Annotated in this window: 53 protein-coding genes and 1 rRNA gene (1 of these 54 running past the window's edge); 37 read left to right on the forward strand and 17 right to left on the reverse strand. The window is 71.8% G+C overall.

From position 1 onward, the window contains the following. Both rrf and AB0B86_RS11560 read left to right on the forward strand, forming a co-directional pair. Positions 1 to 85, forward strand: a 5S ribosomal RNA gene (rrf, locus tag AB0B86_RS11555); the annotation flags it as partial. A gap of 278 nt (positions 86 to 363) precedes the next feature. Further along, positions 364 to 606 carry a hypothetical protein gene (locus AB0B86_RS11560; protein ID WP_357417666.1) on the forward strand — a complete coding sequence of 81 codons (243 nt, stop codon included), beginning with the start codon at positions 364 to 366 and terminating at the stop codon, positions 604 to 606. Positions 607 to 638: 32 nt separating this feature from the next. On the opposite strand, the gene AB0B86_RS11565 is transcribed toward AB0B86_RS11560, so the two are convergent. Next, the gene (locus tag AB0B86_RS11565; protein WP_357412031.1) at positions 639 to 1325 is read right to left on the reverse strand and encodes a hypothetical protein; all 687 of its coding nucleotides are present in this window, start codon (positions 1323 to 1325) and stop codon (positions 639 to 641) included. Between the two features lie 69 nt (positions 1326 to 1394). Between AB0B86_RS11565 and AB0B86_RS11570 the strand changes: the two genes are divergently transcribed. From AB0B86_RS11570 to AB0B86_RS11580, 3 genes are read left to right on the forward strand one after another with little or no spacing between them, the layout of a single operon-like run. After that, the gene (locus tag AB0B86_RS11570) at positions 1395 to 4013 is read left to right on the forward strand and encodes a valine--tRNA ligase (protein WP_357417668.1); all 2619 of its coding nucleotides are present in this window, start codon (positions 1395 to 1397) and stop codon (positions 4011 to 4013) included. Then, on the forward strand, positions 4010 to 5344 hold the full coding sequence (locus AB0B86_RS11575; RefSeq protein ID WP_357417671.1) for a folylpolyglutamate synthase/dihydrofolate synthase family protein: 1335 nt from the start codon (positions 4010 to 4012) through the stop codon (positions 5342 to 5344). The genes AB0B86_RS11570 and AB0B86_RS11575 overlap by 4 nt, the downstream gene beginning before the upstream one ends. Beyond that, entirely contained in the window at positions 5341 to 5763 is a 423-nt protein-coding gene (locus AB0B86_RS11580) for a DUF4233 domain-containing protein (protein ID WP_357417673.1), read from the forward strand. The genes AB0B86_RS11575 and AB0B86_RS11580 overlap by 4 nt, the downstream gene beginning before the upstream one ends. 27 nt (positions 5764 to 5790) lie before the next feature. Here AB0B86_RS11580 and AB0B86_RS11585 read toward each other — a convergent pair whose 3' ends face one another. Further along, entirely contained in the window at positions 5791 to 7218 is a 1428-nt protein-coding gene (locus tag AB0B86_RS11585) for a VOC family protein (protein ID WP_357417675.1), read from the reverse strand. Positions 7219 to 7359: 141 nt separating this feature from the next. On the opposite strand from AB0B86_RS11585, the gene ndk reads away from it, so the two are divergent. Next, entirely contained in the window at positions 7360 to 7785 is a 426-nt protein-coding gene (ndk, locus tag AB0B86_RS11590) for a nucleoside-diphosphate kinase (RefSeq protein WP_357412036.1), read from the forward strand. A gap of 58 nt (positions 7786 to 7843) precedes the next feature. Here ndk and sigJ read toward each other — a convergent pair whose 3' ends face one another. Next, positions 7844 to 8719, reverse strand: a complete 876-nt coding sequence (gene sigJ, locus AB0B86_RS11595; RefSeq protein WP_357412037.1) for an RNA polymerase sigma factor SigJ — start codon at positions 8717 to 8719, stop codon at positions 7844 to 7846. Beyond that, positions 8716 to 9156 (reverse strand): carboxymuconolactone decarboxylase family protein, encoded by a 441-nt coding sequence (locus AB0B86_RS11600; protein WP_357412038.1) that lies wholly within the window; start codon positions 9154 to 9156, stop codon positions 8716 to 8718. The genes sigJ and AB0B86_RS11600 overlap by 4 nt, the downstream gene beginning before the upstream one ends. Positions 9157 to 9343: 187 nt before the next feature. On the opposite strand from AB0B86_RS11600, the gene AB0B86_RS11605 reads away from it, so the two are divergent. Beyond that, positions 9344 to 10894, forward strand: a complete 1551-nt coding sequence (locus AB0B86_RS11605; protein ID WP_357412039.1) for an alkaline phosphatase D family protein — start codon at positions 9344 to 9346, stop codon at positions 10892 to 10894. A 180-nt stretch (positions 10895 to 11074) separates the two neighbouring features. Here the strand turns inward: AB0B86_RS11605 and AB0B86_RS11610 are convergent, their stop codons facing one another. From AB0B86_RS11610 to AB0B86_RS11625, 4 genes are read right to left on the reverse strand one after another with little or no spacing between them, the layout of a single operon-like run. Beyond that, a complete protein-coding gene (locus tag AB0B86_RS11610; RefSeq protein ID WP_357412040.1) occupies positions 11075 to 11863 on the reverse strand; it encodes an ABC transporter permease in 789 nt (262 codons plus the stop codon). A gap of 10 nt (positions 11864 to 11873) precedes the next feature. Then, a complete protein-coding gene (locus AB0B86_RS11615) occupies positions 11874 to 12632 on the reverse strand; it encodes an ABC transporter permease (RefSeq protein ID WP_357412041.1) in 759 nt (252 codons plus the stop codon). Between the two features lie 11 nt (positions 12633 to 12643). Beyond that, positions 12644 to 13654 carry an ABC transporter ATP-binding protein gene (locus tag AB0B86_RS11620; RefSeq protein WP_357417678.1) on the reverse strand — a complete coding sequence of 337 codons (1011 nt, stop codon included), beginning with the start codon at positions 13652 to 13654 and terminating at the stop codon, positions 12644 to 12646. Between the two features lie 59 nt (positions 13655 to 13713). Next, complete coding sequence (locus tag AB0B86_RS11625) at positions 13714 to 14733, reverse strand: ArsR family transcriptional regulator (RefSeq protein WP_357417680.1); 1020 nt, start codon at positions 14731 to 14733, stop codon at positions 13714 to 13716. Between the two features lie 311 nt (positions 14734 to 15044). On the opposite strand from AB0B86_RS11625, the gene ileS reads away from it, so the two are divergent. Both ileS and AB0B86_RS11635 read left to right on the forward strand, forming a co-directional pair. Beyond that, on the forward strand, positions 15045 to 18191 hold the full coding sequence (ileS, locus tag AB0B86_RS11630; RefSeq protein WP_357417683.1) for an isoleucine--tRNA ligase: 3147 nt from the start codon (positions 15045 to 15047) through the stop codon (positions 18189 to 18191). A gap of 104 nt (positions 18192 to 18295) precedes the next feature. After that, on the forward strand, positions 18296 to 18985 hold the full coding sequence (locus AB0B86_RS11635) for a lysophospholipid acyltransferase family protein (protein WP_357417685.1): 690 nt from the start codon (positions 18296 to 18298) through the stop codon (positions 18983 to 18985). A 78-nt stretch (positions 18986 to 19063) separates the two neighbouring features. Here the strand turns inward: AB0B86_RS11635 and AB0B86_RS11640 are convergent, their stop codons facing one another. Next, complete coding sequence (locus AB0B86_RS11640; protein ID WP_357412046.1) at positions 19064 to 20062, reverse strand: hypothetical protein; 999 nt, start codon at positions 20060 to 20062, stop codon at positions 19064 to 19066. Positions 20063 to 20458: 396 nt separating this feature from the next. Here AB0B86_RS11640 and AB0B86_RS11645 point away from each other — a divergent pair, with 396 nt between their 5' ends. From AB0B86_RS11645 to AB0B86_RS11700, 12 genes are all read left to right on the forward strand, one after another. Further along, positions 20459 to 22504: a TIGR03960 family B12-binding radical SAM protein gene (locus tag AB0B86_RS11645; protein ID WP_357412047.1), complete on the forward strand. Its 2046-nt coding sequence runs from the start codon at positions 20459 to 20461 to the stop codon at positions 22502 to 22504. Positions 22505 to 22666: 162 nt separating this feature from the next. Further along, a complete protein-coding gene (locus AB0B86_RS11650) occupies positions 22667 to 22861 on the forward strand; it encodes a hypothetical protein (protein WP_357412048.1) in 195 nt (64 codons plus the stop codon). Between the two features lie 112 nt (positions 22862 to 22973). Further along, on the forward strand, positions 22974 to 23414 hold the full coding sequence (locus AB0B86_RS11655) for a hypothetical protein (protein WP_357412049.1): 441 nt from the start codon (positions 22974 to 22976) through the stop codon (positions 23412 to 23414). A 10-nt stretch (positions 23415 to 23424) separates the two neighbouring features. Continuing rightward, entirely contained in the window at positions 23425 to 24903 is a 1479-nt protein-coding gene (locus AB0B86_RS11660) for a hypothetical protein (RefSeq protein WP_357412050.1), read from the forward strand. Positions 24904 to 24913: 10 nt separating this feature from the next. Beyond that, on the forward strand, positions 24914 to 26479 hold the full coding sequence (gene mycP, locus AB0B86_RS11665) for a type VII secretion-associated serine protease mycosin (RefSeq protein ID WP_357417687.1): 1566 nt from the start codon (positions 24914 to 24916) through the stop codon (positions 26477 to 26479). 160 nt (positions 26480 to 26639) lie between these two features. After that, entirely contained in the window at positions 26640 to 27452 is an 813-nt protein-coding gene (locus AB0B86_RS11670) for a TIGR03936 family radical SAM-associated protein (protein ID WP_357412052.1), read from the forward strand. A gap of 131 nt (positions 27453 to 27583) precedes the next feature. Further along, entirely contained in the window at positions 27584 to 30604 is a 3021-nt protein-coding gene (locus AB0B86_RS11675; RefSeq protein ID WP_357412053.1) for an Rne/Rng family ribonuclease, read from the forward strand. 116 nt (positions 30605 to 30720) lie between these two features. After that, on the forward strand, positions 30721 to 31197 hold the full coding sequence (locus AB0B86_RS11680) for a hypothetical protein (protein ID WP_357412054.1): 477 nt from the start codon (positions 30721 to 30723) through the stop codon (positions 31195 to 31197). Between the two features lie 166 nt (positions 31198 to 31363). Next, positions 31364 to 31678 carry a 50S ribosomal protein L21 gene (rplU, locus tag AB0B86_RS11685; RefSeq protein ID WP_007464063.1) on the forward strand — a complete coding sequence of 105 codons (315 nt, stop codon included), beginning with the start codon at positions 31364 to 31366 and terminating at the stop codon, positions 31676 to 31678. Positions 31679 to 31689: 11 nt separating this feature from the next. Further along, complete coding sequence (rpmA, locus tag AB0B86_RS11690; RefSeq protein ID WP_007464062.1) at positions 31690 to 31944, forward strand: 50S ribosomal protein L27; 255 nt, start codon at positions 31690 to 31692, stop codon at positions 31942 to 31944. Between the two features lie 96 nt (positions 31945 to 32040). Beyond that, on the forward strand, positions 32041 to 33501 hold the full coding sequence (obgE, locus tag AB0B86_RS11695) for a GTPase ObgE (protein ID WP_357412055.1): 1461 nt from the start codon (positions 32041 to 32043) through the stop codon (positions 33499 to 33501). A 70-nt stretch (positions 33502 to 33571) separates the two neighbouring features. Next, a complete protein-coding gene (locus AB0B86_RS11700; RefSeq protein ID WP_357412056.1) occupies positions 33572 to 34021 on the forward strand; it encodes a GNAT family N-acetyltransferase in 450 nt (149 codons plus the stop codon). A gap of 15 nt (positions 34022 to 34036) precedes the next feature. On the opposite strand, the gene AB0B86_RS11705 is transcribed toward AB0B86_RS11700, so the two are convergent. Both AB0B86_RS11705 and AB0B86_RS11710 read right to left on the reverse strand, forming a co-directional pair. Then, a complete protein-coding gene (locus AB0B86_RS11705; protein WP_357412057.1) occupies positions 34037 to 34696 on the reverse strand; it encodes a DUF6766 family protein in 660 nt (219 codons plus the stop codon). 63 nt (positions 34697 to 34759) lie between these two features. Beyond that, positions 34760 to 35251 carry a DUF4383 domain-containing protein gene (locus AB0B86_RS11710; RefSeq protein ID WP_357412058.1) on the reverse strand — a complete coding sequence of 164 codons (492 nt, stop codon included), beginning with the start codon at positions 35249 to 35251 and terminating at the stop codon, positions 34760 to 34762. A 226-nt stretch (positions 35252 to 35477) separates the two neighbouring features. On the opposite strand from AB0B86_RS11710, the gene AB0B86_RS11715 reads away from it, so the two are divergent. The 3 genes from AB0B86_RS11715 to AB0B86_RS11725 are packed head-to-tail and all read left to right on the forward strand — an operon-like array spanning position 35478 to position 37421. After that, on the forward strand, positions 35478 to 36275 hold the full coding sequence (locus tag AB0B86_RS11715) for a hypothetical protein (protein WP_357417690.1): 798 nt from the start codon (positions 35478 to 35480) through the stop codon (positions 36273 to 36275). Positions 36276 to 36306: 31 nt separating this feature from the next. After that, entirely contained in the window at positions 36307 to 36774 is a 468-nt protein-coding gene (locus AB0B86_RS11720) for a phage holin family protein (RefSeq protein WP_357412060.1), read from the forward strand. Beyond that, positions 36771 to 37421 (forward strand): DUF3618 domain-containing protein, encoded by a 651-nt coding sequence (locus AB0B86_RS11725; RefSeq protein WP_357412061.1) that lies wholly within the window; start codon positions 36771 to 36773, stop codon positions 37419 to 37421. The genes AB0B86_RS11720 and AB0B86_RS11725 overlap by 4 nt, the downstream gene beginning before the upstream one ends. 83 nt (positions 37422 to 37504) lie before the next feature. Here the strand turns inward: AB0B86_RS11725 and AB0B86_RS11730 are convergent, their stop codons facing one another. Further along, on the reverse strand, positions 37505 to 38548 hold the full coding sequence (locus AB0B86_RS11730; RefSeq protein WP_357417692.1) for a glycosyltransferase: 1044 nt from the start codon (positions 38546 to 38548) through the stop codon (positions 37505 to 37507). A gap of 157 nt (positions 38549 to 38705) precedes the next feature. Between AB0B86_RS11730 and AB0B86_RS11735 the strand changes: the two genes are divergently transcribed. After that, positions 38706 to 39344: a cyclase gene (locus tag AB0B86_RS11735; protein ID WP_357412063.1), complete on the forward strand. Its 639-nt coding sequence runs from the start codon at positions 38706 to 38708 to the stop codon at positions 39342 to 39344. Then, positions 39341 to 40510, forward strand: a complete 1170-nt coding sequence (locus AB0B86_RS11740) for a zinc-dependent alcohol dehydrogenase (RefSeq protein WP_357412064.1) — start codon at positions 39341 to 39343, stop codon at positions 40508 to 40510. The genes AB0B86_RS11735 and AB0B86_RS11740 overlap by 4 nt, the downstream gene beginning before the upstream one ends. 53 nt (positions 40511 to 40563) lie before the next feature. On the opposite strand, the gene AB0B86_RS11745 is transcribed toward AB0B86_RS11740, so the two are convergent. Next, positions 40564 to 41811: a cytochrome P450 gene (locus tag AB0B86_RS11745; protein WP_357417695.1), complete on the reverse strand. Its 1248-nt coding sequence runs from the start codon at positions 41809 to 41811 to the stop codon at positions 40564 to 40566. Between the two features lie 162 nt (positions 41812 to 41973). Here AB0B86_RS11745 and AB0B86_RS11750 point away from each other — a divergent pair, with 162 nt between their 5' ends. Continuing rightward, the gene (locus tag AB0B86_RS11750; RefSeq protein WP_357412066.1) at positions 41974 to 42375 is read left to right on the forward strand and encodes a hypothetical protein; all 402 of its coding nucleotides are present in this window, start codon (positions 41974 to 41976) and stop codon (positions 42373 to 42375) included. Positions 42376 to 42432: 57 nt separating this feature from the next. Here the strand turns inward: AB0B86_RS11750 and AB0B86_RS11755 are convergent, their stop codons facing one another. Continuing rightward, positions 42433 to 42651 (reverse strand): DUF397 domain-containing protein, encoded by a 219-nt coding sequence (locus AB0B86_RS11755; protein ID WP_030491749.1) that lies wholly within the window; start codon positions 42649 to 42651, stop codon positions 42433 to 42435. 68 nt (positions 42652 to 42719) lie between these two features. Here AB0B86_RS11755 and pepN point away from each other — a divergent pair, with 68 nt between their 5' ends. Further along, positions 42720 to 45236 carry an aminopeptidase N gene (pepN, locus tag AB0B86_RS11760; RefSeq protein ID WP_357412067.1) on the forward strand — a complete coding sequence of 839 codons (2517 nt, stop codon included), beginning with the start codon at positions 42720 to 42722 and terminating at the stop codon, positions 45234 to 45236. A gap of 69 nt (positions 45237 to 45305) precedes the next feature. Here the strand turns inward: pepN and AB0B86_RS11765 are convergent, their stop codons facing one another. After that, a complete protein-coding gene (locus tag AB0B86_RS11765) occupies positions 45306 to 46520 on the reverse strand; it encodes an FAD-dependent monooxygenase (RefSeq protein WP_357412068.1) in 1215 nt (404 codons plus the stop codon). Positions 46521 to 46681: 161 nt separating this feature from the next. After that, positions 46682 to 47344 carry a PadR family transcriptional regulator gene (locus AB0B86_RS11770; protein WP_357412069.1) on the reverse strand — a complete coding sequence of 221 codons (663 nt, stop codon included), beginning with the start codon at positions 47342 to 47344 and terminating at the stop codon, positions 46682 to 46684. Positions 47345 to 47530: 186 nt separating this feature from the next. Here AB0B86_RS11770 and nadD point away from each other — a divergent pair, with 186 nt between their 5' ends. From nadD to AB0B86_RS11800, 6 genes are all read left to right on the forward strand, one after another. After that, complete coding sequence (gene nadD, locus AB0B86_RS11775) at positions 47531 to 48127, forward strand: nicotinate-nucleotide adenylyltransferase (protein WP_124817466.1); 597 nt, start codon at positions 47531 to 47533, stop codon at positions 48125 to 48127. A gap of 110 nt (positions 48128 to 48237) precedes the next feature. After that, positions 48238 to 48645: a ribosome silencing factor gene (rsfS, locus tag AB0B86_RS11780; protein ID WP_357412070.1), complete on the forward strand. Its 408-nt coding sequence runs from the start codon at positions 48238 to 48240 to the stop codon at positions 48643 to 48645. Further along, entirely contained in the window at positions 48642 to 49301 is a 660-nt protein-coding gene (locus tag AB0B86_RS11785) for a histidine phosphatase family protein (RefSeq protein WP_357412071.1), read from the forward strand. Before rsfS ends, AB0B86_RS11785 begins: the two co-directional genes overlap by 4 nt. Positions 49302 to 49349: 48 nt before the next feature. Beyond that, positions 49350 to 50204, forward strand: coding sequence for a DegV family protein (locus AB0B86_RS11790; RefSeq protein WP_357412072.1), 855 nt, complete (start codon positions 49350 to 49352; stop codon positions 50202 to 50204). 3 nt (positions 50205 to 50207) lie between these two features. After that, the gene (locus AB0B86_RS11795) at positions 50208 to 50981 is read left to right on the forward strand and encodes an SDR family oxidoreductase (RefSeq protein WP_357412073.1); all 774 of its coding nucleotides are present in this window, start codon (positions 50208 to 50210) and stop codon (positions 50979 to 50981) included. A gap of 234 nt (positions 50982 to 51215) precedes the next feature. Next, positions 51216 to 51590 carry a VOC family protein gene (locus AB0B86_RS11800; protein ID WP_357412074.1) on the forward strand — a complete coding sequence of 125 codons (375 nt, stop codon included), beginning with the start codon at positions 51216 to 51218 and terminating at the stop codon, positions 51588 to 51590. Positions 51591 to 51685: 95 nt separating this feature from the next. Here the strand turns inward: AB0B86_RS11800 and AB0B86_RS11805 are convergent, their stop codons facing one another. Next, the gene (locus AB0B86_RS11805) at positions 51686 to 52009 is read right to left on the reverse strand and encodes a hypothetical protein (RefSeq protein WP_357412075.1); all 324 of its coding nucleotides are present in this window, start codon (positions 52007 to 52009) and stop codon (positions 51686 to 51688) included. A gap of 406 nt (positions 52010 to 52415) precedes the next feature. On the opposite strand from AB0B86_RS11805, the gene AB0B86_RS11810 reads away from it, so the two are divergent. The 3 genes from AB0B86_RS11810 to holA form a co-directional block, all read left to right on the forward strand. Further along, complete coding sequence (locus AB0B86_RS11810; protein ID WP_357412076.1) at positions 52416 to 53231, forward strand: ComEA family DNA-binding protein; 816 nt, start codon at positions 52416 to 52418, stop codon at positions 53229 to 53231. Continuing rightward, positions 53228 to 55636 (forward strand): ComEC/Rec2 family competence protein, encoded by a 2409-nt coding sequence (locus tag AB0B86_RS11815; protein WP_357417700.1) that lies wholly within the window; start codon positions 53228 to 53230, stop codon positions 55634 to 55636. Before AB0B86_RS11810 ends, AB0B86_RS11815 begins: the two co-directional genes overlap by 4 nt. A gap of 192 nt (positions 55637 to 55828) precedes the next feature. After that, positions 55829 to 56498, forward strand: partial view of a DNA polymerase III subunit delta gene (gene holA, locus AB0B86_RS11820; protein ID WP_357412079.1) — the 5' portion only. Its footprint extends 311 nt past the window's final position; only the first 670 of its 981 coding nucleotides appear in the window; it begins with the start codon at positions 55829 to 55831; the stop codon falls past the right edge of the window.

Below are 56498 nucleotides of genomic sequence, written 5' to 3' on the forward strand. Positions count from 1 at the left end.
TTACATTCCGAACCCGGAAGCTAAGCCCTCCAGCGCCGATGGTACTGCACTCGTGAGGGTGTGGGAGAGTAGGACGCCGCCGGACAATCTTCCAGATAGGGCCACCCCATGCGGGGTGGCCCTATCTGCATTCCCCCCCCGGGGGCGGGGTTCCCGGCCGGGTCGGTCGACGCGTGTTACCTGACCGACTCGGGTTCCCGGATACCGCGGTATCCGCGGCCGGGTGACACCCCGGGTATCAGGAAACCGAGTCGATCAAACGCTGCGCGCCGACAAACGATGCCCCGCCACACACCGGGCAGGCACAGGCACGGCAGGCAGCCACAGACCCGCGCGGCAGGCGCCCGCGGCTACTCTCGACGGGTGGCAGACGTCCTGATATTCCTGGTGTTCACAGGATGCGTCGCGGCCGTTCTCGGGATTCTCTGGTGGCTCGCCTCCCGGGTCCGCCGTCGCGGCATCGGTGGCGAGGTCATGGGCCCGTTCGAGGAGATATGGCATCCCGCCGCCCACCGGCTCCGAGCCGAGATCCGCGTGCAGGAATCCCGCACGGTGCCGATGCCGGCGCAGGGTGGCAAGAAGCGTCCCGAGTCAGGGCGGCCCTGACGGAAGGATCCCAGGGACACGGCGGGCGCGGGTCAGCCGCGGGTCTGCATCTCCTGGCGCAGGTTACGCATCAGCCCGCTGGCGTCGGCGACCGAACGGCCGGGGAACATCGCCATCACGACGCTGCCGTGGTCGGCCCAGCCACACACCGCGAAGTCGCCACCCTCGCCAGTGGTGCTGCCGCACTTCAGCACGCCGCCCAGGTCACCGGCGGGGGCCTCGCGCAGGTCGCGCACCGAGCCGGTGTCGTCCGACATCAGGCGGAAGAGGCTGTCCAGATCGCGCTCCGGCTGCCACAGCAGGGTGGTGCCGCCGAAGATGAGCACGGAGCGCTTCTCGTCGGCCGGGTCGCGGTAGACGGTGCCGAAGCTGCGGTCCAGTTCGATGTCGGCCGCGAGACCGCTGCGCAGGTAGTCGGCGGTGCTCTTCGCTCGTTCGCTGTCGTCCCGGGTCAGGCCGGCCACCCGATCGGGTGAGCTGAGTTCGGTGTCCTTCTGCTGCGCCACCCGCCACCCGGCGGCACCCAGCACACCGGCGCCCACCAGCCCGACCACAAGCGCGATCGTCCAGCCGATCTTGCGTCGCCGGGACCAGCCGGCGGACCGCTCGTCGGGGTCGCCCCCGGAGTCCCGGGTGCTCAGCTGGATCGGCTCTTCGGTCAGCTCGAGCGGCTCGCGACCACCGTCGAGCGACCGCTCGGTGAGATGTGCGTCGGACATAGCCGACACCGTACGCGAACGAGAGGTGGCGCACGTCAGGTCTGGAGAAGCCCTCCGTAGACTTGTCAGGTGACCGAGAGACTGGATGCCCACCGCCCCGCAGCCCCGACCCTTGCCGGCCAGTACCAGCCGGGCGAGGTAGAGCAGCGACGGTACGAGCAGTGGGTAGCCGCCGGGCACTTCCGGGCCTCGGCGGACAGCGACAAGCCCCCCTTCACCATCGTCATCCCGCCGCCGAACGTCACCGGCTCCCTGCACATGGGCCACGCCCTGGACCACACCGTTCAGGACGCGCTGGTGCGGCGCAAGCGGATGCAGGGCTTCGAGGCGCTCTGGCTGCCCGGCATGGACCACGCGGGCATCGCCACCCAGAACGTCGTCGAGCGGCAACTCGCCGCCCAGGGGCTGTCCCGCCATGACCTGGGTCGGGAGAAGTTCATCGAGCGGGTCTGGCAGTGGAAGGCCGAGTCCGGTGGGGCCATCCTCGGCCAGATGCGCCGCCTCGGCGACTCCGTCGACTGGGACCGTGAGCGCTTCACCATGGACGAGGGCCTGTCCCGGGCCGTCCAGACGATCTTCAAGAAGTTGTACGACGACGGCCTGATCTACCGGGCCAACCGGATCATCAACTGGTGCCCTCGTTGTCTGACGGCGCTCTCCGACATCGAGGTCGAGCACAGCGACGACGACGGTGAGCTGATCTCGATCCGCTACAGCGACGAGGTCGTGGTGGCCACCACCCGGGCCGAGACGATGCTCGGCGACACCGCTGTCGCGGTGCACCCGGACGACGAGCGCTACAAGCACCTGATCGGCACCGAGGTCGAGCTGCCGCTCACCGGCCGCCGGATCCCGATCGTGGCCGACGCGCACGTCGACCCGTCTTTCGGCACCGGCATGGTCAAGGTGACGCCCGCCCACGACCCGAACGACTTCGAGATCGGCCAGCGCCACGACCTGCCCGCGCTGACCGTGATGGACGAGCGCGGTGTGATCACCGTGCCCGGTCCGTTCGAGGGGCTGGACCGGTTCGAGGCGCGGCCCGCGATCGTGGCCGCGCTGCGCGAGCAGGGCCTCATCGTGGCCGAGAAGCGGCCGTACGTGCACGCCGTGGGGCACTGCTCCCGCTGCAAGACGACTGTCGAGCCTCGGCTGTCGTTGCAATGGTTCGTCAACACCGGCCCGCTGGCCCAGGCCGCCGGCGACGCGGTGCGCGACGGTCGGGTCCGCATCGAGCCGGCCGAGCTGGCCAAGCGCTACTTCGCCTGGGTCGACAACATGCACGACTGGTGCATCTCCCGCCAGCTGTGGTGGGGGCACCGCATCCCGGTCTGGTACGGCCCGGACGGCGAGATCGTGTGCGTCGGCCCGGACGAGGAGCCGCCGACCGGCGAGGGCTGGCACCAGGACGAGGACGTCCTGGACACCTGGTTCTCCAGCGGCCTGTGGCCGTTCTCCACCCTCGGCTGGCCCGAGCAGACGCCGGAGCTGGCGAAGTTCTACCCGACAAGCGTGCTGGTCACCGGGTACGACATCCTGTTCTTCTGGGTCGCGCGGATGATGATGTTCGGCCTCTACGCGATGGACGGCCGTCCGCCGTTCGACGTGGTCGCCCTGCACGGCATGGTGCGCGACCAGTTCGGCAAGAAGATGTCGAAGTCGTTCGGCAACGTCGTCGACCCGCTGGACTGGATCGAGCGGTACGGCGCCGACGCCACCCGGTTCACGCTGGCCCGAGGTGGCAACCCGGGCCAGGACGTGCCGGTCAGCGAGGAGTGGTGCCAGGGCTCCCGTAACTTCTGCAACAAGCTCTGGAACGCCACCCGGTTCGCCCTGATGAACGGCGCGCACACCACTGGCGACCTGCCGCCGGTCGAGCAGCTCTCGACAGTCGACAGGTGGATCCTGTCCCGGCTGGCGCACGTCACCGCGGAGGTCGACGAGCAGTTCGAGGCGTACGAGTTCGCCAAGGTGTGTGATCTGCTCTACCACTTCGCCTGGGACGACGTCTGTGACTGGTACGTGGAGCTGAGCAAGCCGGTGCTTGCCGAGGGCGGCGAGCGGGCCGAGGTCAGCCGTCGGGTGCTCGGGCACGTGCTGGACCAGCTGTTGCGGCTGCTGCACCCGGTCATTCCGTTCGTCACCGAGGAGCTGTGGCTCGCGTTGACCGGCGGCGAGACGGTGCAGTACGCCGCCTGGCCGGTGGCTGACCGTACCCTCATCGACGACGCCGCCGAGGCCGAGCTGGCAGGCGTGCAGCGGGTGGTCACCGAGATCCGGCGGTTCCGCTCCGACCAGGGGCTGCGCCCGAACCAGCGGGTGGCCGCCCGGTTGGACGGACTTGCCGGGGCGGGCATCGACGCCCACGAGCCACTGATCCGCTCCCTGGTCCGGCTGGACCCGGCAGGTGACGATTTCCAGGCCAGCGCCACGCTGGCCATGCCCGGCGCGGTCGGTGTCGCGTTGGACACCCGGGGGTCGATCGACGTGGCCGCCGAGCGGGCCCGGCTGACGAAGGACCGTGCGGCAGCCGAGAAGGAGGTCGCGCAGGCCCGGGCGAAGCTCGACAACCCGGCCTTCATCGGCAAGGCCCCCGAGCCGGTGGTCGCGAAGATCCGCGACCGGCTCGCCATCGCCGAGGCCGACCTGGTCCGGATCGACGCTGCACTGGAGACACTTTCCTCGTGACCGACCGTACCGATTTCGCCGTCGTCGAGGCGGAGCTGAACGCCCGTGGCTTCACCCGCATGGTCTTCGAGCTCGACCGGATCGAGTCCCTGCTCGACCTGCTCGGCAGTCCGCAGCGGGCGTACCCGGCGATCCACCTGACCGGCACCAACGGTAAGACCTCCACCGCGCGGATGATCGACTCACTGTTGCGGGCGTTCGGGCTGCACACCGGCCGCTACACCAGCCCGCATCTGGAGACCGTCCGGGAGCGGATCAGCCTGGACGGGGAGCCGGTCAGCGAGGAGCGGTTCGCGGCGGTGTACCGGGAGATCAAGCCGTTGGCCGAGCTGGTCGACGCGCGGTCCGACGAGCCGCTGACGTACTTCGACATGACCACGGCGCTGGCGTTCGCCACGTTCGCCGACGCGCCTGTCGACATCGCCGTGGTCGAGGTCGGCCTCGGCGGCGCCGAGGACGCCACCAACGTGATCCAGGCCGGGGTCTGCGTGATCACCCCGATCGGGCTGGACCACACCGAGTGGTTGGGTGACACCCTCCAGGACATCGCGCTGGCCAAGGCCGGCATCATCCACCCGGGTGCCACGGTGATCTCGGCGGCGCAGGAGGAGGAGGCCGCTGGTCCCCTCCTCGAACGCTGCGCCGAGGTCGGGGCCACCATCGCCCGGGAGGGCGGCGAGTTCGGCGTGCTGGGTCGGGCGGTCGCGGTCGGCGGCCAGGTGCTCACCCTCCAGGGGCTGGGTGGCGTGTACGACGACGTCTTCATTCCGCTGCACGGCGCCCACCAGGCGCAGAACGCGGCAGTGGCGCTCGCCGCCGTGGAGGCGTTCCTGGGCGCGGGGGCTCGACGTCAACTGGACATCGAGGCGGTCCGGGAGGGCTTCGCCTCGACCAGCTCCCCGGGTCGGTTGGAGCGCGTCCGTAACGCCCCGACCGTCCTGCTGGACGGTGCGCACAACCCGCACGGGATGAAGGCCACAGTGACCGCGCTCCAGGAGGAGTTCGCGTTCAGCAAGCTGGTGGCGGTGGTCGGCGTGCTGGCCGACAAGGACGCGGAGGCCATGCTGGAACTGCTGGAGCCGGTGGTCGACCACGTGGTGGTCACCCGTAACAGCTCGCCGCGGGCGATGCCAACGGAGGAACTCGCCATGCTGGCCGCCGAGATCTTCGGCGAGGAGCGGGTGGACTCGGCCGAGGAGATGCCCGACGCCATCGAGCTGGCGGTGGCGCTTGCCGAGGAGGACGTCCCCGGTGAGCTCAGTGGGGTCGGGGTGCTTGTCACCGGCTCGGTGGTGACGGTCGCCGACGCTCGTCGACTGCTGAAGCGATGACCGACCCACAGCGGGACCCGGGCGCCACCGGCGACCCGGCTGACCAGCCCGGGCCGGAGGAGCCCGTCGCCGGGCAGTCGCGCCGCTCCGGGTTGCGCAACCCGGAGCGGGCGGTCCGCGGCCTCGGCGCCGGCACGCTCAGCCTGGAGGCGCTGGTGCTGCTGTTGGCCATCCAGCCGATCCGCGTGGTCGGCGGTGACCTCAGTGGTGCCGCCATCGGCGCGGTGGTGGCGCTGGCGGTGGCCGCCATCGTGGTCGCCGGCATGATGCGACGCCCCTGGGCCTGGCACGCCGGCACGGTGCTCCAGGGCCTGCTGATGCTGGGCGGCCTGCTGCACTGGTCGCTGCTGGCCCTGGGCATCATCTTCGCCCTGGTGTGGGCGTACGCGCTGCACGTCCGTCGGGTCATCCTCGGCTGACCGTGGGCCGGCCGGAGCCGGCTGGCCTCAGGCCTCGGCGCGTTCGCGCCACTGGGTGAGCGCGATGCCGTGGCCGTCCGGATCGCGGAACGCCGCCGCCCACACCTCCAACTTCGAGCCCCGGTTGACCACCCGCGGCGCGTACGTGAATCGGACGCCCGATCCGCGCAACCGCTCGTACGCCGCTTCGATGTCGTCGACCTCCAGGTTGACGTGCACCAGGCGGCGGCTGATGGGCGCGGCTCCGGTCACCTCACGCAGGACGAGCCGGGTCGTGCCGGAGGCGAGTACGGCGTTGCCGGCGCCCTGGTCGACCTCGGTGAAGCCGAGCATGTCGCGGTAGAAGTCGAGCGACCGCGACAGGTCGGTCACCAGCAGGGTCAGACCCACCCCGCTGATCGGCGCTGTCCCGTCCCCGGCCAACCCGAAGATCGCCTCGTCCAGTTCCGCGTCGGTGACGGTCTCGCGGGCTGCCCCGACCGGGGAGGGATCGTCAAGCGGAAGATCGAGGGGGTCCAGCGGGTCGGTCGCGCCCGGACCGGACCGCTGCGCGGGTGCCGGGTCGACGAAGCGGTCGGCCGCTGGCACGTCGATGCGGTCGGCCCCCGGCGGGTCTGCCCGGTCGGCGGGCGGCAGGTCGGCCCGGTCTGCGGCGGGCTCGTCGAACTGCTCCTCGACAGGCGGACGCGGCGCGGGGGTGGCCCGCCGGGGCAGGCCGCCGCGGGCCTGCTGCTCCACGACGACGCCCTCCAACACCACAGGGCCACCCGGACTCTGGTGCATCACCACGGGCTCGCGCTCCTCGGACCTGCCACCCGGGTCGTCCCGTACCGGGTCGGGGCGGGACGGGTCGGGGTCGAGCGGGCCCTGGAACCGGTCAGCGAGTGGGTCGCCGAAGTCGTCGCGGAAGTCGTCGTCCGAGGCGCGATCGGCCCAGGGCGGGGCATCCTGCTGGATCAGCACCTCGTCCACGGCGTCGGCGTCGGCGAACTCCGGCGGGAGGTCGGCCACGGCGGCTGCGGTCTCGGCGTGGGTCGGCACCTCGTCCCAGAGGACCTTCACGTGCCGCTGGTCGTCCAACGCGACCCGGATCGGCAGGGTCTGGCCCAGCGACGGCCACTTCGAGACCGGCACCCTCGGCTCGATGATCTTCTTGGACCGGGGCGGCAGACCGGGTGCGTCGATCACCAGTTGCAGTTCGCAGCGGCCGAACGCGTACTGGGTGGGTGGTTCGGAGGCGCTGTGCACGTGCCCGACACCGACCACCCAGGTGCGCCCGCCACCGCGAACGGTCGCCAGCGCGATCGCCAGCACCAGCAGGGCGACCCCGAGAGCCACGATGGCCCAACTGGGCATGCCCAGCCCGAAGAGGACAACGAAGCTGGCCATGGTGCCCAGCACCGCGCCGACCAGCTTGCGTACCGGCGCGATGGATTGGTTTCCGCCATTCGCCACAGTGGACCTCCCGGGGTCAGGGCCAGGCTAGGCCGGATCAGCCACCGGGCGAAAGACCGGCCGCCGCGCCGGCGCCGGGACCGGGTCGCTACGCTGACCGTACCGATCCCTAGCGTTCAGCGTGCACAGGAGGAACCCAGCGTGTCCAGCAACAGTCCGGATGAGCGCAGCCTCGTTCTGATCAAGCCCGACGCGGTCCGCCGTGGCCTGGTCGGCGAGCTCCTCTCCCGCTTCGAGCGCAAGGGGCTGCGGATCGACGCGATGGTGCACCGGACGATGGACGCCGCGCTCGCCGACGAGCACTACGCCGAGCACGTCGACAAGGCGTTCTACCCGCCGCTGAAGGACTTCATGACAAGCGGTCCGCTTGTCGCGCTGGTGCTCTCCGGAGACCAGGTCATCGACGTGGTCCGTGGGCTGGTCGGGGCCACCGACGGGCGTCGGGCCGCCGCCGGCACCATCCGGGGCGACCTGTCGCTGTCCAACCGGGAGAACCTGGTGCACGCGTCCGACTCGACGGACAGCGCCAAGCGCGAGATCGCGCTCTGGTTCCCCGAGCTGGCCTGAGCGTCATCCGAGCTGGCCTGAGCGTCAACCAGGCTGGGCTGGGCCGTACCGCCGACGCTCAACCGGTGGGCGGCAGCTTCTCCGGGTTGCCGACCACGTAGACACCGGTGATCTGGCCGTCGGCGGCGCTGACGGTCAGGGTGTACCGGTTGCCGTCGCCATTTGTCAGCAGGGCCGCCGGTTCCCCGTTCAGCTCCATGCGGCGCATCGTCCACTGGCGGTTCGGGCCGTAGATCCCGGCGTAGAACCGGGCGATCCGGTCCGCGCCGGTGACCGGGTTGCGGCCGGCCCGGACCCGGCCACCGCCGTCGTTCCAGGCCGTGGCGTCCGCCGCGACCAGGCCGGTGAGCGTCGCCAGGTCACCGTCGCGGGCGGCGGCGAGGAAGGCGTCGAGCAGGCGTTCCCGTTCGGTCCGGCTGGCGGTGAAGCGACGCTGCTCCTGGTGGACCCGAACGCTCGCCCGGTGGTGCAGCTGGCGGCAGTCCTCCGGGGTCCGGTCCAGGACCTCGGCGATCTCGGCGTACGGCATGTCGAAGGCGGTGTGCAGGACGTACACCGCCCGCTCCGGCGGGGTGAGCCGCTCCAGGACGTGCAGCAACGCTGTGGAGAGCGAGTCGCGCAGCTCCGCGCGGTCCAACGGTCCGAAGGGCGAGGGCACGGTGGGCACCGGCTCGGGCAGCCAGGTGCCGACGTACGTCTCGCGGGCCGCCTGCCGGGCCCGCAGTCGGTCCAGGGCGAGCCGGGTGACCACCCGGGACAGGTACCGGCGCGGTTCCTCCACCGCCGAGCGGTCCACGCCGAGCCAGCGCAGGTACGCCTCCTGGAGCACGTCCTCCGCGTCGTGCCGGCTGCCGAGCAGGCGGTACGCGAGCCCGAGCAGCATCGGCCGGTGCGCCTGGAGCGCACCGGCCGCGTCTGCTGCCGCAGTGGTCATGCGTGAGCCGGAGGCTCCAACCGCATGGTTACCCCGATCCGATTCCACACGTTGATTGTGGCAATCGCGAAGACGAGGTCGGCCAGTTCCTTCTCCGACCAGACCTTCGCGGCGGCGTCCCACACCTCGTCCGGCACGCCGTGCTCACCGAGCCGGGTGACCGCGTCGGTGAGATCCAGCGCGGCCCGCTCCCGTTCGTCGAAGAACGACGACTCCCGCCAGGCGGCCACCGCGAACAGCCGGCGGCTCGACTCCCCCTTGGTGAGCGCGTCCTGGCTGTGCATGTCGACGCAGAACGCGCACCCGTTGATCATTGACGCTCGTAGTTTCACCAGCTCAAGCACAGTCTGGTCGACGTTCGACTGGACGTACTTCTCCAGCCCCATGACCGCCTGGTACGCCTTCGGCGCCACCGCGCCGGGATTCATCCGTTGCATGACTACCTCCCCTTATCGGTTCGACACCGACACGACGGATCGGCCGGGGCGCACCGTGACAGCCGGGGCTGTGACTCCGGTCATGCCGACCGGACAACCCCTGTTCCGGCCCGCGTCACCCGGATCGTCGATCGTGGTCATCTCCGGCCGGTAGACCGACGGGGTCAACCGATGATCCGGAGGAAGAATGACCGAGCTTGATCGACGTACTCTGCTGCGGGCCGGCCTGGTGGTCGGTGCCGGAGTCGCCGGCGGCACCCTGCTGGGCGGCGCTGGCGCGAACGCCGCCCCGGCCTGGCGGCCGGCCGCGCGCCCGGTGCTCACCCACGGGGTGCAGAGCGGCGACGTGACCGCGGACTCCGCGCTGGTCTGGACCCGGGCCGACCGGCCGGGCCGGATGCTCGTCGAGGTGAGCCGCCGGCCGGACTTCCGGGGGGCGCGGCAGCTGCGCGGCCCGGTGCTCACCCCGACCGGCGACCTCACCGGCAAGGTCCGGCTGCGCGGGCTGCCGGACGCCGAGCGGCTGCACTACCGGGTCCGGGTGGAGAGCCTGGAGCGCCACGGCGTGGTCAGCGAGCCGTTGACCGGGACGTTCACCACCGCGCCGGGCCGGCACCGGCGCGGCGACATCACGTTCGTCTGGACCGGTGACATCGTCGGGCAGGGCTGGGGGATCGACCCGAACTTCGGCGGAATGTCGATCTTCCGGGCGATGCGGGAGACGCGGCCCGACTTCTACCTGTGCAGTGGCGACACGGTCTACGCCGACGGCCCGCTCGTCGAGTCGGTGGCCCTGCCCGACGGGCGGATCTGGCGCAACGTGGTGACGCCGGAGAAGAGCAAGGTCGCCGAGACGCTCACCGAGTACCGGGGGCAGTACGCGTACAACCTGATCGACGAGCATCTGCGGGCGTTCAACGCGGCGGTCCCGCAGATCAACCAGTGGGACGACCACGAGGTCCTCAACAACTGGTACCCGGGGGAGGTCCTGGACGACCCGCGGTACACCGAGCGGCGGGTGGACGTGCTCGCCGCTCGGGCCCGCCAGGCGTTCGGTGAGTGGCTGCCGGTGCCGGACAACGGTCCGCTGTACCGCCGGATCTCGTACGGGCCGCTGCTCGACGTGTTCGTGCTCGACATGCGGACCCACAAGGACCCGAACGACGGCAACACGTACGCCGACCCGAAGCGGGGTCTGCTCGGCCGCGAGCAGCGCGAGTGGCTGATCCGGGAGCTGAAGCGGTCCACGGCGACCTGGAAGGTGATCGCCAACGACCTGCCGATCGGGGTGGTGGTGCCGGACGGCCCGACCGCCCAGGAGGGCGTCGCCCAGGGCGACCCGGGCGCACCGGCCGGGCGGGAACTGGAGTTCGCCGAGGTGCTGCGGGCCACCCACCGGGCCGGAGTCACCGGCATGGTGTTCCTCACCGCCGACGTGCACTACTCGGCCGCGCACCACTACGACCCGTCCCGGGCGGCGGTCGGCGACTTCACCCCGTTCTGGGAGTTCGTCTCCGGCCCGGCGCACGCCGGCGCGTTCGGCCCGAACGCGCTGGACGGCACGTTCGGCCCGCAGGCGGCCTTCGTGCACGCCCCGCCGGTGGCGAACACGGGCCCGGCGGGGGGTTTCCAGCACTTCGGGGAGGTGTCGATCGACGGCGAGTCGGCGGCCCTGACGGTCCACCTGCGCGACCGCGACGGCGCCTCCCTCTGGACCACCACCCTCCCCGCCCCCTAACCCCCCACCCCGGCCCCCCACCCCGGCCCCGGCCCCGGCCGCGGCCGTCGGTTGATCATGAAGTTATTGTCGCGACACGCCGCTGCGGCGGGCAATAACTTCATGATCACCGGGGTGGGGGGCGGGCGGGCGGGCCGGCGGGCCGGGGCGGGTGGGCGGGGTGGGGGTGGGGGGTGGGGGTTAGAGGGTTTCTAGGGAGGCTCGGCGGCGGGATTCGGCTTCGAAGATCTTGAGTAGGACGGCGGCCAGGATCGCGTACGCGACGGCGATGGCCAGTTCGGCGGCGAGCTGGGGTGCGGCGGCCCGGAAACCCTGGCCGGCGACCAGCCGGCGGGCCGCCTCGGCCGCGTGGGTGATCGGCAGCAGTTCGCCGGTGAGCCGCATCCAGGTCGGTAACCCGGCGGCGGGCACGTTCACCCCGGTGAGCAGGAGCAGCAGGGCCACCGACACGTTCGAGACCAGCCAGACGTCGCGGAACCGCAGCCCGATCGCACCCAGCGTCAGGCCGAAGAACCCGCACGCCAACGCCGCCACCGCCAGGGTGAGCAGCAACCCCGGCAGCGCGTCGACCGGCACCCGCAGGCCCAGCAGCAGCGAGGCCGCGGTCAGCGTGGTCACCGCGATCAGCAGCCCGTTCCCGGCGTACGGCAGGACCCGGCCGAGGAACACCGCGGTGCGGCTGCGAGGGGAGAGCAGCACGTGCCCGAGGGTCCCGAAGCGCCGCTCGTTGGAGACCGCCATGGTGCCGCCGAACACGCAGGCGAGCGAGGCCGCCAGCACGGCGTTGCCGGTGATGTAGAAGCCGTCGTCGGCGACGCCGAGCTGCCGGCCCAGGTAGGCGAAGAACAGCAGTTGGAACAGCGGACCGACGAGCAGCGTGCCGACGAACATCGCCGGGGTGGTCCAGTTGAACAGGGCCCGGTAGGCGATCACGCCACCGGTGCCGATCAGGCGCAGCAGTGCGGTCATCGTCGCCTCCTCAGGCCAGGGCGAGGGTGGCCGCCGCGCGGGCCCGCCGCTCGACGTGGGTCATCATGAGCGCACCGAGAGCCAGGCAGGCCAGGCTGATCGCGAGGCAGATGCCGAGCGAGGGCCAGACCGGCCCGCTGCCGGTGGCCGCCTCACGGACCGCCCGCGCCCCCCACGTGGTGGGCAGCACGGCACCGATCGGGCCGGTCCAGCCGGGCAGCGCGGTGATCGGGATGAGCATCCCGGAGACCAGCCAGATCGGGTACTCCAGCGTGTTGGTGAGCGCGTTGGCGTTGCGCAGCAGCACGAACGTCGAGGCGAGCAGCAGACCGAACATGCCGAGGCCGATGATGCAGCCGGGCACCGCGACCGCGAACGCCAGCGGGTCGGCGAAGGTGAGCGGGATGCCGTACAGCAGGCGACCCCAGGCGAGGGTGGCGAGCATGGCGTACGTGCCGGTGAGCGCTGTCGCGAGGGTGATCGGCAGTACCACCAGGGCGGGCGGCCGGGGCGCCAGCATGATCATTTCCAGGGTGCCCTGCCACCGCTGGTTCTGGATGGCGCCACCCGAGCCGAACAACACCGACGACCAGATGCCCATCAGCCCCGCCCCGACAGCGGCCTCCAGCAGCCGACCGGGTTCACCGCCGGCCCGGAAGAGGTAGACGGCCAGGGTCGCCTGCACCACCGGCACGATAAGCGCGGTGGCGATCTCGAACGGCGAGCGGCTGAGCTGCTTGGCGTGCAGCAGCGCACCGACGGCGATCATGCGCAGCGTCCTCACACCCCCACCGCCTCGGCGGGTCGGGCCTGCGCGTCGACGCGGTTCACGATCGCCACGTACGCGTCCTCCAGGGTGGGCCGCCGGGCCGTGACACGACCCAGCCGTACCCCGTCCAGTGCCCGCAGCACGTCCGCCTGCACGTCCACCCCCGCGTCGGACTGCACGGTCAGCACCTGCGCCGCGCCCGTGACGACAACGCTCGCCTCGCGCACCCCGGGCAGGGTGTGGATGAGCGCGAGCTGCGCATCGCTGACCCCGTACGCCTCGACCTCCAGCACCTGCCGGCCGTCGGCGTGGTGCCGCAGTTCGGCAGGGGTGCCGAGGGCCTGGATCGCCCCGTTCGCGATCACGGCGATGCGGCCGCACAGCTCGTCGGCCTCGGCCATGTAGTGGGTGGTGAGCAGCACTGTGGTGCCGGTGGCGGCGAGGTCGGCAACTGTCTGCCGCAGTTCCCGGGCGGCGACCGGGTCCACCCCGATCGACGGCTCGTCGAGGAAGAGCACACGTGGCCGGTGCAGCAGGCCCCGGGCGATGTGCAGCCGCTGCCGCATGCCCCGCGAGTAGCCCTCCACCCTGTCGTTCTCCCGGCCGGTCAGGCGGACCAGCTCGAACAGCTCGGCGATCCGCCGCTTCTGCTCGCGCCCCGGCACGCCGTACAGCTCGGCGAAGTAGCGCAGGTTGTCCCGCGCGGAGAGCCTGTCGTACAGGCCGCGGTCGCCGCCGAAGACGTACCCGATCCGTCGGCGTACCTCCCGGGTCTGCCGGACCACGTCGAACCCGCAGATCCGGGCCTCACCGGCGGTCGGGATGAGCAGTGTGTTCAGCAGCTTGATGGTGGTGGTCTTGCCAGCGCCGTTCGGCCCGAGCAGGCCGAACAGCTCCCCGTTGCCGACCGTCAGGTCGACGCCGCGGACCGCCTGGACCTCCCGGCGCTGGGGTCGTAACCACCCGGTGCGGCTGCGGTACGTGCGGCGCAACCCGACCGCCTCGATCGCGTGTTCGCTCATGCCGGGAGGTTAGGAGTGGCCGGGGCGGGTGGGAAACGAATTCGGACCGGCCCGAATCCTCAGGCCGACGCGGTCGTCGGCTCGTCACCGACGAGCTGCACCAGAGCCACGCCGGCCGGCTCCAGGCCGTACAGCACCCGACGGCCCACCCGGCGGCGGTGCACCACCCCGGCGGCGAGCAGCGCCGAGAGCTGCTCCGAGACGGTGCTCGGGGCCAGCCCCAGGGTCGCGGCGAGACCGGCTGTGGTCGCCGGTCGGGTCAACGCCCGCAGCACCTGTGCCCGACCCCTACCGACAAGCACCGCCAACCGGTCGGTGGTCGGCGTGGCACCCGGCGCCGGTACCGGCCCGCCCTCGGCGAGCAGCACCGCCCCGCGCGCCTGGTAGGAGACGGCCACGATCTCCGGATGATCGGTGGAGCAGGTGAGCGCACCCCGCGAAAAGATCAACGGAACCAGCAGCAGTCGCTGGTTCACGGCCTCGAAGTGCTGCTCCAACGGCTTCACGAGGGTCAGCACCGGCTTGTCCCAGCGCACCCGTTCGTGCAGGTCGGCAAGCAGCGCGTCCGGGCCGTCGGCGGCGAGTGCCCGGGCCCGGTGCAGCACCTCCTCGTCAAGCGCCGCCCGCATCGCCGGCCACCAGGGCGCGATCGCGGCGTCCCAGTACGCCTCGATGCCGTCGGCGAGCCGGTCCACTGCGGCCTGCCGGTCCGTCACGAACGGGCTCAGCCACCCGGGCAGGTCGTCGAGGCGGTGGTAGCGGGGGATCTGCTCGGCGATCACCTCCGCGGGCGTCGCGCGCAGCTCGGCGAGCTGCTCGGCCAGCGTCGGCGCGGCTGACGTGGGGACGGGTGTGAGGAAGTCCGGCGCCCGTGAACCGATGGTCAGCACCCGTACCGGCGCCGTCGCCGGCACCTCGGCGAGCGCCCGCCGCGCGTGCCGGGCCCAACCCGTGTACGGCCAGGGCGCCTCGCCCGGATTCCGGTGCAGCACGTACAGGCTGGTCAGCACCTCCCACAGCGGGCTGGTGGCGATCCGGGTGCGGGACAGTGTCGGCTCGTCCAACTCGATCCGGATCACCCGGCCAGCCTAGGGTGCCGGCGTGCGCGTTCACTCGGCGGCGGGGCAGGGGGCCTGTCGAGTATCGTTGTGCACCGTAAGGCGATGACCCGGCGATCACCGGTGAGCCTCCGGAAGAACAGCCGGGCAACCGGCCCAGTAGAACCGGACGGGTGCGGCCCGTCACAGCCGGCAAATGAGCGGGCGGTCGATCCTGACCGCCAAGCGGGGTGGTACCGCGGATCACCCCGGGAGCGTCGTCGAGGCGTACCCCGGGAAGGTTCGTCCTCGCAGACCACGTTGAGTGAGCTGCACGAGGAGAGCGACCCCCGATGGCCTATCCGTTGCACGACCCGACCGCTGCCGGAGTCCCGGCGAGCCCGGACCTGCCCGCGGTCGAGCGCCGGGTGCTGGAGCACTGGACGGCCGACAAGACCTTCGAGGCGTCCGTTGAGGCCCGTCCGGCCGGCGACGACGGCAAGAACGAGTACGTCTTCTACGACGGCCCGCCGTTCGCCAACGGCCTGCCGCACTACGGCCACCTGTTCACCGGGTACGTCAAGGACGTGGTGCCGCGCTACCAGACCATGCGCGGGCGGCACGTCGAGCGGCGCTTCGGCTGGGACTGCCACGGCCTGCCCGCCGAGGTGGTGGCCGAGAAGCAGCTCGGCATCACCAGCAAGGCGGAGATCATCGACCTGGGCGTGGCCCGGTTCAACGAGGCCTGCCGCACGTCGGTGCTGGAGTTCACCCAGGACTGGGAGCGGTACATCAACCGGCAGGCCCGCTGGGTCGACTTCGACAACGACTACAAGACCCTCGACCTGGACTACATGGAAAGCGTCATGTGGGCCTTCAGGACCCTGCACGACAAGGGTCTGATCTACGAGGGTTTCCGGGTGCTGGCGTACTGCTGGCGCTGCGAGACGCCGCTGTCGAACACCGAGACCCGGATGGACGACGTCTACCGGGACCGGCACGACCCGACGCTGTCGGTGTGGTTCGGGCTGACCGCCGACGAGTCCGCCCCGGAACTGCTGCGCGGGCCGGTCAAGCTGGGTGTCTGGACCACCACGCCGTGGACCCTGCCGTCGAATCTGGCGCTGGCCGTCGGCCCGGACATCGAGTACGCGGTGCTGGAGCGCGACGGGGAGCGGTTCGTGGTCGGGGCGGCACGGCTGGCCGCGTACGCCAAGGAGCTGGACGGCTTCGAGCAGGTCGGCACGGTGTACGGCCGCGACCTGGTCGGACGCCGCTACACGCCGCTGTACGACTTCCTCGTCGAGCAGGCCGGCGACAACGCGTACCAGGTGCTCGGCGCGGAGTTCGTCACCACCGAGGACGGCACCGGGATCGTGCACCTCGCCCCGGCGTTCGGCGAGGACGACCAGAACGTCTGCAACGCCGCGGGCATCCCGACGATCGTCACAGTCGACGACCACACGCGCTTCACCGCGCTGGTCCCGCCGTACCAGGGCGAGCAGGTCTTCGACGTCAACAAGCCGGTGATCCGGGAGCTGAAGGACCGGGGGGTGGTGCTCAAGCAGGACACCTACACCCACTCGTACCCGCACTGCTGGCGCTGCGACACCCCGCTCGTCTACAAGGCGGTGTCGTCGTGGTTCGTGGCCGTCACGAAGTTCCGGGACCGGATGGTCGAGCTGAACCAGGAGATCAACTGGACGCCCGGGCACATCAAGGACGGCTCGTTCGGCAAGTGGCTGGCCAACGCCCGGGACTGGTCGATCAGCCGGAACCGGTTCTGGGGCTCGCCGATCCCGGTGTGGAAGTCCGACGACCCGAACTACCCGCGCCTGGACGTCTACGGCTCGCTCGCCGACATCGAGCGGGACTTCGGCGTACGCCTGACCGACCTGCACCGGCCGGCGGTGGACGACCTGGTGCGCCCCAACCCGGACGACCCGACCGGTCAGTCGATGATGCGCCGGGTGCCGGAGGTGCTGGACTGCTGGTTCGAGTCCGGGTCGATGCCGTTCGCGCAGGTGCACTACCCGTTCGAGAACGCGGACTGGTTCGAGCACCACTACCCGGGTGACTTCATCGTCGAGTACATCGGGCAGACCCGCGGCTGGTTCTACACGATGCACGTGTTGGCCACCGCGCTGTTCGACAGGCCGGCGTTCCGCAACTGCCTGAGCCACGGCATCCTGCTCGGCTCGGACGGGCGCAAGATGTCCAAGAGCCTGCGCAACTACCCGGACGTCTACCACGTGTTCGACGCGTACGGCTCGGACGCGATGCGCTGGATGCTGATGTCCTCGCCGGTGCTGCGCGGCGGTGACCTGGCGGTGACCGAGACGCTCATCCGCGACGCGGTCCGGCAGGTGCTGCTGCCGCTGTGGAACGTGTGGTACTTCTTCACCCTCTACGCCAACGCCGACGGGCACCAGGCGCGTCGGCGTACCGACTCGACGCACCTGCTCGACAGGTACATCCTGGCGAAGACGAACGAGCTGGTGACCACTGTCGGCGCGCAGATGGACGCGTACGACATCTCCGGTGCGTGCGCGACCGTCCGGTCCTACCTGGACGCGCTCACCAACTGGTACGTGCGCCGCTCGCGGGACCGGTTCTGGTCCGGTGACGTCAACGCGTTCGACACGCTCTGGACGGTGCTGGAGACGCTCTGCCGGGTGGTGGCGCCGCTCGCGCCGTTGACAGCGGAGGAGATCTGGCGCGGGCTGACCGGGGAACGTTCGGTGCACCTGACCGACTGGCCGGAGGCGACCGAGTTCCCGGCCGACCACGACCTGGTCGCCGCGATGGACGCCACCCGGGCGGTCGCCTCGGCGGCGCTGTCGCTGCGCAAGGCCAAGGGTCTGCGGGTGCGGCTGCCGCTGTCCAAGCTGACAGTGGCCGCACCGGCGGCGGAGCAGTTGCGCCCGTTCGCCGACCTGGTCGCCGACGAGGTCAACGTGAAGGCCGTCGAGTTCAGCGCGGAGCTGTCCGCGTACTGCGAGCAGGTGTTGACTGTGGTGCCCCGGGCGCTCGGCCCGCGGGTCGGCAAGCAGGTGCAGCAGGTGATCAAGGCGGTCAAGGCGGGCGACTGGGAGCTTGTCGACGGCGCCCCGGTGGCGGCCGGCGTCACCCTCGCCGAGGGCGAGTACGAGCTGCGCCTGGTCGCCGCCGACGCCGAGAACTCCGCGCCGCTGCCCGGCGGTGAGGGTGTGGTGGTGCTGGACACCGCTGTCACCCCGGAGTTGGCCGCCGAGGGGCTGGCCCGCGACGTGGTGCGGGTGGTGCAGCAGGCCCGCCGGGACGCCGACCTGGACGTGTCGGACCGGATCGTGGTGTCGGTGTCGGCCTCCGAGGAGGTGCGCGCGGCGGTGGCCGGGTACCTCGACTTCGTGTCCGGGGAGGTGCTTGCCGACTCGGTGGACTTCGCGGAGGGCGTCGACGGCTTCGCCGGTGAGGTCGGCGAGGGCGACCGGGTGACGGTCTCCGTCCGCCGGGTCTAGGGACCATCATCAGGTAGCGGGCGTCGCGCCACCTCCGTCCGAGGGGTGTGCGGGCGTCCGCTACCGTGACACCGCCTGTTCGCACCTCACCTGCCGGAGGACCAGTGCCCCTGCTCTACACCATCGGCAAGCTCGCCGTGGGGCCCACGCTGCGGTTGGCGTTCCGCCCGACCGTCGAAGGGCTGGAAAACATCCCGAAGAGCGGCGGGGCGATCTTCGCCGGTAATCATCTGTCGGTGGCCGACGAACTGTTCCTCGGCACGGTAGTGCCCCGACACCTGGCGTTCTGGGCGAAATCGGAGTATTTCAAGGGTAGCGGTGTGAAGGGTGCGATCTCCAAGTTCGTGCTCACCGGCCTGGGCGCCATCCCGGTGGAGCGCGGTGGCGGTCGGGCCGCGCTGTCCGCGTTCGACGCGGCGATCCCGGTGCTGAAGAACGGTGACCTGGTGGTGGTCTACCCGGAGGGCACCCGCTCGCCGGACGGTCGGCTCTACCGCGGGCGGACCGGCACGGTGCGCCTGGCGACCTCGACCGGCGTCCCGGTCATCCCGGTCGGCATGATCGGCACGGACAAGGCGCAGCCGATCGGCGCCCGGTTTCCCCGGCCCGGCGCTGCCGACATCACCATTCGGTTCGGCAAGCCGATGGACCTGTCCGGCCGGCCGACCGACCGCACCTCGTTGCGACAGATGACCGACGAGATGATGAGCGAGATCCAGAAGCTCACCGGCCAGGAGTACGTCCCCCGCTACGCCCCGCCGCGCGCCCACCCGGACCCGATCCGCGAGGCCTGAGCCCCACCCGGTTGGTCGAGAGATCCACCGCCCAGGTGGGGCGGAAGATCTCTCGACCAACGGTGGCGGGGTGGGGGTTCAGGACTTGGGTCGGATGATCTGGGCCCGCAGGGTGTTCAACAGGGTGGCGCTGTCCGCGACGGACAGCCGGGTGAACACCCCGGTGGCGATGCTGCCGTAGTCGACAGAGGTGCAGACCACCACGTCGCCGCCATCGGACCGGCCGACCGCGCATCGCTCGTGCCGGCCCCGCACCCCGGTGTCCACGTTCTCGGCGGCGTCCAGCCCGTACCGCTCGGTGAGTCGGGTGATCTCGGCCTCGGCGTCCGACTCCGGGCTCAACCGAAAACCCGTGCCGCCGAAGACCGTCACCTGCTTGCCGCCCGAGGTGGAGTAGACGCCGGCGAAGGTGCCCTCGGCCAGCCAGTGCTCGGTGCGTACCTCGTTCTCCAACTGCCGGGCGGTCTCCGTGCTGCGGCTGTCCTGACGCAGCTTCAGATCGTCCACCTGGGCGGGGAGCGCGGCCTGCACCGGGTACTGGGTGGAGATCGGGAAGCCGTAGTAGGCGGGGCAGCCGCAGCAGCAGGCCAGGGTGAGCAGCAGCAGCCAGGGCCAGCGGCGACGACGGCGGACCGGCACCGGCACGTACCCCTTGGGGGCCTGCCAGCCCGGTGGTGCCGCGGGTGGCGGGGCGGATCGCCGGCCCCGGCGCTGCTTCGGCACCGTGGGCGGCGGCAGCGGCGGCGCGGGCGGCGACGTCGGCCGGGCCGGCATCCTGGGCCCGGTGGCCTGCGGTGGTCTCGGCGCAGCCGCTGGAGACACCGGGTGCGACCCGACCGGGGGCGCGGGCGGGCCGGACCACTGGCGGGTCGCCGGCGGCGTCGGGTGCGGCAGCGTCGGGGGCATCGGGGGCAGCGGCGGAAGCTCGGCGGAGGGCAGGTCCCAGCCGCCGGTGTCCACGCCGGCCCACGGGTCTACCGGCGTCTGATGCTCCGGTGGCCCCACGGGCAGGGGTGGCGGTGGTGTCGGCTCGGCCGACTCACCCCAGACCTGTCGGCGCGGCAGCGGGGGTGGCACCGGCGCGGAGCCGCTCCACCTGGGCGCGGGCGCCTCCGCGGTGGTGGCCGGACCGGGCCGATCCGCGGGTGCCGACCGATCCGGAGTCTCGGGCCGCGTCGGCGGTTCCTGTCGATCCGCGGGCGCGGGCTGGTCCGCCCGTTCCGGCTGGTCCGCAGGTGCGGGCTGGTCGGCCGGTGCGGGCTGGTCTGACGGTTCCGGCTGGTCCGACGGTACGGGTGGGGAGGCCGGCTGATCGGCGGTCGCCGGATCCCGGTCCGGCTCCGCGCCCGGGGTGCTCCCGTCGGCCGGCCGTGCTCCCGGCTGGGGCTCGGGCATCGCGGCAATCTCCTCTCGCGCCGGTCCGAGGTTAGTACCGCGTCGCCACCGCCGGGCGGGCGCGTACCCTTGGGCGTCATGAGTGCCCCGTCCACGACGCCGCGTGCCGCGACCAACTCTCGCGACGACTCCGGCTCGGCGCCGCTGACGCCGAGCCGTGACCTGGACCCGTCCGTCTGGTCCCAGCTCGAGCCGCTGCTGCCCCAGGTGTCCAAGCCCATCCAGTACGTCGGGGGCGAGCTGGGTGCGGTGTCCAAGGACTGGGCTGCCGCGACAGTGCGTTGGGCGCTGATGTACCCCGACGCGTACGAGGTGGGCCTGCCCAACCAGGGCGTGCAGATCCTCTACGAGGTGCTCAACGAGCTGCCCGACACCCTCGCCGAGCGGACGTACGCGGTCTGGCCCGACCTGGAGAACCTGATGCGCACGCACGGCGTGCCGCAGTTCACCGTCGACGCGCACCGGTCGGTACGCGAGTTCGACGTGTTCGGCCTCTCCTTCTCCACCGAGCTGGGCTACACGAACATGCTCACCGCTATCGACCTGGCCGGCATTCCGATGCTGGCCGTCGACCGCACCGACGCCGACCCGGTGATCGTGGCCGGCGGGCACGCCGCGTTCAACCCGGAGCCGATCGCCGACTTCATCGACGCCGCGGTGCTCGGCGACGGCGAGGAAGCGGTCCTGGAGATCACCGCGATCGTCCGGGAGTGGAAGGCCGAGGGCTCCCCGGGGGGCCGCGACGAGCTGCTGCTGCGGCTGGCGCGCACCGAGAGCGTCTACGTGCCGCGCTTCTACGACGTCGACTACCTCCCGGACGGGCGGATCCAGCGGGTCGTGCCGAACCGGGCGGACGTGCCGTTCCGGGTGCACAAGCGCACGACGATGGACCTGGACGCCTGGCCGTACCCGAAGAAGCCCCTCGTCCCGCTGGCCGAGACGGTGCACGAGCGGTACGCGGTGGAGATCTTCCGGGGCTGCACCCGGGGCTGCCGGTTCTGCCAGGCAGGCATGATCACCCGTCCGGTCCGGGAGCGGTCGATCACCACTGTCGGGCAGATGGTCCGCGACGGGTTGGAGTTCTCCGGCTTCAACGAGGTGGGCCTGCTGTCGCTCTCCTCGGCCGACCACTCCGAGATCGGCGACATGTGCTCGGGCCTCGCCCAGCAGTACGAGGGCACGAACGTCTCGCTGTCGCTGCCGTCGACCCGGGTGGACGCCTTCAACATCGACCTCGCGCAGGAGCTGTCCCGCAACGGGCGGCGCACCGGCCTGACCTTCGCCCCGGAGGGCGGGTCGGAGCGGATCCGCAAGGTCATCAACAAGATGGTGACGAAGGAAGACCTGATCCGCACCGTCGTCACCGCGTACACCAACGGCTGGCGGCAGGTGAAGCTCTACTTCATGTGCGGCCTGCCCACCGAGACCGACGAGGACGTCCTCGAGATCGCCGAGATGGCGCACGAGGTGATCCGGGCCGGTCGGGCCGCCACCGGCTCCAAGGACATCCGCTGCACGGTCTCCATCGGCGGGTTCGTGCCGAAGCCGCACACCCCGTTCCAGTGGGCCTCGATGGAGCGTCCGGAGGTCATCGACCACCGCCTCAAGATCCTCAAGCAGGCCATCAACTCCGACCGCTCCCTGGGTCGGGCCATCGGCTACCGCTACCACGACGGGGAGCCGTCGCTGATCGAGGGCCTGCTCTCCCGGGGTGACCGCCGGGTCGGCTCGGTGATCCGCAAGGTCTGGGAGAACGGCGGCCGGTTCGACGGGTGGAGCGAGCACTTCTCCTACCAGCGCTGGGTGGACGCGGCGGCCGAGACGCTGCCCGCGTTCGGGGTGGACCTCGACTGGTACACCACCCGGCAGCGCGAGGAGCTTGAGGTCCTGCCCTGGGACCACCTCGACTCCGGCCTGGACAAGGACTGGCTCTGGCAGGACTGGCAGGACTCGGTGAGCGAGTTCGAGCAGGACGACTGCCGGTGGACGCCCTGCTTCGACTGCGGCGTGTGCCCATCGATGGACACCGAGATCCAGATCGGCCCGACCGGCAAGAAGTTGCTGCCACTCACCCCGCTGGGCGGCAACGGGATGAAACTCCCGACGGCCGGCAACCCCGCCTGACCGCTGCCGCCGGGCAGCGCCGACGGTGCCGCACCGCTAGCGTCCATAATCGACACGTCACCCGTCGGGCTCACGCCCGGCGGGTGACCGGCGTCGGTGGGGAGGCGCGACGGTGACACCTCCCGCACCGATCCCGATCTCGGATCGAGGAGAGGACGGACGATGAGCCCGGACAAGGCCCGTGTGCTGGTGGCGATGCTCTCGGTGGTCGCCCTGCTCCTGGTGGGGCTTGTGGTGCTGATGGCCGTCCAGGCGGCGCAGGACGAGGCGGCCTGGAGTGGCGTGGCCGTCCTGCTCGCACCCCTGGCCCTGGTGGGGCTCGGCATCGGCCTGCTGGTGCCGCAACTGCGTCGTTGACACCGATATCGGTGCCGACAGCGCCGACTGGGGCTGCCTCGACGTGGCCGCAGTCGATACGCTGCGTCTGACATGGACCGACCCGGCGGGTCGGCAACGGGGGAGGAAGCGCATGGGGACCATTCCGCCGCCGAACACCGGCGATCTACACGTCAGCGTCGAGGACCTGGACGCCGCGGCGGCGTACGTCGATCGACTGAAGCAGTACGTCGACGACACCATCAGCTATGAGATGGAACGCATCAAGGAGCGGATGAAGGGCGACAGCAACAACGCCCAGACCGTCCCGAACGGCACTCCCTTCGGCGCCTACGAGGACGCCCGCATGCAGTGGCGGGCCCTGGAGACCTCCACGGCGAACATGGAAGCGCACCTCACGTCGCTCTCGCAGAAACTCGCCGCGCTGAAGCAGGGCACCGAGGAGATCGCCAAGGCGTTCCGGGACACCGAGGCACGCAACGCCGCCAACGGCAAGGAGATCGAGCGGCTGCTCGAATCGGCGGCTCCGCCGCCCACTGCCGGCGGCGCGCCCACCTACCCGTACACGGCCTGAGGGGGACGGCATGGCTGGAGGAACCTGGGAGCGGTGCGTCCGCGAGGTGACGCTCTCCGCGGACCCGGAGACTGTCGGATCGGTCGGGCAGGGGTGGGGAAACCTCTCCTCCGGCCTGACGCAGCTGCGCGACGCGCTCGTCGGCAGGTCGTTCGTCGGCCCGATCGCCACGGGTCAGGAGCGCCCCCACGTCGGTGGCCTGCCCGGCCTGCTCGCCGGTTGGAAGGGCAGCGGCGGTGACGCGTACCGCGAGCATCTGGGTGAGATCGGTAAGCAGATCGAGGATCTGGTCACCGATGCGACAAACGTCAGCGGCGCGTTGGGGCGGATCGAGACGGACATCCGCAGGGCGGTCGCCTCGATCCCGGTCCCACTCGGGGACGACTTCGGCATCAACGAGTGGAGCCTGCCCAACGGCACCGAGCTCGACGACGCCCGCGACGGCGAGAGCGCGTCGGGTTTCCTCGCCGCGCTGCGCAAGGACTACCAGAGCAACCCCGGGTCGTACGCCGACGGCGCGTTCCGCGACAAGGCCGACGACCTGGAGGCGACCATGAAGGTCGACGGCCAGGCGGGTGACCAGAAGCGGGGCGGGTGGTGGGACACCAAGTCCCATCTCGACAACTGGTACCGGGACAACCAGCAGGTGGCGAACACGGCGATGTCCCCGCTGCCCCAGGCGGTCTACACCGAGCGTCCCAAGCTCACCGTCGCCGGGCCGGATCCGCGGGAGGGTCGGGACGACGTTCGTCGCGACACCCGGGTGCCGCCGACCGGGCGGCCCGACATCGGGGGTGGCGAGTTCGGCGGGGGCTCCGGCACTGGTGGTGGCGGCCCCTCGATCGGCAGCAGGCCACCAGGTATCGGCGGCGGAGGCGGCCCCACGTCCACTATCGACCCGTTCTCCCCGACCGGTTCCGGCGGGATCGGCGGTGGCCCGTCCTCCGGCAGCACCGGCGGGTTCACGCCACCACCAACCGGGTCCGGTTATCCGGGCTACCCGGAGGGCGACGACAGCTACAGCAGTGGTCTGGCCGGTGCCAGCCCGAGCACCGTCAGCGGCCTCGGCGGTGGCGGAGTCGGCAGCGCCGGTCTCGGCGGTGCCGGCGGTGGTTTCGGGGGTGGGCCGGGCGTCGGCTCGGCCGGCGGGATCGGCTCCGGCGGTGGCCTGGGGGCGGGCGGCGGCATCGGCGTGGGCGGACTCCCCGGCATGGTGGGCGGCGGCAACGGCAAGGTGCCGCCGATGACGAGCGCGGCCAACGCGCTGCGGACCGCCGCGGGTGCTGGCGCGGGCGGCGCGGGGATGCCGGGTGGCGCGCGTGGTGGCGCGGGTATGGGCGGCGCCGGGATGGCGGGCGGCATGATGGGCGGTGCGGGCGGCGCCGGGCACGGTGCCGGCGGCACCGGCTCCGAGCATTCGTCGTGGTTGACTGAGGATGACGATCCGTGGGGCCCTGGTGACGGAGCGATGCCGGGCGTCCTGCGGTGAGGATGGACAAATGAACGTGAATGTCGGGGGTCTCCGGTCGGTGATCGCCTGTCTGCTGACGGGGCTGCTGGTGGTGGGGGCCGCCCAGCCGGCGGCCGCCGCGCCTCGGCGGGCCGAGCAGTGGTATCTGGACGAACTCCGGATCGACCAGGTGCACAAGATCTCGACTGGCCGGGGCGTGGTGGTGGCCGTGCTCGACAGCGGTGTCGAGGCCAGCCACCCGGACCTGCGCGGTCAGGTGCTGCCCGGTGGTCGCAGCTACGGAGCCTCCGGAGACGGTCGGGCCGACGAGAACGGCCACGGCACGCACATGGCCGGCATCATCGCGGCCAAGAGCGGTGGTCGCGACGGGGTCGACGGCATCGCCCCCGGCGCGAAGATCCTGCCGATCAAAATGCGCAAGGGCAGCGGGACCTACGACGATGGGGCGATCGCCCTCGGCATCCGGATGGCCGTCGACGGTGGTGCCAAGGTGATCAACTTGTCCGTCGGTGGGATGGGCGCCGCCAGCTCGGAGGAGCAGAGCGCGATCACGTACGCGTTGGACCACGGCGTCGTCGTGATTGCCGCCGCCGGCAACACCGCCAAGGGTGATGTCGGCATCGTGAATCCGGCCAACACCCCTGGGGTGATCGCGGTGACCGGGACGACAAAGGGTGGCTCGTTCTGGTCCGGCTCGGTCCAGGGGCCGGAGGCGGTGGTCGCCGCCCCCGGCGACGGCATCTACAACGTCGCCAACGAGGGGGGCTACGGCTGGGGCGACGGGACCTCCGACTCCACCGCGATCGTCTCCGCGCTGGCCGCGTTGATCTTGGAGAAATACCCGAATCTCAATGGTCCGAACGTGATCAACCGGATCATCCGGACCGCACGGGATGCCGGCCCGTCCGGCCGCGATCCGCAGTACGGCTTCGGAGTGATCGACCCGATGAGGGCACTGACCGCGGACGTCCCACCGGTCAACGCCAACCCCCTGCTCGACCCGGCGACGGCAACCGACCCCGCCCCGGTCCGCACCGAGGCCGCGGAGGAGGAGTTCGACGTCACCCAGCACGGCGATCGCGGTGGCCCCACCGACCAGCAGGTCATGGTCGTGGTCATCGGTATCGCCGTGGTGCTGGCGCTGCTGCTGGCGCTTGTGGCGTTCCTCATCTGGAACCGTCGGCGGTACCGGCGGGAGGCGGCGCGGGCGGCCGACATCCCGGACGAGGCGCTGGATCAGGTGATGTCCAGCGCCTACCCGGCACCGGGCGCGGGTTACGGCCCGCCTCCCGGGTACGCGCCGGCTCCCGGTCAGGCTCCGCCTCCTGGGTACGGCCCGCCTCCCGGGTACGCGCCGGCTCCCGGTCAGGCTCCGCCGTCCGGTTACGCCCCGCCTCCTGGGTATGCCCCGGCTCCTGGTCAGGCTCCGCCTCCTGGGTACGGCCCGCCTCCCGGGTATGCCCCGGCTCCCGGTCAGGCTCCGCCGTCCGGGTACGGCCCGCCTCCCGGGTACGCCCCGGCTCCCGGTCAGGCTCCGCCTCCTGGTTACGGCCAGCCGGGCGGGGCGCCGCCCGTCCCGCCGCAGGAGCGGTAGCCGGTCCTGATCGTGGTGGCCGGCTGGTGACCTTCCCGGGTCACCAGCCGGCCAGCGCGCTTGCGCGGGCGGGTGGTCACGACCCACCCGGTGGGTTCGCACCCGTCTGTCCGGGCGATCGGCCGCCCCGGCTGCGTACCGTCGTGGGCGCTGAGCCAGGATGGTCGGACACGCAGGTACACCCGAGGAGCCCACGATCGCCAAGAAGCCTCAACCCGAGGGCGGCCAGGCACCGGTCGTCCAGCGCGTCCGCATCAGGTACGCCAAGCGCGGACCGCTGCGGTTCACCTCGCACCGGGACTTCGCCCGGGCGTTCGAGCGCGCGCTGCGCCGGGCCGCCGTGCCGGTCGCCTTTTCCCAGGGTTTCCACCCGCACCCGAAGATCTCCTACGCCAGCGCCGCGCCCACCGGGGTGGCGAGCGAGGCCGAGTACCTGGAGATCGCTCTCCAGGCGGCGGTCGATCCGGAGCAGTTGCGGGCCGCGTTGGACGCCGCGCTCTCGCCGGGGTTGGACGTCCTGGATGCCGTCGTCGCCGAGGGCGGCAACCTCCCGGACCGGATCGAGGCGTCGCACTGGCACATCGAGTTGCCCGAGGTCGAGACCGAGGTGCTCCGCGCCGCGGTGGACGCCTTCCTCGCCGCGGACGAGGTGCTCGTGGAGCGGATGACCAAGCAGGGTCGACGCACCTTCGACGCCCGCGCGGCGGTGATATCGATCGATGTCCTCGGGTCAACGCCGACGCCTTCCGGGGCGCCGGCCGTACCGTGTGCGATACTCGAACTGGTCGTGCGGCAGGTCACTCCGTCCGTACGGCCCGATGACGTCCTTTCCGGCCTCCGCGTGGTGGCCGACCTGGAGCCGCCGGTTTCGCCGAGGGTGACCCGGCTGGCTCAGGGCACGTTGACCGCGCAGGGTGCGATCGTGGATCCGTTGGATGCGGACCGCGACGGGGCAACCATCGTTGAGCACTGACCGACGGTCCGTGCTCTGGCAGGCAGACTTCGGCGGTCACGCACCACGCGTGCCCGGCGGAAACACTTTTGCGGCGACCCTGCGTGGCAGCGCTCACCCGCGCCCGGGGTAGCCAGAACTGGAGAACGTCCATGCTCGAGAACGAGCCCGAGGGCGGCGAACGGACCGGTTCACAGCCGGCCGGGGAGACCGCCGACCAGAGCACCACGGCCGACGGCGCCACTGTCGCCGGTTCGGCTTCACTGGAGCCGGACGGTGCGCAGAGCGCCGAGCCCACCGCGCCGGTGCGGCGTGCCCGGGCGACCCGGCGGCGCGCTGCCCCGCTCAGCCAGCCGGAGCAGACCGACGCGCCGGCCGAGGCGTCCACCAGCGAGACCGCCAGTGCCGAGTCGCCGCAGGCGGAGGTGTTCGCGCCGATCTCCGGTGACCAGGACGTCGCGCCCAAGACCCCCCGGCGCCGTCGCAAGGCCGCCCCCGTCGAGACGACCGCCGAGGAGCCGCTCGTCGCGTCCGCCGCGGAGGTGGCCCCGGCCGACGTGGTTCCGCCGGTCAAGGTGACCCGGACCCGGCGCAAGAAGGCCACCCCGGCGGCGGTCGAGGAGCCGGTCGCCGAGGAGCCACCCGCTGAGCAGCCGGTCGTCGCCGAGGAACCGGCGGCCTCCGACCTGCGCGAGGCCGAGGCCGAGCTGAACGACGCGTCGAGCGCGACAGCCGCCGAATCGCCCTGGGCCAGCGCCGGCGAGGTGTCACCAGGTGCCGCCGTTGCCGGTGTGACAGCTGAGCCGATCGAGCCGGCCGAGGTCGAGCCGGAGCAGCCGCGCACCCGTCGTCGGCGGGCTGCCCTCTCCGCGCCCACTGTGCTGTTCATGGCTCCCCAGCCGGACGCCGTGCCGGTGACCCGGCCGGTCGAGCCCGCTCCCGTCGCCGAGGAGCCAGCGGTGGAGGAGGCCGCGGAGCCGTCCCGCCGCCGTCGGCGTGGTCGCCGCGAGGTCGAGCCGGTGGAGCCGATCGAGGCGATCGAGGCCGAGGAGGAGCCGACCGAGGAGGCCGACGAGGTCACCGAGGCGGATGAGGACGACGAGGACAGCGCTGCCGCGCGCCGCCGCCGCCGGCGTGGTCGCCGAGGCCGGGGCCGGGGTAAGGGTGGGGCCGACGACGCCGAGGACGAGGAGTCCGAGGAGACGGCGCAGGCCGACGAGGAAGAGACCGCCGAGGCCGAGGCCGAGGGGGACGAGGACGAGGAGACCGAGGGCGGGGACGGCTTGACCCGTCGCCGCCGGCGTCGTCGTCGTCGGGGCGCGGGCGACACGGAGGGTGCCGCCGACGACGGTGTACCGACCGTGGTCAAGATCCGTGAGCCGCGTCGGACCGTCGACGAGGTGCAGGGTGTGTCCGGTTCCACCCGGCTGGAGGCCAAGCGCCAGCGCCGCCGGGACGGCCGGGAGCAGCGGCGGACGCGACCGCCGATCCTCAGCGAGTCGGAGTTCCTGGCCCGCCGGGAGGCGGTCGACCGGGTGATGGCGGTCCGCCAGCGCGGTGACCGTACCCAGATCGCCGTGCTGGAGGACGGGGTGCTCGTCGAGCACTACGTCACCCGCAACTCCTCCGGCACCATGGCCGGCAACGTGTACCTGGGCAAGGTGCAGAACGTGCTGCCCAGCATGGAGGCGGCGTTCGTCGACGTCGGGCGGGGCCGCAACGCGGTGCTGTACGCCGGCGAGGTCAACTGGGACAACTCCGGGTTGGAGGGGCGGGCCCGCTCGATCGAGCAGGCGCTGCGCTCCGGCGACTCGGTGCTCGTCCAGGTCACCAAGGACCCGATCGGGCACAAGGGCGCCCGGTTGACGAGCCACATCGCGCTCTCCGGCCGGCACCTGGTCTACGTGCCGAACGGCAACGCCTCCGGGATCAGCCGGAAGCTGCCGGACAACGAGCGCAAGCGGTTGCGGGACGTGCTCAAGAAGCTCGTCCCGGACGGCGCGGGCGTGATCGTCCGGACTGCCGCCGAGGGCGCCAGTGAGGACGAGCTGGCCCGCGACGTCAAGCGGCTGCAGGCGCAGTGGGAGGACATCCAGGCCAAGGCCGCCGAGGGTGGTGCCCCGGTGCTGCTCTACGGGGAGCCCGACCTGGTCATCCGGGTGGTCCGGGACCTGTTCAACGAGGACTTCCGCGAGCTGGTGATCGAGGGCGAGCAGTCGTACGAGATGGTCGAGTCGTACCTGTCGCACGTCTCCCCGGACCTGGTGGACCGGGTGCGTCGGCACGTCGGCACGAGCGACGTCTTCGCCGAGTACCGGATCGACGAGCAGATCATCAAGGGCCTGGACCGCAAGGTCTTCCTGCCCTCCGGTGGCTCGCTGGTGATCGACCGCACCGAGGCGATGACTGTGGTGGACGTCAACACCGGCAAGTACACCGGCTCCGGGGGCAACCTGGAGGAGACCGTCACCCGTAACAACCTGGAGGCGGCGGAGGAGATCGTCCGCCAGCTCCGGCTGCGCGACATCGGTGGCATCGTGGTGATCGACTTCATCGACATGGTGCTGGAGTCGAACCGGGAGCTGGTGCTGCGCCGCCTCACCGAGTGCCTGGGCCGGGACCGCACCAAGCACCAGGTCACCGAGATCACCTCGCTCGGCCTGGTGCAGATGACCAGGAAGCGGATCGGCGCGGGCCTGCTTGAGGCGTTCAGCGAGACCTGCGAGTGCTGCAAGGGTCGGGGCGTCATCATGCACACCGAGCCGGTGCCGGAGAAGCCGCGTGCTGCGGGCGCCGGGGAGAAGGTCAAGGCGGTCGCCTCGTCGGTGGCTGCCGCTCCGGCCGCCGAGCAGGGCACCGCGTCGTCCCGTCGCCGGGCGCGCAAGAACGCCCCGGCCGAACGGGCAGTGGTGGAGGTCGTCGACACCGACACCAGCGCCGAACCGGACGCCGACTACCAGGACACCATGGGCTACGACCTGTCCCGCTACGAGTCGGACACCGCCGCCGCGCCGGCGATCTCCGACAGTCAGCGGGGGGAGTCGGCCCGGTTGGCCGCGGCGGACGACCCGGACGCGCTCGCCGACGGTGAGGGCGACGAGGAGGGCGCCGAGGGTGGCTCCGGCCGCCGCCGGTCACGCCGGGGCGGCGCCCGCCGGCGGACGCGCCCCTGACCGCCTGACCGGCCACGTGTTTGGCGAGGTCCCTTCCCCGGCAAAGTGACGGGGGAGGGACCTCGTCGTTGTGGCCACTCCGGCCCGGACCGGCCGTCCCTGGTCAGGAGAAGAAGATGCGTCGTCTGCTCGCCGCCACCGCGCTTGTCACAGTGCTCCTCGACGTGGCTGGTTGCTCCGCCGACCGGCCCGGCGGCGGGTCCGGCCCGGTCGACGTGACCACCGGTGCCACGGCCGGGGTGCCGGCAGGTGGTGCCGCCGCGGGCGGCGTCACCCCGGTCTGCGTCGCCGCCCAGCAGGCCAGCACCACAGCCGTCCGGACGTACGTGGCGGAGCTGGGCCGGCTCGTCGCGGCGGTGGGGGCCGGGGACAGCAGCACCGCCGTGGCGGCGCGGGTGCGGGCCGAGGCGGCGTTGGCCGGCTGGCGGAGCGAGCTGCGGAAGCAGTCGGAGCAGACCACCGATCCGCAGCTCAAGACACTGCTCACCGACCTCGGCACCGAGGTTGCCGCGCTCGGCGCTGACGTCGAGTCCATCGACGAGACCGAACTCGACAGGCTCCAGCAGCGCCTCGATCAGCTCTGCGCGCGCTGACCAGGGCGGGCCGGTTTGGGGTCCGGGCCGGCGATGGCGTACTCTTGCCTGCGGCCCACCTTTGGTGTGCCGAGTTCCCGTGTGCCCGCGCCGCCGTGCACTGCTACCCGGCGAGCCGCTGCGGGGACGACCGCCAGCAGCCTCAACGACAGGGAGTCCGCCTCCGATGTACGCGATCGTCAAGACCGGCGGCAAGCAGTACAAGGTCGCCGAAGGCGACGTGATCGAGGTCGAGAAGCTCACCGGTGCTCCCGGTGACGCGGTGAAGCTCACCGCGGTGCTCCTCGTCGACGGTGACGACCTGGTGACCGACGCGGCGAAGCTTGCCGAGGTCGCGGTGTCCGGCGAAATCGCCGCGCACACCAAGGGCCCGAAGATCCGGATCCACAAGTTCAAGAACAAGACCGGCTACCACAAGCGCCAGGGTCACCGCCAGCCGTTGACCCAGGTCAAGGTGACCGGCATCTCCAGCGGGAAGTAGGTCGTCCTCCAATGGCTCACAAAAAGGGTGCGTCCAGCTCGCGTAACGGTCGTGACTCCGCGGCCCAGCGACTTGGCGTGAAGCGCTTCGGTGGTCAGGTCGTCAGCGCCGGTGAGATCATCATCCGGCAGCGTGGCACCAAGTTCCACCCCGGTGACCTGGTCGGCCGTGGTGGCGACGACACGCTGTTCGCGCTGTCCGCCGGTGCGGTCCTGTTCGGCACCAAGCGCGGTCGCAAGACCGTCAGCATCGTTCCGCAGCAGTAGTTCTCTTCGCTCAAGCGGGCCGCGGACCTCCGGGTCCCGGCCCGCTTAGCCTTTTTCGCGCAGTGCGAGGTCGACCTCGCTGGAAGGATTGACGCCGTGGCGACGTTCGTTGACCGGGTCGTTCTGCATCTGCAGGCCGGCGATGGCGGGCACGGCTGTGTCTCGATCCACCGCGAGAAGTTCAAGCCCTTCGGTGGGCCGGACGGCGGTAACGGCGGGCACGGCGGCAGCGTGTCCCTGGTCGTCGACCCGCAGGTCACCACCCTGCTCGACTTCCACTTCCACCCGCACGTCAAGGCCGACAACGGCAAGGGCGGCGCCGGGTCGAACCGGGACGGGGCCAACGGCCGCACCCTGATGCTGAAGGTGCCCAACGGCACAGTGGTGCAGACCACCGACGGCACGGTGCTTGCCGACATGGTCGGCGCGGGCACCACCTTCGAGGTGGCTCGGGGTGGCCGCGGCGGGCGGGGCAACGCGTCGCTCGCCAACGCCAAGCGCAAGGCGCCGGGCTTCGCCGAGTTGGGCGAGCCCGGTGACCAGCTGGACATCGTGCTGGAGCTGAAGAGTGTCGCCGACGTCGGCCTGGTGGGCTTCCCGTCGGCCGGCAAGTCGTCGCTGATCTCGGTGATCTCCGCCGCGAAGCCGAAGATCGCCGACTACCCGTTCACCACCCTCGTGCCCAACCTCGGCGTGGTCCGGCTGGACAACCACACCTTCACCGTCGCCGACGTGCCGGGCCTGATCCCCGGCGCGGCCAACGGCAAGGGGCTGGGTCTGGAGTTCCTGCGGCACATCGAGCGCTGCGCGGTGCTTGTGCACGTCATCGACTCGGCGACCCTGGAGCCCGGCCGTGACCCGGTCGCCGACATCGACGCCATCGAGGCCGAGCTGAGCCAGTACGGCGGGCTGACCGACCGCCCCCGGCTGGTCGCCGTGAACAAGGTCGACGTGCCGGACGGCCGGGACCTCGCCGAGATCGTCCGCCCCGACCTGGAGGAGCGCGGCTACCGGGTGTTCGAGGTCTCCGCGGCCACCCGGGAGGGGCTCAAGGAGCTCACCTACGCGATGGCCGAGCTGGTCGAGGCGGAGCGCAAGGCCGCCCCGCCCGCCGAGCCGACCCGGATCGTGATCCGTCCGATCGCTGTGGACGACGACGGCTTCACCATCACCGCCGAGGTGGACGGCTCGTTCACCGTTCGCGGTGTCCGACCGGAGCGCTGGGTCAAGCAGACGAACTTCGACAACGACGAGGCGGTCGGCTACCTCGCTGACCGGCTGGCCCGACTCGGGGTGGAGGACAAGCTGGCCAAGGCCGGGGCGGAGCCCGGTGACCTGGTCCGGATCGGCGAGCGTGAGTTCGACTGGCGACCGACGCTCTACGCCGGCGTGGACTTCGTACCCGGCAACCGGGGCACCGACGTGCGCCTGGAGGAGAAGTCGAACCGGCTCTCCGCGGCGGACCGGCTCGCGGCCCGCAAGGCCCGCCGGGTGCGGTCGGGCGACGAGGTGGGCGCGGACGCGTCCGACGACATCGACGAGGACGACGCCGAGTAGCCCGTTGCGCTCTGTGATCGGGTTGATTTCCGGAAACCTTCGCGAAATCCACCAGTTCTAGCGTGGGGTGATGCTGATCGAGTCTCGGCCTGTCATCGATCCAGAGATCGCCGCCCTGGTCATCGCGCAGCAGCGTGAGCTGCGTGCGGCTGACGGCGGGCTGGATGGGCAGGTCTTCGTCCCACACGACGACGTCCGTTACCTGGCGGCGGTGGTGCAGGGTCGGGCGGTGGCCTGCGGCGGGCTCCAGTCGCTCGACGCCGAGACCGGCGAGATCAAGCGGATGTACGTCCGGCCCGCCTACCGGGGGCGGGGCATCGCCCGGCAACTGCTGGCCGCCCTCGAGGAGTGTGCGTTCCGGCAGGGGCAGTCGGTGGTCTGCCTGGAGACCGGCACCTACCTGCCGGCCGCGATCGCGCTGTACACCTCGTCCGGCTACGACCAGATTCCGGTCTACGGCGAGTACGTGGGCAACCCGTACAGCGTCTGTTTCGCCAAGCGACTGCCGGTCGCGGCCTGACGGCCGTGCCCCCGCTCAGGCGCCGGTGCTGGCGTGCGCGACGGTCACCGGCTTCGACTCGGGTGAGGCGTGCTGGCGCAGGACGATGCTCAGCAGGATCAGCGCCCCGACGGCGAGGAATTCGCTCTGCCAGTTCTGCATGGACTGGAACCAGAAGTCGCTGGTGCCGAGGAACTCCCACACGCCGATCGGTGGTGCGCCGCTCTGTAGCGCCTGTTCCTGGTTGTATGCGGCGGTGCCACCCAACAGATGGCCGACGAACGAACCGGCGAAGATCAGCAGCAGGGCGAGGGAGAGGCTGTTGCGGTAGACCACCAGGGGCAGGCCGCCGACGCGCACCGGCCAGGGTGACTGCGGGGTCGCCCGACGCTCGTCGTCCTCCGGTCGGTCGGTCTGGTCCACCGGCTTCGACTCGGCCGAGCCCCGCTGCACCAGGTACGCGGTGAGCAGCACGTACCCGCCCATCTGGAGGAACTCCGACTCCCAGTTCTCGAAGACGGCTTCGGCGAAGTGACCACTGGTCAGGTAGGCCGGCCAACTCAGCGGTGCGGCCCCGAACTGGGTCAGCTCCTCGTTGTGGGTCTGCCAGCCGAAAACGCTCTGCAGCACCAGGAAGACCAGAAAGGCACCGAGCATGGCGACGGCCAGGGCGTTGTCGCGGAGCCAACGAGGCATGTCGACCTCCTTCGCCGATCGGTTACCCCGGCCGGCCCTGCCGGAAAACCCCGAATTTCCAGCTCAACGCCGTTCGGCCGGATTGTCCAGCCGCCCGCCGGTGCCGGCCTGGTTCGACAGCAGCAGCCCGAGGGCGAGCATCCCGAAGCCGAGCGCGAGGTGCAGCCAGTTGTCGGCGTCGTTCACCGGCAGGATGTTCGCCCCGCTCTCGGGGTCGACGGACTCGATGACCAGCCCGTACAGCCAGAGCGCGAGATAGGTCGCCCCGCCGACGGCCAGGAACACGCGCGCGCCGGCGACGCTGCGGGCCAGCACCAGACCCACCAGCCCGAAGAGCAGGTGCAGGGCGTTGTGCAGGATCGACACCTGGAACAGGCCGAGCAGTTTCGCGTCCGAGTGGTGTCCGCCGAATCTCAGGTCGCCGTAGTCGCTGGTGACGCCGGGCACGAAGCCGAGAACGCCGATCAGTAGGAAGACCCCGGCCACGACCAGCGCGGCCACCTGGACGCGGCGGCGAGGGCCCGCCCGTCGGCCACCTCGTACGTCCCGTGCCATCGCTGCCCCCTCCGTGGCTCTGCCAGCCCCTCGCGAACCTCACTGTCCGCAGCGGCGTCGTGACGCAGCCCGACGATCCTCCATTTTGAAGTCGATCGGGCCGGCCGCGCAGAGAAATGCACGAAGAGGTATGGAAGCCAAAACCGAGGGTAGGTGAATGGTCAGCGGCTGCGGCAACGCATCCCCCAAGCACAACCGCGACGACTTTCTGAGCGGAAGGGAAATCATGTCTTACGATCTTTCATCTACGTCTTCCACGTACGGGCAGGAGTCGACGAACGGTGGCGGTGTCCGCGACCAGGCGCGTCAGGTCGGCTCCGAGGCCGCGCAGGCTGGCGGTGCGGTCGCCCAGACGGCCAAGGAGCAGGGCACCGAGGTCGGCCGCGAGGCGGCCCGGCAGGCCCGCAACCTGTACGGCGAGGCCCGCACCCAGCTCGCCAGCCAGACCGGTGAGCAGCAGCGCAAGGCCGCCGGTGGATTGCGTTCGCTTGCCGACGAGATGCGTTCGATGGCCGAGCAGGGTGGCCAGGCCGGCCCGGTGACCGAGCTGGCCCGGCAGGCCGCCGACCGGGTGCACGGGGTGGCCGGCTGGCTGGAGCAGCGCGAGCCCGGCGACCTGATCACCGAGGTCCGTGACTACGCCCGACGCAACCCGGGCACCTTCCTGGTCGGCGCGGCGGTTCTCGGTGTGCTGGCCGGCCGGCTGACCCGTGGCATCTCCGCCGCCGGTGACGACTCCGGCAACGGATCCTCGACCTACCGGGGCGCCGGGGCGTACGACCCGGAGCGGACCGCCGTCATCCCGACGCCGGCACCGGCACCCCGCGCGGTGCCGGACGGCGTCCCGTCGGGCGGCTACCTCGACCCGACCCCCGGCACGTACACCGAGCCGACCCCAGGTGGCTACACCGACCCGACCCCGGGTGGATACCGCGAGCCGACCGGTACCGGGCAGCCGCTGCCGCCGGTACAGCAGACCGACCCGCTGCCGGGCGTTCCGTCCAGCGGCACCCCCCGCCCGTGAGCCGTCGAGTCATCCGAAGGGAGGCGACGGCATGACCATGCCGACGCAGGGGCCCGGCCTGGGCTCCGGCTACTACCCCGACGCGGGTGCCCCGCACTCCGCCGACGAGGTGAAGAGCAGTTCGTTGGGTGACCTGATGCGTCAGGTCACCACCGACCTGTCGACGCTGATGCGTCAGGAGGTCGAGCTGGCCAAGGCGGAGATCCGCCAGGAGGGCAAGAAGGCCGGCAAGGCCGCGGGGCTCTTCGGCGGGGCCGGCTTCGGCGGCTACATGGTGGCGCTCTTCGTGTCCATCGCCATCTGGCAGTTCCTGGACAACGTCATGGACTCCGGGCTGGCCGCACTGATCGTGGCCGTCATCTGGGCCGCGGTCGCCGCCGTCCTCTACTCCAAGGCCAAGAAGAACGCCCAGCACGTACGTGGGCTCAAGCAGACGAACGACAGCGTGCAGCGGATCCCCGACGCGCTCAAGCCGCACCCGGAGGGAGTCACCCGATGAGCACCGATCCCGATCAGATCCGCCGGGAGATCGAAGCCACCCGTAACAGCCTCAGCTCCGATGTGGACGCGCTGGCGTACAAGGTAAGCCCCAGCCGCATCGTCGACGACCGCAAGCAGCGGGCCCGCTCCGCTCTGCAGAATGTGAGGGACAAGGTCATGGGAACCGCGTCTGACCTCGGCCACGGCACCGGCCAGGCGGCCCACTCGGTGGGTGACCGCGCCTCGTCGGCGGCCTCAAGTGTCAGCGACGCCGCGCACTCGGCGGCGACCAGCGTCAGCGACGCCGCGCACAGCGCGCCGCGGGTGATCCGGCAGAAGTCCCAGGGCAACCCGCTCGCCGCCGGTCTGATCGCGTTCGGGGTCGGCTGGCTGGCCTCGTCGCTGATCCCGGCCTCCCACCGCGAGCAGCAGGCCGCGGCCCAGCTCAAGGAGCGGGTCGGCGAGCACAGCGGTGCGGTGAAGGAGAAGCTGGGGGAGGTGGCCAGCGAGCTCAAGGAAGAGCTGCGCGAGCCGGCCCAGCAGGCCGCCGAGTCGGTGCGGTCCACCGCCCAGGACGCCGTGCACGCGGTCAAGGAGGACGGCAGGTCGGCCGCGCACGACGTCAAGGGTCAGGCCCAGCAGGCCCGGCACCAGGTCAGCCCCTGAACCACCCCGATCCCGACAGCTCGCGGCCATTTCGGTGACCGCGAGCTGTCGCGTTCTCCGCCCTGCCGCGGCTCGGGACGCGGTCAGTGGCGGCGGCGCAGGGCCCGGGTCGGGTGGGCGGCCCTGCGGATCCGGGTGTCGCCGTAGCGAACACCGCCGAGCAGAAACCGCTCGGCGACCGCGATCCAGCCACACACACCGCGCTCCACCAGCCAAAACGGAGCCGCCAGCGCCGTCGCGGCCGGAAAGACCGCGGTGCCGCCGGCGCGCCGGCGACCCATCTCGGCGAGGGCCACGACGCCTGTCGTCGCGGCGAGCACCAGGGCGGGCCGCCGAGCCGCGACCGCCGCCGCCACTGCCGGCAGGACCGCGAGCGCGGTCAGCAGGCGGGCCGGCTGGGCCAGATCGTCGTACGCCTGCCGGACCCGTTGGCCACGGAAGTGCGCGGCGTCGGGAGGCAGCCGGCGTACGAAGAGCCAGGCCGGAGCCGCCTCGGTGCCGTCGTGGGCGCGCAGGGTGCGGATCAGCTCCAGGTTCTCGAAGAGTACGTCCGGGTCGTACCCGCCCATGGCGAGGAAGGTGCTCCGACGCACCGCGAGGGTGCCCGGGTAGTCCGCGCCGAGCGCCCGGTTGAGCAGCGTCCGCCCGGTGTCCCACCAGGCGTGCCAGGGCAGCGGGTCGAAGTAGTTCTGCGGTCGCACCAGATCGACCCGGTCCAGTAACCGGTGTACGGCGGTCAGCCCGGCCTCGTCGTACCGGACGTCGTCGTCGGCGATCACCACGTGCTCGTGCCCTGCCGCGCGCACACCTGTGTGTACGCCGATCACCTTGCCGTTGAGCCCGCGCGTGGTGGCGTCGGGCGGGAGGTGCCGGACCAGCCCCCGCCAGGCGTCGGCGTGCCGCGCGAACACCGCCGGTGCCGAACCGTCGACCACGATCACGTCGACCCGCTCGGCCAGCCACCGCAGGTACGCGGTCAGCTCGGCCAGGCCGCCGTCGGCGTGCCAGCGCAGCGGCAGCACGTACGTCATCGGCAGTCGGACCGGCGGCGGGCTGGCGCGGCCGGGGTCGACGACCTCCCGGCGTGCCGCGCGCCGGGCGTCACCGGGTGGGCTGCACAGGGACATCGGCGTTCCTCCTCGGCCGGGCCACGTGCGCCGTGGCTGAGCAGCACGTGCCCGCATTCCCGCTGATCAAACGGAGGTGTTGTTTCGACCGCCCGACGCCGGGTAGCGCTGCCGGAAAGAGCTGTCCGTGCCCGGGCGTCCGGGTGGAGGAGACGAGATGACGAACAACGGAACGAGATGGGCAGTGCTCGGCGTCACCGCCGTCACGGCGGTCGGTGTGGGGCGGGCGGTGGCCCGCCGTCGGCACCGGCATCAGCCGGATCGGCAGGACGGCTGGTACGTGGTCCGCCGCGGGGTGACTGTGGATCGGTCCCGGGACGGGGTGATCGACTTCTGGACCGACCGGGAACGGTTGGACCGCGCGCTGGCCGGGTGGGCCACCCTGGAGCAGCTCGACGACCGGCGCTGGCGGTGCGTGGCGCGCGACCGGGCCGGTGGCGCCACCGAGTGGCGGGCCGAGATCACCGTCGACGGGCCCGGCACGCTGCGGTGGCGGGTCGAGGACGGGTCGGCGCCGCAGGAGGGGCGGATCGAGCTGGCCGACGCCCCCCAGGGCCGGGGCACCGAGATCCGGGCCGAGCTGCGGTACCGCTCGGGCCCGGTGCGCCGGGTGCTCGGCCTGGTCGGTGGGGACGACCCCGATCTGGCGCTGCGCGACACCCTGCGGCGGGTGAAGTCGCTCATCGAGTGTGGCCAGGTGCTGGACACCCGCGACGACCCGTCCGGCCGCAGCCCGAGGCAGGAGAAGGCGACCGACAAGGTCCGGGAGAAGCTGATGACGGGAGGCCGGGCGTGAGGGCACTGTGTTGGGAAGGCGTCGGCAAGCTGGCGGTGCGGGACGTGCCGGAGCCCCGGATCCGCGCCGAGGGGGACATCATCGTCCGGGTCCGGGCCAGCAGTGTCTGTGGCTCGGACCTGCACCTGATCAACGGGTACCTGCCGGCGATGCGGGAGGGTGACATCCTCGGCCACGAGTTCATGGGCGAGGTGGTGGAGACCGGGCCCGGCGTACGACAGCACAAGGTCGGTGACCGCGTGGTGGTCGGGTCGGTGGTCGCCTGCGGTGGCTGCTGGTACTGCCGCACCGAGCAGTACTCGCTCTGCGACAACTCCAACCCCCAGCCGGTGTTCACCGAGAAGCTGTGGGGGCACTCACCGGCCGGCATCCTGGGCTACTCGCACGCCGCCGGCGGCTACTCCGGGTCGCACGCCGAGTACATCCGGGTACCGTTCGGTGACGTGGGAGCGTTCGGGGTGCCCGACGGGGTGCCCGACGACTCGGTGGTGTTCGCCTCCGACGCGATGCCCACCGGGTGGATGGCGGCGGACTTCTGCGGGCTCACCGGTGGCGAGGTGGTCGCCGTCTGGGGTGCCGGCGGTGTCGGTCAGATGGCGGCCCGGTCGGCGCAACTCCTCGGCGCCGAGCGGGTCATCATGATCGACCGGTTCCCGGACCGGCTCGCCACCGCGACCGAGCGGATCGGCGTCGAGACGATCAACTACGCCGAGACGGACGTGTTGGAGGCGCTGCGGGAGCTGACCGCCGGCCGCGGGCCGGACGCCTGCATCGAGGCCGTCGGCATGGAGTCGCACGACGTCGGCCCGACCTACGCGTACGACCGGGCGAAGCAGGCGGCGCGGTTGCAGACCGACCGGCCGACCTCCGTACGCCAGGCGATCATGGCCTGCCGCAAGGGTGGCACGGTGAGCATCGTCGGCGTGTACGCCGGTCTGGTCGACAAGTTTCCGCTCGGCGCGGCAATGAACAAGGCACTGGTGTTGCGGATGGGGCAGATGCACGCGCAGCGCTACATCCCGATGCTGCTCGACCGGCTCGCCGCCGGCGAGATCGACCCCGGCTATCTGGCCACCCACCCGATCTCCCTGGACGAGGGGGCACACGGCTACGAGTTGTTCGAGAAGAAGCAGGACGGCTGCCTCCGCAGCGTGCTGCATCCCTGATCCGTTGAGCGCGCCGCCTCGCCGGTCGTCCCGAACGGCCGGCGAGGCGGCGGTCAGCCGGTGCGGCGGATGTTGCTGAGGGTCAGACCGAGGGGCGGCAGCGCCGGCATCCGGTGCAGGTCCAGGGCCAGATCCTGGACGGGAACGTCGTAGCGCATGGTGCTGGTCAGGTTGGTGACCGCCCGTTTCATCAGGTCGATGGTGAGCCACTCGCCCGCGCACCGGTGCCCGGCCCAGTGGTCACCACCGCCCTGCGGGATCAGCTCGAACGGGTCCACCCGTCGTCCGGCGAACCGTTCGGGGCGGAACAGCTCCGGTTCCGGCCAGAGGGCCGGGTGGTGGTTGGTGCCGTACAGGTCGAGCAGCACCCGTCGGCCCCGGGGAAAGTGGTGGCCCTGCCAGTCGAAGGAGTGCCGGACCCGGGCCGCGGCGATCGGGAAGAACGGGTAGTAGCGGCGTACCTCCTGGACGAAGTTCTCGGTGGCCTCGTCGTCGTCGCGGACCCGTTCCCGCCAGCCCGGATGGTCGTGCAGGGCGAGTGCGGCGAACGCGATGTACTGGTCCACGGCGACCACCGGCCGCAGCACGTTGAGTAGCTCCACCGCCGCGACCCGCCGGGGGAGGAGTCGGCCCCGCCGGTCCCGGTGCTCGGCGATCACGGCCAGGGCGCTCCCGGACGGCGCCGGGACGCGACCGATCCGGGTCCGTTCGATCAGGTCGCCGAGCCAGCGTTCGGCGCGGTGCCGGGCCAGCCGTCCCCGCCAGTGCCGGGGCCCGACCACCGCCGGCCCCTCGATCATCGCGTGCAGTTCGACGGCGCGTCGCTCGACCTGCGACGTGGGCAGCGGCACCCCGGCCCAGGCGCAGACCACAGTGGTCAGCAGGCGGCCCAGTTCGTCGTAGAGCGGCAACGGCCCGGCGGCCGCCCAGGCGGGGATCCGGGCCCGCCACTCGTCGTCGAAGAGCTGGCCGAGGTGCCGGATCGCGGTCGGTGTCATGATCGACATGAACATGGCCTTGCGGTCGGCGTGCTCCGGCCCGTCCAGCCCCTGTACGCCCCGTCGACCGGTGAGGGTCCGCTGCACCCGCAGTGGCATGGCCGTCGCGCGTTGGAAGCGTTCGTTGTCGTAGAACACCATCGCCGCCGGCCGCCCGCGCAGGCAGATGGTCGGGGCGAGCAGGATCCGGGTCTGGAAGACGTCGCTGCCGTACCGCTCGCAGCGTTCGCCGATGAACCGGTAGCCGGCGCGGAGCAGGGCGAGGGTGCTGTCCGGACTGCTGTCGACCGGCATGGTCGTCATCAGATCTCCTCACGCGCGGGTGCGGCCGGTCACCGCCGGGGCCGGTAGCGGTTACCCCCGTCGCCGTCGCTGAATCCCCCGCGCCGACGGCACGCCGGCTGGCCCCTCCCAGGAGCGGCGGAACCTGGTTTGCTGCTGGTGGGGCAACCACGGGGAGGGCGGATGCGCGACAACACATCGCCGCACTGGCGGCAGCGGCGGACGGGCGGGGCGCTGGGCGCGGACCGCGCCGGTCGATCACTGATCGGGCCGCCGGGACGGCCCGTCCGGCCGCACCGGTTCTTCACAGTGCACCTGGGCTTCACCGCGCCCACCGTGGTCGAGGCCCGCGAGTTGGCAGTGGCGTACGCGGAGGCGTTGAGCCTGCTCCGCCCGGAGGTGGCGCTCGGCGCGGCGGCGTTGTCGCCGGCCGACGCCTGGCAGCGGGCCGAGCGGCTGTTCTGCGGTGCGCTCGGCCCGGACGGCGAACGCTGCGTCGACGTGGCCGATCATCCGGGCTTCCACCATGCCCCGGGGCCCGGTGGTCTCGGTTGGGGCGACGGCGACGGCCCCGCCGGTGGCTGACCCCCAACCCGGGTCGCTGGTCCCGGGTTGGCGGCCACCGCACCCCGGTCGGCGCGATCAGTCCAGGTCGAACTCACCGTCCTGTGCGCCAGCCACGAACGCGTCCCACTCGGCCTGCGTGAAGACCAGCACCGGCCCCTCGGGCTCGGCCGAGTTGCGCATCCCGATCAGGTCGTCGACGAAGGCGACCTCGACGGCGCTGTCGGAGGTGTCCCCTTCGGCCCGCTGCCAGACCGCCCGAGAGAGGTCGAAGTCGCCCTTGGGGTGCTGCGCCATTGTTCTTTCCTCCAGTGCCGAGGTCGTGTGGTGACCGCGTGTCGATCCCCATCGGGCAGGATAAGCGGATGCCGAGCCTGACCCGTGTAGAGGCGACCGCGCGTGGCGCGGCGATTACTGTCGAGTCCTATCAGGTGGACCTCGACCTGACCGGCGGTGCGGAGCTGTTCCGCTCCCGCGTCGCGATCCGGTTCCGGGCGACCCCCGGTGCCGCGACCTTCGCCGAGGTCAAGCCTGCCAAACTGCTGGCGGTACGCCTCAACGACCGCGACCTCGACACCGACGTGCTGGCCGACAACCGGCTGCCGTTGAGCGACCTGGCCGAGGAGAACACGCTCGTCGTCGAGGCCGAGATGGCGTACTCCAACGCGGGGGAGGGGATGCACCGTTTCGTCGATCCGGCCGACGGCGAGACGTACCTCTACGCGGTGAGCTTCCTCGACAACGTGCAACGCATCTTCGCCGCGTTCGACCAGCCGGACCTCAAGGCTCCGTTCATCCTCTCGGTGACCGCCCCGCCGGAGTGGACCGTAGCCGGCAACGCCGAGGTGGCCGCCACGCCGGCCCCGGGTCGCTGGGAGTTCGCCCCCAGCGCGCCGCTCGCCACGTACTTCTTCTCGCTGATCGCCGGTCCGTACCACGTGCGGCGGGCCGAGCACGACGGCGTGCCGCTGGGCATCTACTGCCGCAGGTCGCTGGCCGGGCACCTCGACGCCGACGCCGAGGAGATCTTCACCGTCACCCGGCAGTGCCTGGACCGGTTCCATCAGCTCTTCACCGAGCGCTACCCGTTCGGCAAGTACGACCAGGCGTTCGTGCCGGAGTTCAACGCCGGTGCCATGGAAAACCCGGGGATCGTCACCTTCCGGGACGACTACGTGTTCCGCTCGGCGGTCACCGACACGCAGCGTGAGCAGCGGGCCACCACCATCGCGCACGAGATGGCCCACATGTGGTTCGGTGACCTGGTCACCATGCGCTGGTGGGACGACCTGTGGTTGAACGAGTCCTTCGCGGAATACCTGGGCACCCGGGTCACCGCCGAGGCGACCCGTTTCGACAAGGCGTGGACGACGTTCGCCATGCGTCGTAAGGCCTGGGGGTACGCGGCCGACCAACGGCCCTCGACCCACCCGGTCGCCCCGCAGGAGGTGGCCGACGCCGACGAGGGCCTGCTCAACTTCGACGGCATCTCGTACGCCAAGGGCGCCAGCGTGCTGCGGCAGCTGGTCGCGTGGCTCGGCGACGAGGTGTTCCTCGCCGGTCTGAACGCGCACTTCGCCGCGCACCGGTTCGGTAACGCGACGCTGGCCGACCTGCTGGTCAGCCTCTCCACGGCCAGCGGCCGGGACCTGTCCGGTTGGGCCGAGGTGTGGCTGCGCCGGCCGCAGGTGAACACCCTGCGCGCCGAGGTCACCGTCGACGCCGACGGCCGCTACAGCGAGGTGTCGGTGGTACAGACCGCGCCGGCGTCCCACCCGGTGCTGCGCCCGCACCGGATCGACGTGGGCCACTACGCCCCGGACGGCACCGTGCGGCGCGACGACCTCTACCTCGATCCCGCTGTCGACGGCGGCCGGACCGTGCTGGGGGCGTTGGCCGGCACGCCGGCGGCCGGGCTGCTGCTGCTCAACGACGGTGACCTGACCTTCGCCAAGGTGCGCCTCGACCCGGCGTCGGCCGAGGCGGTTGCGCTGATGCTGCCCCGCCTGACCGACCCGCTCACCCGGGCGATCCTCTGGGGCGAGGCGCTGGACGCGGCGACCGACGGGGAGCGGCCGGTCACCGGGCTGGTCGACCTGATGGCCGCCGCGCTGCCCACCGAGACCGAAGTGATCATCGCGGAGGACGTGCTCACGCTCAGCCGGTCGTTGGTGGACCGCTACCTCGACCCGCTGTCTCGGTCCGCGGCGCTGGCCCGGGTCGCCGGGGCATGCCAGCGGCTGCTCGACGGCGCCCCAGCGGGGGAGTCGTTGCAGTTGGCCGGCGCGCGGGGGTGGATCGCCGCGACCACCGACGCGGACCTGCTCGTCGGCTGGCTCGCCGGCCGGGACGTGCCGGCCGGTCTGCGGGTCGACGCGGAGCTGCGCTGGGCCGTGTTGCACCGGTTGGTGGTGCTGGGCGCCGCCGGCGAGGCGGAGATCGCCCTCGAGTTGGCCGCCGACAACAGCTCCACGGGCGCGGAACGGGCCGCCCGGTGCCGGGCCGCCCAACCCGACCCGGCCGCGAAGAAGGCGGCCTGGGACATCATCGTTCGCGACACCGAGTTGTCCAACCGACTGCTCGAGGCGACCGCCGAGGGGTTCTGGCAACCCGAGCAGGCCGAGCTGACCGCCGGTTATGTCGAGCGGTACTTCGCCGACATGCCGTCGGCGGCGCGTCGGCGTACCCCGTGGACGGCCGACCGGGTGGCGAAGCTGGCGTTTCCCCGCTACGCCGTGGCGCAGCCGACCCGGGAGGCGGCCGCGGCGCTGCTGGCCGGCGACGACCTGACCCCCGGCCTGCGCCGGGTGATCGTCGACGCCGACGACGACCTGCGCCGCGCGCTCGTGGCCCGCACGGCGGTGGCCGCCGCGGCGGCGTGAGGGCGGCGCGGCTGAGCTGTGGCCGGGCGCGGGGTGGTGGGTGGGCCACCCCGCGCCCGGCCCGCCCGCTCAACGCAGCGCGAGCTCCGTCGTGACCGGGGCGTCCCAGTCGATGACGTAGCGCTGCTCGTGGGCGATGGTCTTCTCCGGGTCCAGCACCGTTCGCACCATCAGCGGCAGCAACAGCGGCATCAGCGTCCGGGCGACAGGTCCGGGTGCCTTGGCCTGGTTGATCCGGGCCGCGCGGGCGGCGACCTTCTCCACCCTGGCCCGGCGCAGCCGCACGTACGCGGCGAACGCCGCAGCCACGTCCGGCAGGTCACGAAGGCAGCGGGCGAGCTGCACCGCACTTTCGATGGCCAGCGACGCACCCTGCCCGGAGCTGTTCGACGGCGCGTGCACCGCGTCGCCGACGAGCACCATCCGGCCCCGGTGCCAGTGCGGCACGGGCGGCATGATCTGCAACGAGCCGGCCACCTGGAGTGCGTCGGCGTCGCTTGTCGCCATCAGCTCCCGGCCCGGGTCGTCGTCGCCGTAGCTGGCACGTAGCGTCTCCATCCACTGCCGCGCCGGCACCGCACGGGCCTCGACGAGGCTCATCGGCCGCTGCTGCGGCAGGTTGGCGCCCCACCGGGTGCCGCCGCCGGGCTCCGGCCAGTACAGGTAGTAGCCCCGTTGCCCGAACGCGAACGTCATGGTGCCCGGCTCGACGCCCACCTCGTGCCGGGCGACCGCCTCGAAGCTGAGCAGGCCGGTGAACCGGGGGCCGGGCGCGGCCGGGTCGATGAGCCGACGAACTGTGGACCGGATGCCGTCCGCGCCGACGAGGATGTCGGCGGTGGCGCTGCTGCCGTCCTCGAACCGGGCTGTCACGCCGCTGTCGGTCTGCTCGGCGTCGACAAGCCGTTTGCCGTAGACGAACGGGACGCCCTCGGCGACCGCCCGGTCGTGCAGCACCCGGTGCAGTTCGGCCCGGTGCACCACCCGCAGCGGCGGCACCCCGGCCAGCGTGGGCAGGTCGAGGCGGCGACGGCCCACGGCCATCGCGCTGCGCTCGATCGGGGTGGCGACCGCCGTCACCGCCTCGTCCGCGCCGACCATGCGGAGCGCCGCCACACCGTTGGGCGCGAGGGCGAGGGTGCCGCCGATGCCACCGACCCCGCCGGCGGTGGCGGGGTACGCCTCGTAGACGGTGGCGGTGATGCCGGCTCGGTGCAGCGCGAGCGCCGTCACCGGTCCGGCGATGCCGCCGCCGATGACGATCGCGGTTCGTTCCGTGGTCATGGTCTCTCCCTGGTTGTGGTCGGTTCGTGGGCGTACGAACCGACCTGGGAGGGCGCCCCGGCTATCCTCTGGTTGCCGCTTCGGGCCGGGTGCCTGCCCAGGTATCGGTTCGAGGTAGAGGCTCCGGCGGGGTGTTGGCGCACCCCGCCGGAGCCGTTCGGTCAGTCGGTGGTCTCCGTGGTCGGGGTGCTGGTCCGCTCCGCCAGCTCGGTCAGCTCGGCCGGCATCTCGCCGGTCTCGTGGAAGGCCCGCCAGCTGTCCAGCCCCGGATAGCTGCCGGAGGTCAGCTCGGCGAGCAGGCCACGCAGCCAGGTCGCCTCGGCGGCCCGCAGGGCCAGGTCGTACTCCGACTCGACCAGGAACAGTCGCGGGATCTCCCGCAGGTGGGCGTCGAGCGTCTCGCGGTCCCGCCGGAGGGCGTCGTCGAGCAGGTCGAGTCGTTGACGGAGCAGGCCGGTGGCCTCGTCGGGATGCAGGGCGGCGAGGACTGACAACCCGGCCCGGAAGCGGGGATGCTCCGGCATCGGGGTGGCGACCAGCTCGCGGGCCCAGTCGACAAGCTCGGCCCGGCCCGCTTCGGTGATCCGGTAGATGGTGCGTTCCGGGCGTCGACCCTCCCGAAGGCTCTCCACCGCCTCGATCAGGTGGTGTTTGTCCAGGTTGCGGATCACCGTGTAGAAGGAGCCCCACTTGAACTCCATGTCCTGGTCCTTGCCCCAGGTGCGCAGCGCGGTGGCGATCTCGTACGGGTGCATCGGCCGCGGGACCAGAGCGGACAGCACGGCCAGCGCGAGCAGGTTGCTGACCTTACGCCGCTTCGGCACGACACCCTCCGCTGTCACTCGCAGACAATTACTTGTCCACGAGTATATGTCCACGGGTAGCGCTGCCGCGACCCCTCCACCACCCGAACCCGGGCCCGCTGGTCGACGCGGTGTCCCGGCGGGTCGTGGCGGAGCTCGCACCCAGGCCGGGGTGGCCTGCCCCGACGCTCGGCCTACGATCATCGGGTGGAGGAAGATATCCGGCGGATCGGCATCATGGGTGGCACCTTCGACCCGATCCACCACGGCCACCTCGTCGCGGCCAGTGAGGTGGCTGACCGGTTCGGCCTGGACGAGGTGGTCTTCGTCCCGACCGGGCAGCCGTGGCAGAAGGCCGACGAACCGGTCAGCCCGGCCGAGGACCGGTACCTGATGACCGTCATCGCCACCGCCTCCAACCCGCGCTTCCAGGTCAGCCGGGTCGACATCGACCGCAGTGGGCCGACCTACACCGTCGACACGCTGCGCGACCTCCAGGCCGAGTACGGCCCCAAGGTGCAGCTGTTCTTCATCACCGGTGCGGACGCCCTGCAACGGATCCTGTCCTGGAAGGATCTGGACGAGATCTTCGAGCTGGCCCACTTCGTCGGGGTGACCCGGCCCGGCTTTCCGTTGACCGACAAGCACCTTCCGGCGGACACCGTCAGCCTGATCCAGGTGCCCGCGATGTCCATCTCGTCGACCGACTGCCGCGCCCGGGTGGCCCGAGGTGAGCCGGTCTGGTATCTCGTGCCCGACGGTGTGGTGCAGTACATCGCCAAGCGAAGCCTCTATCAGCGCTGACCGCGCCGGGTTCCGGGTGGTTTGTGTATGTAACCGACCAGAACTGCCCGGTCGGGGCGACGCCAGGTGTGAGACGCTTGGAGGATCGCACGCTTGATCGAAGGAGAACGGTGACAGTTTCCGAACGCGCTCACGAGCTGGCAATGGCGGCTGCCCAGGCTGCCGCCGACAAGAAGGCGCAGGACATCACGATCATCGACGTCGGCGACCAGCTCGCCATCACCGACGCGTTCGTGCTCGCCGCCGCCCCCAACGAGCGTCAGGTGCTGGCCATCGTGGACGCCATCGAGGAAAGCCTCCTGGAGTTGCCGGACAAGGCCAAGCCGGTGCGGCGCGAGGGCGAGCGTGGTGGCCGTTGGGTGCTGCTCGACTACGTCGACATCGTGGTGCACGTCCAGCACACCGAGGAGCGCGAGTTCTACGGGCTCGACCGCCTCTGGAAGGACTGCCCCACCATCCCGTTCGTCGATCGCGACCTGGTCGAGGCCGACGCCAGCGGGTCCGCCGCCGCCGAATGACCCGGCTGATCGTCTGGCGGCACGGCAACACCGACTGGAACGCCGCCAACCGCGTCCAGGGGCAGACCGACGTACCCCTCAACGATCTTGGTCGCGACCAGGCCCGCGCCGCCGCGCCGCTGCTCGCGGCGCTGCGGCCCGACGCCATCGTGGCGAGCGACCTGAGCCGCGCCGTGGAGACCGCCGCCGCGCTCGCCGCGTTGACGGGTCTGCCGGTCCGCACCGACGCCCGGCTACGCGAGCGGCACTTCGGGCAGTGGCAGGGCCTGCACCTCACCGAGGTCGCCGAGCGTTTCCCCGAGGAGTACGCCCGCTGGCGGGCCGGCGACCCCGCTCCGGGCGCCGATCTGGAGCCCCTGCACGACCTCGGCGAGCGGGTCGGCACCGCGTTGCGCGAAGCAGCCGAGGCGGCACCCGGCGGCACTGTGGTGATCGCCACCCACGGTGGCGGATCCCGGCAGGGCATCGGCCACCTGCTCGGCTGGGACACCGGCCTGCTGCGCACCATCGGTTCCCTGGCCAACTGCCACTGGAGCGAGCTGCGGCACGACGACCGCGCGCCGACGATCGGGCGTCCGCAGGACGCCAGTGGCTGGCAGTTGCGGGCACACAACGTCGGCTTGATCACCGCTCCGGTCGCCGTCGACGCGGTCTGAGCGCTCGCGCTTCGGCGTTGGGGGCCTCGATCGGCTAGCGTGCCGGGCATGCCCGTCGCGGTCGTCATCGACTCCACCGCCTACCTTCCACCCGAGCTGTCGCACGCACACCGGCTGACCGTGGTCCCGTTGACAGTCGTGCTCAACGGCGCGGAGGGGCTGGAGGGGGTGGAAACCCAACCGGCCGATGCCACAGTCGCGCTCAGTGCCCGGCGGGTCACTGCCACCACCTCCCGCCCGGCGCCCGACCAGTTCGCCCGCACGTACCGGCAGCTGCTCGACGGCGGCGCGGACGGGATCGTCTCCGTGCACCTGTCCGCCGCGCTGTCCGGCACGGTTGAGGCCGCCCGACTGGCCGCTGCCGAACTGGGCGGCCGGGTCGAGGTCGTGGACAGCCGGTCCGCCGGCATGGGGCTGGGCTTTCCGGCCATCGCCGCCGCCACCGCCGCCGAGAGCGGCGTCAACCTCGCCGGGGTACGCGACGCGGCGCTCGCCGCAGTCGCCCGCACCACAGTCTTCTTCTACGTCGACACGCTCGAGTTCCTCCGCCGGGGCGGCCGGATCAACGCGGCCGAGGCGCTGCTGGGCACCGCCCTGTCCGTCAAGCCGATCATGCACATGCCGGACGGGGCGATAGTGCTGCGCGAGAAGGTCCGCACCGCCAGCCGGGGAGTCACCCGGCTGGTGGACCTGGCCGTCGAGGCGGCCGGGGACGACGACGTGGATCTCGGGGTGCATCACCTGGCCGCGCCGCAACGGGCCGAGGCGCTGCGTACCGCGCTCACCGAACGGCTCGGTGCACGGCTGCACGACACGTACCTCTCCGAGGCCGGCGCGGTCGTCGGCGCGCACGCCGGCCCGGGGCTGGCCTGTGTGGTCGTCCACCGCCGACCGGAGCACTGAGCGGTGGCCACGTCGTGTGTGGTGACCGGCGGCGGTCGCGGTGTCGGCCGCGCCGTTGTCGAACGCCTGGTGGCGACCGGTGCCAATGTCGTCGTGTTGGAGCGCGACGCCGACGCTGTCGACTGGTTGGCCGGGCACCCGGCCGCCGACCGACTCGTCGCGGTGCTCGGGGACGCCGGTGACGAGCAGGTGGCCGAACACGCAGCCGAGCTGGCCGAACGCGCGGCGCCCCTGACCGGCTGGGTCAACAACGCGGCGGTGTTCCGCGACGCCGCGCTGCACTCCGCGTCGGCCGACACGGTCCTGGACCTGATCGGGCTGAACCTGCGCCCGGCCGTGGTGGGCGCTGCGGTCGCCGTCCGCCGGTTCCTGGCCCGCGCCGCCGGCGGCGCGATCGTCAACGTCTCGTCGCACCAGGCCCGCCGGCCGGTGTCGGGTGCCCTGCCGTACGCGACGGCGAAGGCCGCAGTGGAGGGGCTGACCCGGGCGCTTGCCGTCGAGTACGGCAAGCACGGCATCCGCGCGAACGCGGTAGCGCTCGGCTCGATCGCCACCGAGCGGCACACCGAATTCCTTGCCGCACAGGAACCCGCCCAGGCCCGGTGGATCGACGACGAGCTGAATCGGTTGCACCCGGTGGGCCGGATCGGGCGGGTCGACGAGGTGGCCGAGGCAGTCGCGTACCTGCTGTCACCGGCGGCGAGCTTCGTCAACGGGGTGACCCTGCCGGTGGACGGGGGACGAGCCGTGCTCGGCCTCGACCCGGAGGCCCGCTGACCGTTTTGTCGCGCCGCTGCTCCGCGTCGCTGTGTTAGCCTCCGTGCGCGCCCCAGATGGGCCTACCCCCCGGAGGTTCTGGCTACTTCAGCCACCACGCCGAGATCGACGCGATGTCCGCGTCTCTCGTGCGGGATCCGGGGCGTCGGCGCCCTCGGGGCTTTGTCCTAGCTGTGGCTGCGGGGGGCTCTGGGCCTCCGGTCGGGTCCTCGGATCGACCGGAAGACGGTACACATGACAGTCACGTTCAACCACACCATCATCGCCACCAAGGACCGGAACGCCTCCGCCGCGTTCTATCGGGAGCTGTTCGAGTTGCCCGAGGCGCCCTCGTGGGGGCCGTTCGTCAACGTCATGTTGGACGAGGGTGTGTTGCTCCAGTTCGCCGAGCCGCCGGTGGACATCCAGATGCAGCACTACGCGTTCCTGGTCGACGACGAGTTGTTCGTGCGGTGCCTGGCGTTTGTCGAGGAGCGCGGCATCACCTACTGGGCCGACCCGCAGCTCAAGCGGGCGGGGGAGACCAACACCGAGCACGGTGGGCGGGGCTTCTACTTCTTCGACCCGGCCGGCCACGCCATCGAGATCATCACCCGGCCGTACCTGTAGTGGCCGAGATCGGCGCTAGCTGACCGCTCGTCGAGCAGGGGTGCCGGCTCCGGTGGCAGTTCACCGGGCCGGCACCACCCGCCCGACGGGCGCACCTAGAACGCTTCGCCGGCCACGCCGCTGTAGCCGCGTAGCCCGTGCTGTCGAGCCAGCTCGTAGATGCCGTCGAGGTGGCCGAGCATCCCGACCGGAAGGGTGAGCAGCACATACTTCGCCGCATCGTCGGGCGCGTCGACAAGGTCGTGTTCGCTCGGTTCGAGGACGTCCACCAGATCGGGCCAGCGCGACAGCAGCTCGCCCCGGAAGCCTGTGACGTCGGGGTGCGCTTCGAGGACGTCGGTCTCGCCGTCGGCCAAGCCGTCGTAGATCTCGCCCGGGTCACCCACGCCGACCTTCCAGAACGCGAAATCACTGCTCACGATGATGCTCCCGGGCTACTCGGACGGTGACCGGTCACTCCGGCCGCCTGCGATCATGGCGCGGTGAGTCGACACCTTCAGGCCGGCGGACTCGGCTCCGCCTAGCAGCCCGCCGGCCGTCGGTTTCGCTGCTGAGCCTCGTAGGCGCGGGTCACCTGCGCCGTGCCGGCGCCCCAGGCGCGAACGCGGATGCCGCGGTGGCAGTCTCCGCTGCCCGGCAGGCAGTGAATCACCGCGCGCCGCACAAAGGTGCACCCGCCGATCCGGGCTGTCACCCATGCCCGGATGCCGCTGAGACGGATAGCAGATGTGTGCATGATCAGGGCGTTGTCCACAGTGGCGTCGGTTGTCCACAGGACGCCGCCGCCACCCCCAACCACCTTCGCCGTCGCCATAACGTCGCCCCGTGTCACACGACGAGGAGATTGAGGTACGCCAGCGCCTGCGCCGGCTGACGGACGCGCCGCTGGACGTGTTGTCACCCCCGGCAGGGGCACCGCTCGTGGGCGTACCCCTGGCCGGGGTGCTGCCACCCCGGGCCGGGGCGCCGGTGGCGGAGCCGGACATGGGCGTACCCCTTGCCGTGGACGGCTCGGTGGCCCCGCGGTTGTCCGGGCCTGGCGCGTTCGACCCGGGGCGACGTGGGGTGCGGGCGCTGGCTGTCGTGGCGGCGGTGGTGGTTCTGGCCGCCGGCGGATGGGCCTGGCGGTCCCGGCCGCACGCCGAGCCGGTCGCACCAGCGGGCAGTGAGGCCGCAGCGGCCAGTCCGGCGGGCGACCTCAGCGCGTCCGGCTCGGGCGAGCTGGTGGTGGCGGTCGCGGGCAAGGTCCGCAAACCCGGTTTGGTACGCCTGCCGGCCGGATCCCGGCTCGCCGACGCGGTGCAGGCGGCCGGCGGTCCGCTCCCCGGGGTCGACGTGGCGCTGCTCAACCCCGCCCGCAAGGTCACCGACGGCGAGCTGATAGTGGTCGGGGTGACGCCGCCGCCGGTGCCGGGCGGACCGGCGGCGGGCGGGGCGGCACCGGCCGCCGGTCCACTGAACCTCAACACCGCCACACTGGCGCAGCTCGACGCGCTGCCCGGGGTCGGTCCGGTGCTCGCCCAGCGCATCCTCGACCACCGCGACCGGCACGGCGGGTTCAAGGCCGTCGGCGACCTGCGTCAGGTCGACGGGATCGGGGACGCACGGTACGAGCAGCTCAAGGACCTGGTGACTGTGTGAACCGCAACCCTGCCACCGGCGACCCGTCGCCCCCCGGTGCCGAGCACCAGACGTCGCCGCCGGATCTGCGGCTCGCCGGGCTGGCTGTGGCCGCCTGGCTCACCGCGCTCGCCGGCCTGCATCTCGGCACCCGCGCGCTGCTGCTGGTGGCCACAGTGGCGACCATCCTGACCACGTTCGGCGCCCTGCACCTGCTCGGTCGCCTCGGCCGTCCGTGGGCCGCCGCACGCCGTTACGGCTGGATCGCCGTCGCTGTCGGCCTCGGTGTGGTCTGCGCGGGGGCGGCCACCGCAGCCCAGCTCGCCATCCGGGACACACCGCCGATCCGTGCCCTGGCCGAGCAGCGTGCTCTGATCACCGCCGAGGTGGTGGTCCGGGACGATCCGCGCCCGATCCGCTCCGCCGGGCGACCCGGGATGCTGCTGGTGCCGAGCGAACTGGTCCAGCTCACCGGCCCCGACGGCCGCCGAATTCACGCGTCGGTGCGGCTGCTCGTCCTGGCCACCGACCCGGCCTGGCATGGGCTGCTACCCGGGCAGCGCCTCACCGCCGACGGTCGGCTCGGTCTTCCGCGCGGTGGCGACCTCACCGCGGCCGTGCTCAGCACCAACGGCCCGCCGCAGCGGCACGGCGAGTCGTCCTGGGCGCAGCGAGCCGCCGGCACCCTGCGTGCCGGCCTGCAACGGGCCTGCGCGCCGCTGCCCGACGACCCGGGCGGGCTGCTGCCAGGGTTGATCGTGGGCGACACCAGCCGACTGCCACCCGCCGTCGAGGAAGAATTCCGGGCCACTGGCATGACACATCTCAATGCCGTGTCGGGGAGCAACGTGGCGATTGTGGTTGGCGCGGTGTTGCTGCTGGCCCGTTGGGCACGAGCCGGTCCGTGGCTCGCCGTCGGGCTCTGCGCGGTGGCGCTTGTGGGTTTCGTCATTCTGGTCCGCCCGTCGCCGAGCGTCGTACGAGCCGCGACGATGGGGGCGATCGGGCTCGCCGCGCTCGCCGCCGGTCGGCCCCGTGCCGCGCTACCCGCGTTGGCCGCCGCCGTCACCGTGCTGGTCCTTGTCGATCCCGAGCTGGCCGGGGATCCCGGGTTCGCGCTCTCCGTACTGGCCACCGGTGGTCTGCTGCTGCTCGCCGGACCCTGGCGGGACGGGCTGCGGCGGCGCGGCGTGCCGGCTGGCCTCGCGGAGGCGCTGACCGTGCCGGCGGCCGCGCAGCTGGCCTGCGGGCCGGTCGTCGCCGGCATCTCCGGCACGGTCAGCCTCGTGGCGGTGCCCGCCAACCTGCTGGCCGTGCCGGCCATCGCGCCAGCGACAGTGCTGGGCGTGCTGGCGGCCCTGGTGTCGCCGGTCTGGCCGGCCGGGGCCGAGTTCCTCGCGTGGCTGGCGAGCTGGCCGGCCTGGTGGCTCGTGCTCATCGCCCGCCAGGGCACCCGACTGCCGGGCGGCACCCTGCCCTGGCCCGGCGGGTTGCCGGGGGCACTGCTGCTGACCGCGGTGACCCTCGCCCTGCTGGTCGCGGTCCGTCGGCCCGTCGTGCGTCGACTGGTGGCGGTGGTCGGCGTCGCCGCAGTCATCGGCGTTCTCGCGGTGCGGTTCGTGGCTGCCGGCTGGCCGCCGACGGGTTGGGTGGTGGTGGCCTGCGCGGTGGGTCAGGGCGATGCCCTGGTGCTGCCGGTCGGCTCCGGGCGGGCGGTGGTGGTGGACGCCGGGCCTGAACCAGGTGCGGTGGACGACTGCCTGCGTCGGCTCGGCGTACGGGAGGTGCCGTTGCTTGTGGTCAGCCACTTTCACGCCGACCACGTGGGTGGTGTGGCAGGCGTGTTCCGGGGGCGACGGGTGGACGCCGTACTGGTGCCGGCCTCGACGGATCCGGAAAGTGGCCGGGACCTGGTCCGGGCGGCGGCGACCGCCGGGCGGGCCGCGCTGCTCACCACCTCGGCCGGCGCGCGCCACCCGATCGGGGGCGTCGACCTGCTGGTGCTCGGTCCGCCGTACCCGTTGGCCGGGACCAGATCCGACCCGAACAACAACTCGCTGGTGCTGCGTGCCACGGTGGGCGGAGTGCGGATCCTGCTGCCGGGCGACGCCGAGACCGAGGAGCAGCACGCGTTGCTGACGCGGGCAACGCCCAGCCAGTTACGGGCGGACGTGTTGAAGGTCGCGCATCACGGGTCGGCGTACCAGGACCCGAGCTTCCTCGACGCGGTGCGGCCGGTGGTGGCGCTCGTGCCGGTGGGCAGCGGCAACACCTACGGCCACCCGAACCCGGGGATACTCGCCCGGCTGAGCGGGGGTGGCACCCGGGTGCTGCGCACCGACACCGACGGCGACGTGGCGGCGATCCGGAACGATGGTGGCCTGGCCGTGGTCCGACGCGGAATCCCACCGGGCCGACGATCCTGAGCCGCAGGCGGCACGGTGCGGCCGATCCGCGGCGCCCCGGGTGGTGCACCGCAGCGCCTGGTGGACCCGACCCGTGATGACAATTGCGTATTAGGTGGCAATTGAGATAGATGTCTGGATTTGCGCTGAGTGCGGGCTGCGCCGACCAAGCAGCGAATGAGCAGGCGAGATCCCGACCTGGGCCGTGCGAATATGGGCGGCGTGACCGCCGCCAACCTCGCCCCCATTCTGCTCGTCCTCGGTGACGAGGAGTTGCTCGCCACGCGCGCGGTCACCGAAGCTGTCGCGAAGGTTCGCAGTGTCGACGCCGAGGTGGATGTCCGTGAATACCAGGCTGGTGCGCTCACCGTCGGCGAGATCGCCGAGATGCTCAGCCCCTCGCTGTTCGGCGGGCGGCGGCTGCTGATCCTGCGCTCGGGCCAGGACGCCCGCAAGGACCTGGTCGCCGCGCTGCTGGCGTACGCGAAGAACCCCGACCCCGACGTCCAGCTACTGGTGCTGCACCTGGGTGCCGCCAAGGGCAAGGCGTTCGCCGACGGGCTACGGGCGGCCGGCGCGACTGTCGTTCCGGCGGCCAAGCTCAAGGGGCATCGCGACCGGGTGGCCTTTGTCCGTGACGAGATCCGCCGAGCTGGCGGAAAGTGCACCGACGACGCCGCCGAGGCGCTCATCGCGGCGGTCGGCAACGACCTGCGTGAGTTGGCGGCCGCCTGTTCCCAACTGATCGCCGACACCGACGGGCGGATCAGCGCCGACACGGTCAGCCGCTACTACCGGGGTCGGGTCGAGGTGACCGGCTTCACGGTGGCGGACGCCACCATGGTCGGTGACGTACCGGCGGCGCTGGAGGCGCTGCGCTGGG

Source organism: Micromonospora sp. NPDC049047, assembly GCF_040649135.1.
Lineage (GTDB): Bacteria > Actinomycetota > Actinomycetes > Mycobacteriales > Micromonosporaceae > Micromonospora.

Coding starts and splice junctions, on each gene's coding strand:
- AB0B86_RS11680 (WP_357412054.1), top strand. CDS start 30,721: ATGCGTCGTCTGCTCGCCGCCACCGCGCTTGTCACAGTGCTCCTCGAC.
- AB0B86_RS11660 (WP_357412050.1), top strand. CDS start 23,425: ATGGCTGGAGGAACCTGGGAGCGGTGCGTCCGCGAGGTGACGCTCTCC.
- AB0B86_RS11670 (WP_357412052.1), top strand. CDS start 26,640: ATGGTCGGACACGCAGGTACACCCGAGGAGCCCACGATCGCCAAGAAG.
- AB0B86_RS11610 (WP_357412040.1), bottom strand. CDS start 11,863: ATGACCGCACTGCTGCGCCTGATCGGCACCGGTGGCGTGATCGCCTAC.
- AB0B86_RS11800 (WP_357412074.1), top strand. CDS start 51,216: ATGACAGTCACGTTCAACCACACCATCATCGCCACCAAGGACCGGAAC.
- AB0B86_RS11565 (WP_357412031.1), bottom strand. CDS start 1,325: ATGTCCGACGCACATCTCACCGAGCGGTCGCTCGACGGTGGTCGCGAG.
- AB0B86_RS11675 (WP_357412053.1), top strand. CDS start 27,584: ATGCTCGAGAACGAGCCCGAGGGCGGCGAACGGACCGGTTCACAGCCG.
- AB0B86_RS11710 (WP_357412058.1), bottom strand. CDS start 35,251: ATGGCACGGGACGTACGAGGTGGCCGACGGGCGGGCCCTCGCCGCCGC.
- AB0B86_RS11785 (WP_357412071.1), top strand. CDS start 48,642: ATGACCCGGCTGATCGTCTGGCGGCACGGCAACACCGACTGGAACGCC.
- AB0B86_RS11755 (WP_030491749.1), bottom strand. CDS start 42,651: ATGGCGCAGCACCCCAAGGGCGACTTCGACCTCTCTCGGGCGGTCTGG.
- AB0B86_RS11705 (WP_357412057.1), bottom strand. CDS start 34,696: ATGCCTCGTTGGCTCCGCGACAACGCCCTGGCCGTCGCCATGCTCGGT.
- AB0B86_RS11645 (WP_357412047.1), top strand. CDS start 20,459: ATGAGTGCCCCGTCCACGACGCCGCGTGCCGCGACCAACTCTCGCGAC.
- AB0B86_RS11750 (WP_357412066.1), top strand. CDS start 41,974: ATGCGCGACAACACATCGCCGCACTGGCGGCAGCGGCGGACGGGCGGG.
- rplU (WP_007464063.1), top strand. CDS start 31,364: ATGTACGCGATCGTCAAGACCGGCGGCAAGCAGTACAAGGTCGCCGAA.
- AB0B86_RS11790 (WP_357412072.1), top strand. CDS start 49,350: ATGCCCGTCGCGGTCGTCATCGACTCCACCGCCTACCTTCCACCCGAG.
- rpmA (WP_007464062.1), top strand. CDS start 31,690: ATGGCTCACAAAAAGGGTGCGTCCAGCTCGCGTAACGGTCGTGACTCC.
- AB0B86_RS11605 (WP_357412039.1), top strand. CDS start 9,344: ATGACCGAGCTTGATCGACGTACTCTGCTGCGGGCCGGCCTGGTGGTC.
- AB0B86_RS11600 (WP_357412038.1), bottom strand. CDS start 9,156: ATGCAACGGATGAATCCCGGCGCGGTGGCGCCGAAGGCGTACCAGGCG.
- AB0B86_RS11765 (WP_357412068.1), bottom strand. CDS start 46,520: ATGACCACGGAACGAACCGCGATCGTCATCGGCGGCGGCATCGCCGGA.
- AB0B86_RS11655 (WP_357412049.1), top strand. CDS start 22,974: ATGGGGACCATTCCGCCGCCGAACACCGGCGATCTACACGTCAGCGTC.
- AB0B86_RS11620 (WP_357417678.1), bottom strand. CDS start 13,654: ATGAGCGAACACGCGATCGAGGCGGTCGGGTTGCGCCGCACGTACCGC.
- AB0B86_RS11745 (WP_357417695.1), bottom strand. CDS start 41,811: ATGACGACCATGCCGGTCGACAGCAGTCCGGACAGCACCCTCGCCCTG.
- AB0B86_RS11725 (WP_357412061.1), top strand. CDS start 36,771: ATGAGCACCGATCCCGATCAGATCCGCCGGGAGATCGAAGCCACCCGT.
- AB0B86_RS11650 (WP_357412048.1), top strand. CDS start 22,667: ATGAGCCCGGACAAGGCCCGTGTGCTGGTGGCGATGCTCTCGGTGGTC.
- AB0B86_RS11735 (WP_357412063.1), top strand. CDS start 38,706: ATGACGAACAACGGAACGAGATGGGCAGTGCTCGGCGTCACCGCCGTC.
- ileS (WP_357417683.1), top strand. CDS start 15,045: ATGGCCTATCCGTTGCACGACCCGACCGCTGCCGGAGTCCCGGCGAGC.
- sigJ (WP_357412037.1), bottom strand. CDS start 8,719: ATGACCACTGCGGCAGCAGACGCGGCCGGTGCGCTCCAGGCGCACCGG.
- AB0B86_RS11580 (WP_357417673.1), top strand. CDS start 5,341: ATGACCGACCCACAGCGGGACCCGGGCGCCACCGGCGACCCGGCTGAC.
- AB0B86_RS11615 (WP_357412041.1), bottom strand. CDS start 12,632: ATGATCGCCGTCGGTGCGCTGCTGCACGCCAAGCAGCTCAGCCGCTCG.
- mycP (WP_357417687.1), top strand. CDS start 24,914: ATGAACGTGAATGTCGGGGGTCTCCGGTCGGTGATCGCCTGTCTGCTG.
- AB0B86_RS11715 (WP_357417690.1), top strand. CDS start 35,478: ATGTCTTACGATCTTTCATCTACGTCTTCCACGTACGGGCAGGAGTCG.
- AB0B86_RS11730 (WP_357417692.1), bottom strand. CDS start 38,548: ATGTCCCTGTGCAGCCCACCCGGTGACGCCCGGCGCGCGGCACGCCGG.
- pepN (WP_357412067.1), top strand. CDS start 42,720: ATGCCGAGCCTGACCCGTGTAGAGGCGACCGCGCGTGGCGCGGCGATT.
- AB0B86_RS11700 (WP_357412056.1), top strand. CDS start 33,572: ATGCTGATCGAGTCTCGGCCTGTCATCGATCCAGAGATCGCCGCCCTG.
- AB0B86_RS11720 (WP_357412060.1), top strand. CDS start 36,307: ATGACCATGCCGACGCAGGGGCCCGGCCTGGGCTCCGGCTACTACCCC.